This window comes from Paenimyroides ummariense (assembly GCF_900115115.1).
GTDB lineage: Bacteria > Bacteroidota > Bacteroidia > Flavobacteriales > Flavobacteriaceae > Flavobacterium > Flavobacterium ummariense.
This window is the reverse complement of the sequence record NZ_FOVI01000007.1, coordinates 57,672-115,342: the sequence shown is the minus strand read 5'-3', so window position 1 is coordinate 115,342 and position 57,671 is coordinate 57,672. Positions and strand designations below refer to the sequence as shown.

The window sequence follows — 57,671 nt, the reverse complement described above, 5'->3', positions numbered from 1 at the left end:
TTACCGAAACATTTCAAGAAGCAACAGTTACCGTTCGTTAACATCTCGCCAAATGGCTGCTGCTAACGGAAATCGTATGGTTGCTAACAATACTCGTAGTTTAAGAGGATCGTCTTTAAACAGCAGCAGAAACCTGAATGCTACTAACAGAACTTTTGCGAGAGCCAATTCGTCTTTAACCAGAATATCGACCAATCAGCAAATGATGCGTAACACCCGCACTACTTCTTTTGACGATAACCGAACTATTAGAAACAACCGATTCAACACCAATACACGCACCAATACCAATACGCGTATGGACAGAAACACGAACAGAAGCATGAACAGACCAACCTACACACCATCGTCTAACACCAGAATGAACAGTGGTGGAAGTTTTGGAGGATCTCGTGGTGGCGGAAGTATGAGCGGTGGAATGCGTTCTGGCGGCGGTGGCGGAAGAAGATAATTAACGATAACTATTTTATAAGATTTAACGATACAGTATGAAAAAAATATATTTACCACTGCTTGCTGTTTGCGGATTTTTACAAACTCAGGCACAAGAATTTAACCCTGCGGATGCTGTTAGAATTGGTACACAACAAGTAAACGGATCGGCTCGATTTAACGCCATGGGTGGAGCTTTCGGAGCTTTGGGTGGCGATGTTTCAGCCTTACAGATCAACCCGGCGGGATCGGCATTGTTCAATTACAACAATTTCAGTTTTACGGGAAATGTTCAAATTCAGAAAAATAATTCTCTTTTTAACGGATCATCATCTACCGCAAAAGAAAGTGATTTGAACCTGTCTAATTTCGGAGCTGTGTTTGTAATCGATTCTAAAAATCAGGATCAGGCACTTAAAAAAGTAACCATTGGTTTAAGTTATAATTCTAATGCACGTTTTAATGATCGATATTTCAGCAGCGGAATGAGCAATGAATCGGTTACAAATTACTTTTTAGATCATGCTAATTTTGGAAATAACGGCGGAAGCATTCCTTTAGATTATGTTCAAACAAGAGAAGGCGAATCAATTACTGATTTATATGACTATCTAAATAGCATTCAAAACGGTTTTTCTGCGCAACAAGCAATGCTGGCGTATCAAGGTTATTTAATTAATGATAACGGTACAAACTATAGCCTTAATGGTGCCGGAAGCAATTTTTATCAGGAAAACGAAACTTATGTAACCGGTTTTAATAATCAGCTTACAGGAAATGTTGGTTTTGATATCAATAAAAAACTGTATTTAGGTGCGAATTTAAATGTACATTTTATTGATTATTTAACATCATCGGCAATTTATGAAGAGAATCGATCAGCAGTTGCAGACGGATATCAGAAATTATTATTCAATAATCAGACCTATACTTACGGATCGGGATTTTCGTTTAATGTAGGTGGTATTTTTAAAGCTACCGAAGAATTAAGAATCGGAGCATCGTATCAATCACCAACATGGATGAGTCTGCAAGATGAATTTTCGCAAAGTCTTCAAACCAACATTTTACAAGACGGAGCTGTTGAAAACTACAACATCAACCCTAACCTTGTAACCTTGTACAATAAATATTCGGTTAAAAACCCGGGATCAATTTCTGGAAGTTTAGCGTATGTTTTTGGGACCAAAGGCTTATTAAGTGTTGATTATATTCGTAAAGATTACAGCACTACCGAGTACAGCGCAAGCGGTGCCAATTACAGCAGCACAAACAATTACTACCAAAACATGATGACAGCTACCAACGAATTTAGAATTGGTGGTGAATACCGTATTGACCGAGTTAGTTTACGTGCAGGTTACCGTTTTGCCGATAGTCCGTACAAAAACAAACAAATTATTGGTGATTTAACAAGCTACAGTGGCGGTTTGGGTTATAGTTTTGGTGCATCGCGTATTGATCTTGGTTATCAGTTCTGGCAACAAGATTCACAACAAAACATCATTAGTTCGGGTACAAATGGTGTTGCAGATATTCAATCTAAAAACCACAACATCAGTTTAACCTATACGGCGAGCTTTTAAAAAGCAGATGTCCATAAAATAAAGTCCTTACTTCCACACAGTAAGGACTTTTTTTATAATATCTTTGCATGCAAAATTTAGTAATAATGAAAACGCTACACAAACTGCTTTTGTTAAGCGGTTTAACTTTAATTAATGTGCATTCTTCTTTTGGGCAGGAAGTTACCACAAACCCTTATACATCAACCAACAAAGGAAAAATATTTGTTTACTGGGGCGGAAACCGCGGTTATTATTCAAATTCTGACATTCATTTTAAAGGAGACGATTTTGATTTTACCGTGAAAGATGCTACTGCACACGACAAACCAAAAGGCTGGCACGTAGATTATATAAACCCGACAAAAATGACCATTCCGCAGACTAATTTGCGTGTGGGATATTTCATCTCAGATAATTATAGTGTTTCTATTGGTGTTGATCACATGAAATACGTAATGACACAAAACCAAGAAGCAACTGTTACAGGTACTTACCCAAACGAAGGTACTTATGGTGAAGTGCTTCCAAACGGAAAAACCAAATTGACCGAAGATTTTTTAATGTTTGAACATACCGATGGTTTAAATTATGTAAATGCAGAAATTGCGCGCCACAAAGATTTCTCCAAATATTTAGGTATTACAAATACCGATAAAATTCAGTTTAACGGATTGGTTGGTGTGGGCGCAGGAGTTTTATATCCAAAAACAAACGCAACCGTTTTAGGGCGTGAACGTCACGACGATTTTAAAGTTGCCGGCTGGGGTGTTTCTGCAAAAGCTGGTGTAAATGCTACCTTTCTTAAGCACTTTTTTATTCAGTATGAGTGGAAATTTGGTTATATCGATATTACAAAAGCTCCGATTATCTTAAACAATAATGCCTATGCGTCGCATCATTTTACATTTAATCAAGGGATATTTGCGGTAGGCGGTATTTTTAAACTGTAATTAACGTTTTAATAGAAATTAAAAACGTAATTTTGCATCCTCAATTTTAAATCTATGAGAACTAAATCTTTAAAGAAAAATAAAATCAACGTTGTTACCCTTGGATGTTCTAAAAATGTTTACGACAGTGAAGTTTTAATGGGACAGTTAAAGGCAAGCGGTAAAGATGTTACCCACGAAGCTGCCAATAACGAAGCAAATATCGTGGTAATTAACACCTGTGGTTTTATTAACAATGCAAAGGAAGAATCTGTAAACACGATTTTAGATTATGTAGACAGAAAAGAACAAGGTTTAGTGGATAAAATTTTTGTAACCGGATGTTTATCTGAACGATACAAACCAGATTTAGAGGCAGAGATTCCAGATGTGGATCAGTATTTTGGAACCACCGAATTACCTTTACTTTTAAAAGCATTAGGTGCCGACTATAAGCACGAATTATTAGGCGAACGTTTAACTACGACACCTAAAAATTACGCTTATCTCAAGATTTCTGAAGGATGTGATCGTCCGTGTTCGTTTTGTGCAATACCATTAATGCGCGGAAAACATGCTTCACAACCAATTGAAAAATTGGTTAAAGAAGCAGAAAATTTGGCAAAAGACGGTGTAAAAGAGTTGATTTTAATTGCGCAAGATTTAACCTATTATGGGTTAGATCTGTACAAAAAACGTAACCTTGCAGAATTGCTTGAAAACCTTGTAAAGGTTGATGGAATAGAGTGGATTCGTTTACACTACGCCTTCCCTACCGGATTTCCGATGGATGTTTTGGAATTGATGAAACGCGAGCCAAAAATCTGTAATTACATCGATATTCCGTTACAGCATATTGCAGACAACGTTTTAAAATCAATGCGTCGCGGAACAACTTATGCAAAAACCACGCAGCTTTTAAAAGATTTTAGAGCGGCAGTTCCAGGAATCACCATTCGCACAACTTTAATTGTAGGATATCCTGGTGAAACCCAAGAAGATTTCGAAATTCTTAAAAACTGGGTAAAAGAAATGCGTTTTGAGCGTTTAGGTTGTTTTACATACTCGCACGAAGAAAACACGCACGCTTATTTGTTAGAAGACGATGTACCTGCCGATGTTAAACAAGATCGTGCAAACGAAATTATGGACATTCAGGCTCAGATTTCATGGGATTTAAATCAAGAGAAAATTGGAAAAACATTCCGTTGCATTATCGACAGAAAAGAAGGAAACAATTTTATTGCAAGAACCGAATTTGATTCACCCGATGTTGATAACGAAGTACTAATTGATGCATCAAAATATTACCTAAAAACAGGCGAATTTGTAGATATTGAAATTTATGACGCCACTGAATTTGATTTATACGGTACACCTGTATCTAAATAAAAACAAAACCGAAAGTGCATCTTTCGGTTTTTTATTGATTTAAAACTATGTCAAGTATCATTCTACTTTTTCTTTGTTTATTTATTGGTATCGCTATACAGCGCATAAAAAACTTTCCAAAAAATACCGCAACCGTACTGAATCAATACATATTATTTGTAGCATTGCCGGCAATGGCATTACATTATTTGCCCAAAATAAAATTAAGTTGGGATTTACTTTTACCGGCATCTGTAGCTTGGATTGCTTTTGGTTTATCGTTTTTACTATTTAATTTTCTGGGTAAGATTTATAACTGGTCAAAAAAACTTACAGGCTGTTTAATCATAACCTCGGGATTGGGAAATACATCTTTTGTAGGAATTCCGATCATTCAGGCTTTATATGGTGAAGAAGGTTTAAACACATTAATAATTGTTGATTTACCGGGAACATTCGTAGTACTTTCAACCGTAGGAGTTTTGGTAGCAACCATGTATTCCAACCAAAAAGGAACAGGCGAATCGATCCTAAAAAAAATGTTCCGCTTCCCTCCTTTATTGGCATTTTTAGTCGGATTGACAATGGTTTTATTTCAAATTGATTTCCCGGATGCGTTAAGTACCACTTTTAAGCAATTATCGGCAACCATATCGCCAGTAGCATTAATTTCAGTTGGATATCAACTAAAATTTAAAACTTATGGCAAGCACTTTAAATTTTTGATATTAGGATTATCTTTCCAGCTAATTATACTTCCATTTGTGATTTTAGCTTTGTTCTATTTTTTATTGGGAAAAACCGATTTAGCAACCAAAGTTTGTATCATTGAAGCTGCCATGGCGCCCATGATTACCGGAGCAATACTCGCATCAACCCACGGCTTAAAACCCGAATTAAGCAATATGATGGTTGGTTACGGAATTCCGCTATCGTTTATAACTATTGCCGGTTGGTATTTTGTTGTGGAGTTTTTGTTGGGGTAAAGTTTCACAAATTATATAACTGACTTTTAATTTTTCTTTTCACAGGATTCATTAAATGCGTATAAATCATAAAATGTAATTTATTTTTTTTGATGATGCAGGCTTCGATAAGATTTTCACAGTCAATACACTCTATTTCTGGCAAAAACCAGATTCGCTTTTAAATGAAATTCATCGGGTTTTGAAACCAAACGGTATTTTCGCATTAACTTTCGCAGATAAATCGTTTATGGAAAAACTCCCTTTTACACCTTTTGGCTTCAACCTATACAGTTTAAAAGATGCAGAAGATTTATTACAGAAAAATCATTTCAAAATCATAGAAAGTATTTCACAAACCGAACAAGTTTCCAGCAAAACAAACGAAATGGTTAACCGTACTTTTTTTACGGTTTTGGTAAGGAGATAAAAACACGTTCGTTTGGTTGTAAAGTGGTTAAAGTTAAAGAATCAACCTTAATATTATATAATCGAACTTTATATATAGTCTTTTAATATTATACCCATCAATAATTATCTGTTTTTTATTGAAATAAATGTAAAATATCATTTAAAAATTTATAATATCTGTTTTTTTTATTTTGTTTTTATAAATAATTTTTATTTCATTTTTATATATTGTGCTAATTTAATATATTTATGCTAAAATAATATATATGAAACAAAGTTCATGCCCAAATTGTGGTTCAAATAGTTTTGTAAAGGCAGGTATTGTTAACGAACGTCAGCGTTTTAAGTGTAAAAAGTGCAACTATTTTTTTACTGTAAATAAGCTTGGAAAGCAGATTGATGATTATTATGTGAACAAAGCCTTGCAATTGTATTTAGAAGGTTTAACGTATCGCGAGATAGAACGAATTTTAGGGATTTCGCACGTTACAATCATGAACTGGGTAAAGAAATATAACATAAAACGTCCGTATAATTCAGAATATCATCCTACTTATAAAATATTAAATTCCAGTGAATTAAGTAAGTATTTCAGCGATCCTAAAAATGTGAAAGGATCTGGTGTAATTGTTACTGAATTGGGCGATAAGTTTATGCTGATAAAATGGGAGCGTTTTAAAGATTAATATATAAATTTAACAGTTATATATACTATTTTTTATCAAATCTAAAAAAAATAAGAAGTTCGTACTGCACACAAAACAAACCAAACAACAGTATAAGCTTTTTATTATGAAAAGAAAGATTTTATTAGGATTTGCCCTAGCTTTATTTTCTTCTCAAATGTTTTCACAAGCTGCACCAGATTACAACGGTGGTTTAAAAGTGAAATTGAACGAAGAAGGAAACAGCTATTTCAGGCTGATAACTTGGGCGCAGGTTCAGGCATCACATAATAACAGTGTTGCCGAAGATCAAAGTAAAACAAACTTTAATTTGCGCAGAGCCCGTTTAATTTTATATGCCCAAATTAGCGACGATTTTTTAATTCTTACCCACTTGGGTTTAAACAGTTTAAACGCCAATAATCTTACACCTACAGGAACTGGCGAAGGCTCACAATTTTTTCTTCACGATGTAACGGCACAATACAAAATAGCTAAAACGCATCATTTAGGTGGCGGATTACATTACTACAACGGAATTTCGCGTTTAAACAATCAGGGTACATTAAACTTTTTGACAATGGATAATAACCGACAGTCTTGGGCTACGTTGGGTTTGTCTGATCAATTTGCACGTCATTTAGGATTTTACGCAAAAGGTGAATTTGGAAAATTTCATTACCGCGTTTCAATTAACGATGCAATTACCAATAGTTTAGATGCTCGCGAAGCTGTCGCAAATCAAGCGGTTTATGGTGGAAGAAAATTATTGGGATCTAAAGATGCAGGTAAAACATACGCCGGTTATTTCGAATATAATTTCTTGGATATGGAATCGAACTTTTTGCCTTATAAAGTAGGAACTTATCTTGGTGCAAAAAAAGTATTCAATGTGGGAGCCGGATTTTTTACGCATCCATCGGGAGCTGCAATTCTTGAAAACAATGAAGTTAAAGGCGAAAACGTAAACATTTTTGCTGTTGATGCATTTTATGATGCGCCAATTGGCGAAAACGGTGCTGCTTTAACGGCTTATGCAACGTATCAAAACAACGATTACGGAACAAACTATCTGTACAACGCTTACGGAACGGGCAGTATGACGTATGGTCATGTTGGATATTTAATTCCGGCAACTATCGGTAAAAAAACAAAATTACAACCTTATACATCGGTTTCTTTGAACAGTTATGATGCTATAGACGACAATAGAAATATTTTTAATGTTGGAACAAACATCTACTTAAACGGAAACAATTCAAAACTTACCTTAGAATATTCGCACGAAGACTTCGGAGCAACAAAACGAGACATTGTAACACTTCAGGCAATGATCTATCTATAAAAAATCAACAAACTAAAACTATAAAATATGAATAATACCGAAACTAAGAAAAGTAGTATTTGGAGCGTAATTATGGCTTCATCTATGGGAACATTAATAGAATGGTACGACTTTTACATCTTTGGAAGTTTAGCAATTGTGCTATCAACAAAATTCTTCCCGTCTGATAATCCTACGGCTGCATTTTTATCAACCTTGGCAACTTTTGCTGCAGGATTCGTAGTACGTCCGTTCGGAGCCTTGTTTTTTGGACGATTGGGCGATTTAATCGGAAGAAAATATACCTTCATGGTAACGTTAATGTTAATGGGTGGTGCAACGTTTGTAATTGGTTGCGTACCAAGTTATGAATCTATTGGCTTTGTAGCTCCTGTTATTGTGTTGGTAATGCGTTTGTTACAAGGTTTAGCGCTTGGTGGCGAATACGGTGGTGCAGCAACCTATGTGGCAGAACATGCACCTAAGGGGCAGCGTGGTTTTTGGACATCGTGGATACAAACCACTGCAACTGTTGGTTTATTTATCTCGTTAATTGTAATTTTAATTACACGTTCGGTAATGACCGAAGAGCAGTTTGATCTTTGGGGATGGCGTGTACCTTTCTGGTTATCAATTGTAATGGTTTATATTTCGTACTTAATTCGTAAAAACATGAGCGAATCTCCGGAATTTGCTAAGGCGAAAAAAGAAGGAAAAACAAGTACCAATCCGTTAAAAGAAAGTTTTGGAAACCGTTACAACTTAAAATTTGTATTATTAGCACTTTTCGGGGCAACAATGGGTCAGGGTGTCATTTGGTACACGGGTCAGTTTTACGCCATGAGTTACATAAAAACCGTAATGTTTGTAGATTCTAATCAGGTAGATGGATTACTCGGTATCGCACTGCTCTTGGGAACGCCTTTCTTTGTTTTCTTTGGATGGTTGAGTGATAAAGTAGGAAGAAAACCTATATTATTAGCCGGTATGTTAATTGCAATTATTTCGTATCGACCAATTTATCGAGCAATGTATGCAAGTACCGATACCAATTTAAAAACCGAAATGGTTGACAAACGCATTGCTTCGGCAGAAATTAAAACAACAAATGCCGCATCAGATTCAATCTATAAAGTGAAAAAGTTTTATACCGATGGAACTGAATACAGCGAAACTACAACCGTTCATTTAAAAGATGGTGTGGCAAACATTACCGAAAAAGGAGATGTTGACAAACACGTAAAGAAAACAATGTTTATTACCAGTTCAATAAAATGGAAATTAGTGTTTTTGGTTTTTGTACAAGTTTTATTTGTAACTATGGTTTATGGACCAATTGCAGCGTTCTTGGTTGAAATGTTCCCGGTTAAAATTCGATACACATCAATGTCGTTACCTTATCACATTGGAAATGGTATTTTTGGAGGATTGTTACCTGCAATATCAACTTATTTCGTGGCAAATGCAGAAAAAACAGGTCATTCGGAATTTTTCTTGGAAGGATTGTGGTATCCAATAATAGTCGGGGCAATAAGTTTCGTCATCGGATTCATCTACATCAATAAAAAAGTTACTAAATACAGCGATAAATAAAATATTATGGAAGCAATAAAAAAAATATTAGGAATTGTATGGATCTTATTAGGTGTTGTTACCGCGTATCTTATGATTCAATTTGGTTATCCGCGTTTAATGTCGGGCACACAAGACGGAATCGTTTTTGGAATTATTATTCTTTTTGTGTTAATGCCATTAATTACGTTAGGTTTAATTGTTTTTGGGTACTACGCACTATGCAATGAATACAGCGATAAAAAGCTGTAAGCGTAAGTATTATTTTAATTTTTTGGATGAGAAGAACAGTGCAAAATGTACTGTTCTTTCTTTGTTTTTATAAAATGTAAAGATCAGTTTTGAAATAAACCTTAAATTGTTCTATATTTAGTTCTATGAAAAAAAGACACAAACAAAAATTCCTTTTGATTTCACTGTTTTTGCTTATGGTACTTAACGTGCCTATGGTTTTTATGTTTAATCATAAAGCAGCTGTTTTAGGAATTCCGGTGTTTTATTTCGCCATTTTTGTTATTTGGCTATTGGTAATTGTATGGTCTTATTACACGCTAAAAAAATATTATGAATAACTATTTACTGGTCATAATCATACTAGTTTATTTTGGTGTTTTATTTTTAATTGCGCTTTGGTCCGATAAAAATGTAAACAGCAAATGGGTGAACAACCCTTATGTTTACAGTCTTTCTTTAGGTGTTTATTGTTCTGCCTGGACGTATTACGGAAGTGTGGGCATTGCAGCAACAAGCGGAATTAGTTTTCTTACAACTTATTTAGGACCTGTAATTGCAGCGCCTTTGTGGGTTTATGTTTTACGAAAGATCCTACGAATTGTTAAGTATCAAAAAATATCATCAATAGCCGATTTTATTGCACTTCGTTACGGAAATCACCGGTTTATTGGCGCATTGGTAACAGTGATTTGTTTGTTAGGAATTATTCCGTACATATCATTACAGTTAAAAGCGATATCAGAAACCTTTCAAATTATTACCAACGAAACCAATGTTAAACGCATTTTTCTTTTTGAAGATACCACTTTTTACATTGCCGTTTTAATTGCACTTTTCGCTACTTTTTTCGGAACACAAACTACTGATACAACCGATAAACGCCGTGGAATAGTTTTCATCGTTGCAATTGAATCATTAGTTAAATTATTGATTTTTATTATAATTGGCGTTTACGTAACCTTTTTTATTTACGATGGAACTACCGATTTGTTTCAACAAGCAAACACTTCGTTTGATGTTTACAAACTAAGTACCATTAGCAGTTTAACCGAAGGTGTGAACATGTTTTATATGATCGCTATTTCGTTTATTGCAATTTTTCTGTTGCCGCGTCAGTTTCAAATGAGTGTGGTTTCAAACGATCGCGAATATCATTTAAAAACTGCCATTTGGTTGTTTCCGTTGTACCTTTTGCTCTTCAATTTGTTTGTGATTTATATTGCATGGGCAGGAAATTTAAATTTTGATTCATCAGCAGTAAACCCTGATTATTACACTTTATTATTACCCTTAAAATACGATTCGTTTTGGTTGGCATTATTGGTTTTTATTGGTGGTTTATCGGCAGTAATTTCAATGGTGGTAGTTTCAACCGTAGCGTTATCAAACATGGTGAGTAACTCGCTAATTATTCCTTACGGATTTCTAGACACCTTCAACAAAAATAATCCCGAAGAAAACACTAAATACATCAAAAACATACGTCGGTTTTCAATTTTTACACTGATTATTCTGGCTTATATCTTCTATTTTAATTTTTCAATCGAAATCACGTTGTTTTCAATCGGATATATTTCTTTCGTTATAATTGCACAGCTGGCTCCATCGTTTTTTATTGGAATGTTTTGGACAAAAGGGAATTCGTTTGGTGCTATTTTAGGAATTTCCTCAGGATTTCTTGTGGTAGTTTATACACTAATTGTCCCTTTTATTTGCGATGCTATTTTTAATAATTATCATTTTACCGAAAATGGTCCGTTTGGCATTGCTTTGTTAAAACCTTACAATTTATTCGGATTAAACTTTTTAACACCCACAACCAACGCTTTTTTCTGGAGTATGACGGTGAATGTGGTGATGTATTTGGTAGGATCTATGTATGTGAAAGGCACTTACCGCGAACGAAATTATGCCGAACTTTTTGTATCGAACTCTAATGATTTTGCCTTGTTTTCAGAAACAGCTTACGTTTGGAAAGGCGAGGCGTATATTGCTGATATCCGTAATGTTTTAGAAAAATTTTTAGGAATTGAAAAAACAAACCGAGCCATAAATTTATTCTTCGCTAAGAATAAAATCCCAAAAAATACCGTAAAAGCCGATGCTAAATTTATCAACTTTTCAGAAAAACTACTTACAGGAATCATTGGCAGTACATCGTCTAAAATATTAATTAGCAATGTAATAAAAGAACAACCTGTTAGCTTAACCGAGATCTTAAAAATTTTGGAAGAAAGCAAAGAAACCTTAAGCAATAATAAGTTTTTAAAAGAAAAGTCGGATCAGTTAATCAGATTAACGCAAGAATTAAAATCGGTAAACGAAGAATTGGTTTTAAAAGATCAGCAAAAAGACGATTTCCTTGATACTGTCGCGCACGAATTAAAAACGCCAATTACTGCAATTAAATCATCGGCAGAAGTTTTGATGTTTGATGATGAAATGCCGGCTGATTTAAAACAAAAATTCTTAAACAATATTGTTGACGATACCAACCGACTTACAAAATTGATTAACAACATTTTAGACTTAGAAAAACTGGCGAATGGTCGAGAACAGCTCGATATTTCTAACAACAATATTCAAGAAACCGTTTTAAAAGCCATTCATTTTGTAGAACAATCGGCGGCAGACAAGCAAATTGTAATTAAAAATAATGTTAAATCTTTATTTTTTAGGTATGATGACGACCGTATTTTACAAGTTTTTAGTAACTTGCTTACCAATGCAATCAAGTTTGTAGAACGGCAAACCGGACTTATAGAATTAAACCTTAAAGAAGATACTAATTTTGTTTATATTTCTGTGGAAGATAACGGAAAAGGTATTCCCGAAGAAGATTTTGAATATATATTCGACAAGTTTTATCAGTCTAAAAATCAAACAACTAAAAAACCTGTCGGCAGTGGTTTTGGGTTATCAATTTGCAAACATATTGTAGAAAGTCACAAAGGAATTATTTGGGTGGAACAAAAAAGTAAAGGCGTACGTTTCTTTGTAAAATTACCAAAATGAAAAAGATTTTAATTGTTGATGACGAACCAAATATTGTAATGTCTTTAGAATATGCTTTACAAAAAAACGGCTTTGAGGTTTTTGTAGCCAGAGACGGTCAGGAAGCTTTGGATATTTTAAAAAAGAAAGTGCCCGATTTGGTTTTGTTAGATATTATGATGCCAAATGTTGACGGGTACGAAACATTGCAAAGAATAAAAGAGAACGAAAAATTAGCAGCTGTAAAAGTGCTTTTTCTTTCGGCTAAAAATAAACCTGCAGATATAGAAAAAGGCTTGCAGTTGGGTGCTGCAGGTTATGTAACCAAACCTTTTTCGCTTAAAAAAATGATCACTGAAATCAATGAATTGCTTAGTTAAGTTTGTTTTGTGTGCAAAATAAAAACACGTTTAACTAAATGATATGATCTTCAGATAAAAACTTCTTTCACGTGCTAAATTCTTAGTGCAAGAACTTCTTATCTTAATTTTTATCGTTTTAATAATAACTTTTTTACTGTATTTGTATGGAAGTATATCACGATTTTTACAAAAGAAGTATCGAAAATCCAGCAGACTTTTGGAAAGCACAAACACAAAAAATTGCTTGGAAAAAATTTCCCGAAACAATTTTGTCTCACCACAATAATTATCCGCAATGGTTTGCAGACGGTAAATTAAATATGAGTTATCTGTGTATCGACAAGCATATTGAAGAAGGTTATGGCGAAGAAATTGCCGTAATTTACGATTCGCCTGTTACCAACAGAAAACGCAACATTACTTTTAATGAGTTGTATTCTGAAGTTGCGCGTTTAGCCGGCGGATTGAAAAAGTTAGGCGTACAAAAAGGCGATACTGTTTTAATTTACATGCCAATGATTCCGCAGGCAGTTTTTTCAATGTTGGCTTGTGCACGTTTAGGCGTAACACACACGGTAGTTTTTGGTGGTTTTGCACCTAACGAATTGGCTGTTCGTATTAATGATTGCAAGCCAAAGGTTATTTTAACAGCATCAAGCGGTGTAGAAGTAGATCGTATTTTACCTTACAAACCTTTTGTAGATCAGGCAATAGAAATTGCCGAACACAAACCGGAACATGTAATTTTATTTAAACGACTTTTAGGAGCAATTGTTCCAGATAAAGAATACGATATCGATTATAAATCGTTAGTAGCTGCATCAAGCGAAGCAGAACCGGTTATTGTAGAAGCGAATCATCCGTTGTATGTGTTGCACACTTCGGGTACTACGGGCAAACCTAAAGGTATTGTGCGCGATACCGGCGGTTATGCAACTGCGTTAAAATTCAGCATGGAATATATCTACAATGTAAAACCGGGCGAAGTTTTTTGGGCAGCAAGCGATGTTGGTTGGGTTGTTGGGCACAGCTTTATTGTGTATGGTCCGTTGCTTAACCGAAATACATCAGTTCTTTTTGAAGGAAAACCAATTAAAACACCCGATGCTTCTGCTTTTTGGCGAATTATCAGCGAACATAACGTAAAATCGGTTTTTGCTGCACCAACGGCAATTCGCGCTATTCGTAAAGAAGATCCCGAAGCCAAATTAATGAGCGGATACGATGTCTCGTGCTTAAATTATTTCTTTTTAGCGGGCGAACGAAGCGATACTGCTACGGTAGCATGGCTTAATCAAAAAATAAACCGACCAGTAATTGATCATTGGTGGCAAACAGAATCGGGCTGGCCAATGGCATCGATCATGACTAAGGTTGATGATGCCAATATTAAATACGGATCGGTTGCGAAACCTGTTTGTGGTTTTAATATTCAAATTGTCGATGAAGAAGGAAATCAACTTCCTGATAATAAAGAAGGATTTGTAGTAGTAAAATTACCCTTACCACCAGGAACACTAATGGGAATTTGGAATAACGAAGAACGCTTTTTCTCGGGATATTTAGAACAAATAGATGGTTTTTATTTTACGGGCGACGGTGGTTTTAAAGATGCCGATGCATACATTTATATAACCGGTAGGGTTGATGATGTAATTAACGTAGCCGGTCACCGATTATCAACCGCCGAAATGGAAGAAGTAATTTCATCGCACAACACAGTAACAGAATGTGCTGTTTTTGGAATTCACGACGAAATTAAAGGGCAAACTCCATTAGCATTAATAGTCACAAAAGCAGGTAACGATATTGCAGAATCGGTTATAGAACAAGAAATAATCACCAAAATAAGATCAAGTATAGGTGCTATTGCTACTTTAAAACGAGTAATTGTTGTAGATCGTTTACCAAAAACACGTTCAGGCAAAATATTGCGAAAATTATTGCGCGATATGGCAGATAAAAAAAAGTACACCATACCATCAACAATCGATGATCCTGAAATCATAAGCGAAATTTTACACGTATATAAACAACATAAAATCTAATTAATAAACATCAAAAAATTTAATCATGAGTAATTATCACATTAAACATTTCGAAGAATACTTTCATATCTATAGAAAATCAATTAATAACCCTGAAGGTTTTTGGGAAGAATTGGCAGAAGAGCACTTTGTATGGCATAAAAAATGGAACAATATTTTAAGTTGGAATTTTGAAACGCCCGAAGTAAAATGGTTTGAAGGAGCAAAACTGAATGTTGCAGAAAACTGTGTAGATCGTCATTTAAGAACACGTGCCAACAAAACGGCAATTTTGTTTGAACCTAACAATCCTAACGAACCTGCACAACACATAACGTATCAAGAATTGTATCACCGTGTTTGTAAAATGGCAAATGTTTTAAAGCAGCAAGGTGTAAAAAAAGGCGATCGCGTTTGTATTTATTTACCTATGATTCCAGAATTGGCCGTTTCTTTGCTGGCTTGTGCACGTATTGGTGCGATACATTCTGTGGTGTTTGCAGGGTTTTCATCATCGGCATTAGAAGCTCGTATTTCCGACTCGTCTTGTAAAGTTGTAATTACTTCCGATAAATCGTATCGCGGCTCAAAAACCATCAATCTTAAAGAAATTGTCGATGAAGGCGTGAAAAATTGTCCATCGGTAGAAAAAATCTTGGTGGTACAACGTGTCGATGGTCAGGTGGAAATGCAGGAAGGACGGGATTTATGGATTCAATCTTTATTAGATGCAGCCGATGCAGATTGCCCGATTGAAATTATGGATGCCGAAGATCCGTTGTTCATTCTATATACCTCAGGTTCAACCGGAAAACCAAAAGGAATGGTGCATACATCGGCAGGTTACATGGTTTATGTGGCATATACTTTTAAAAATATTTTTCAGTACAGAGAAAACGATGTGTATTGGTGTACTGCCGATATAGGGTGGATTACGGGTCACAGTTACATTGTTTACGGTCCGTTGGCAAATGGCGCAACCACTGTTTTGTTTGAAGGTGTGCCGAGCTACCCTAATTTTGGTCGTTTTTGGGAAACTATTGAAAAGCATAAAGTTTCAATTTTTTACACGGCGCCAACTGCTATTCGTTCATTAGCAAAAGAAAGTTTAGAATATGTAGAAAAATATGATTTGTCGTCGTTAAAAGTTTTAGGGTCTGTTGGTGAACCAATTAATGAAGAAGCATGGCACTGGTATAACGATAATATCGGTAAAAAACACAGCCCAATTGTTGATACCTGGTGGCAAACAGAAACCGGTGGAATTTTAATTTCTCCAATTCCGTTTGTAACGCCAACCAAACCAACCTATGCAACGTTGCCATTTATTGGTATTCAGCCTGCTTTAATGGACGATCAAGGCGAGGAATTAAAAGGAAATCAGGTAGAAGGCAGGTTGTGTATTAAGTTTCCGTGGCCTGGAATTGCCCGAACTATTTGGGGCAATCACGAACGATACAAAGAAACCTATTTCTCTACTTTTAAAGGAAAATATTTTACGGGCGATGGTGCTTTTAGAGATGAAGTGGGTTATTACCGAATCACAGGCAGGGTTGATGATGTAATTATTGTATCGGGACACAACTTAACCACAGCGCCAATTGAAGATGCTATTAACGAACATCCTGCGGTGGCAGAATCGGCTATTGTTGGTTTTGAACACAATATTAAAGGAAACGCGCTTTATGGTTTTGTTATGTTGAAAGAAACCGGTGAAGATCGCAACCAGGATAATTTACGAAAAGAAATTAACCAACAGATTTCCGATAAAATTGGACCAATTGCCAAACTGGATAAAATTCAGTTTGTTGAAGGTTTACCTAAAACACGTTCGGGAAAAATTATGCGTAGAATTTTAAGAAAAATTGCCAATAAAGATTTTTCAAATTTAGGCGATACAAGTACGTTGCTAAATCCAGAAATTGTGGAAAGCATTATTAAAGATGTGTTGTAATTAAATATAACCCCTTGCATTTAAAGTGAGGGGTTGTTTATTGTTTTAAGGTTATGGATACTTTTCTGTTTTTATGATGCTGTCTTGTTAAAAATTCCATCTTAACTCTTCTTCAATTTCTTCTTTTGTTGCTAACTGCCTTACTCTTTTCGTTAGTATTTTATTTTTAGGTAAAATTAAAGTAAAAGTTTCATCAGTAATACCCGAACAACCTTTACAAATGTCATAATCTTTGAAATTTTCTATCCAATTAGCATCATTTTTAATAATTTGCTTTAGTTTAAATAGTTGATTTCTTTCATGAGATTCATGAATTTGCTTAAAATGTAGGTTTTTTAAAAAAGTTTCATCTCGTTTATAATAATATTTATCATTAACATTTATAATAAGCTCATCTGGCGGACACTCACAATCAGCCGTGTTTACGATTTCAGCTAAAAATAAAGTATCATTTGGATAAGTATTTCTTAAGCTATCAATATAACTTTTATAATTACGTCTATACTTTTTATAATAATAGTAGTTAGATGTTCTATTTTTAAATAAAAACTTAATATCTCTTTGTAAATGGATATTCTTCTTTTACTAAATAAAATCTTTTCTTTACAGAACAAGATAAGAATAGAAAAACAAAAAATAGGGAAATCCTATTCCTGTATATGCATCTGTGGCAAAAAATTAAATCTGCTGTAAAAAAAACTTATATGCACGCATACTTTTTTGTATATTTACCTATCAACCAAATAATAAAGTATGGATTTTTCTCAGAAAATGTTACGCGACAATGCGTTAAACGATAAAGTTATTATTGTAACTGGCGGTGGCAGCGGTTTAGGTAAAGCCATGACCACCTATTTTTTAGAGTTAGGTGCAAAAGTTGCCATTACATCTCGCGATATTGAAAAACTACAAAATACAGCAACCGAATTAGAACAACAAACCGGCGGAGCATGTTTACCAATTGCTTGTGATGTTCGTCATTACGATCAGGTAGAAAGTATGCTACAACAAGTTTTATTGGCGTTTGGTAAAGTTGACGTTTTACTGAACAATGCGGCTGGTAACTTCATCTCTCCTACCGAACGTTTATCGGCAAATGCGTTTGATACCATTATAGATATTGTTTTAAAAGGCAGCAAAAATTGTACGCTTGCTTTAGGAAAACATTGGATTGACAGAGGCGAAAAGAACAAAACCGTTTTAAATATTGTTACAACGTATGCCTGGACAGGATCTGGTTATGTGGTGCCAAGTGCAACGGCAAAAGCCGGTGTGCTGGCAATGACACGCAGTTTAGCAGTTGAATGGGCAAAATACGGAATACGCATGAATGCCATTGCTCCGGGACCTTTCCCGACAAAAGGTGCTTGGGACAGATTGCTTCCAGGCGAATTAAAAGATCAGTTTGATATTACCAAACAAGTTCCGTTACGACGTGTAGGCGATCATCAGGAATTAGCGAATTTAGCTGCTTATCTGGTTTCCGATTTTTCTCAATACATCAACGGTGAAGTTGTTACTATCGATGGTGGTGAGTGGCTGCAAGGTGCCGGCGAATTTAATATGTTGGAAAATATCCCGAAAGAATTATGGGATATGCTGGAACAAATGATTAAAGCAAAAGGAAGTAAATAATGAGAAAATTCAAATCAACTTTTAAGGACTATGACTAAAGCTGAGTATGTAAAAAAAGGGAAATGTATTTGGTGTTTAAAAGTAAAGCCAGAAGTAGAGTTCTATACAAAACCACATACAATTCCTAAGACTTTAAACCCTAACAATATTGGATTTGATATTTGTGATTCATGTAATAACTATTTTGGCAGTGATGACAAATTAAGTAAAGTTACTTTTGCTATTGATAAAGTATTGAAAGAATTTTTTAATGTACACAAATTTCTTCTAATTAATAAAAAGGATTCGAATTCATGGAAAAATTTTAGATCTCAATTCTTCAGTTATTATCACACAAGTAAGACATTGAAAATTAATGTCGACTATATTAGAAATGCACCATATGCAAACGAACTAACAAGAAAATTTAAAAGAGGTATATATAACATTTTTCTTCAAGAATATCATAGAACCACTCAGCTTGGACTTGATAATAAATTTGAAAGAATAAGAGAGTTCGTAAGATTTGATAATGGGGAATTACCGTTATATTATTTAAAAAGTAATAACGGCATCAGATTAATGGGAGATTTAGAAGCTCCTTTTGAACTTTCCTTTAATGATAATGTACTTAAAACTTTAGAAGAATTTGGATATTACCATCTAAGCATGAACGGATTAAACTTCTTCATTGCAGCAACTAACAAAGCAGATTCTAATATGGAATACTTAATTAATCAAGGAAGAGAACTTATTGGTTCAGGTTTCGTGTATACAGGATTAATAGAATTGAAAAGATTAAACGAAATAGATTTTACACTTCGGAATTGGAAATAAAAATCTTGGACAATACAAATTTGCTGAAATATTGAATTAAAGCTATCTTTTAATAACTATTAATTGTTAACAATACTTAGCTTATTTTAAACTTTTAAATTATAAAAAAAGATTTCTACGGAATGACAAACTACACCAAAAAACATTCTTTTAAAAAGTCCCTATTAAACCAACGCCGTTACCTGTAAAAGAAAAATTCCATGTGATGTTTTTCTTTTGGTATTTTTCCCAAGGGTTTTCGTATTTGGTTTGTTCAAAACGTTTCATAACTGTTTTAGTACAAAAATAAGCCAGAACACCACCAAAAGCCACATCGCTTACCCAATGCGCGTTTGCGTACATTCTGCTTGCCATAGTTACCGCAGCACCTGTGTAAAAAAGTCCTTTTAACCAAGGTTGCTCTACCCTCTCAGCCAAAACAAACGCTGTTACAAAAGCTATTTGCGAATGCCCAGATGGAAAAGAACTAAAACCCGGATCGTTTCTAAAAGGTCTAAATTCGTAATTTCCTAAACCCTCGGTTGGTCGTGCCCTACCTACAATTTTTTTCATAGCCGTTTGCAAAACACCCGATGTTGCGTAAGCAGCTGTCAGTATCGCTGCCGTTTCCTTTGTCCATTCGTCATTAATAATCCAACCGGTTGCATAAAATCCACCAGCAACAATAACTGCAGCGTAAGGTTTTCCATTTCTATATCCAAACTCACCTAATTTATTGACAAATTTTCCCTGATCTCTAAACATAAATTCGTTCATGGGTTTATCTGCAAGCGATAACAATGCCGTTCCGCCCAAAGTAGCTCCAAAAGTCAGCAAGTCATTTTTATGCCAACGAACCGGCGATGAAAGTGTGTATAAAAAAGCATCGGTAATTCGTACAATATCCGGTGTTTTCTTGGGTATAGTGTATAGCGAATCGGTAAAAACTTCTGTTTCCGCTAAAGTATCTTTCGATAAATCATCTATTTCAAAAGTATTTCGTTCAACAATCAATGAATCTGTTTGCGAATAACAGCCTATTCCACTAACAAATAACACAATAAAAATCAATCTTTTAAAGTCCATTTTTATTTTTTAAGGATGCAAAGATAACGTACGAAACCGTTGTTTAAAAAAGCAACCGCAACGTATTAATGTTAATTTAACGCAAACTTAAACTATTTAGTGTGTTATGATAAATTGAATTTAAAGCATATACAAAAAGCTTAACAAAAATAGTTTCTAAAAGAAATGATAAAATAAAATAAGCATTTTTAGTTAAGATAATTAATTGTATTTTTACACTTCAAATTTTTGTAAAGAAAAAATGGGTAAAATCATTGCTATAGCGAATCAAAAAGGTGGTGTGGGAAAAACCACCACTTCTGTTAATTTAGCGGCATCGTTAGGTGCTTTAGAAAAGAAAGTGTTATTGATTGATGCCGATCCGCAAGCAAATGCCACATCTGGTTTAGGTATTGATGTTGAATCGGTTGAAGCAGGAACTTATCAAATTTTAGAACATACCGTAGCACCAGAAGATGCTGCGTTGGAATGTACTGCTCCGAATGTTGATTTAATTCCGGCGCATATTGATTTGGTTGCTATAGAAATTGAATTAGTAGATAAAGAAAATCGCGAGTATATGCTGAAACAGGCATTGGCTTCGATTAAAGAACAATACGATTATATTATTATTGACTGTGCTCCATCGTTAGGTTTGCTAACATTGAACGCTTTAACAGCTGCAGATTCTGTTGTGATACCTATTCAATGCGAATATTTTGCTTTGGAAGGATTAGGGAAATTATTGAATACCATTAAAAGTGTTCAGAAAATCCATAACCCGAATTTAGATATCGAAGGATTGCTTTTAACGATGTACGATTCTCGTTTACGTTTATCAAACCAAGTGGTTGACGAAGTTCAGAAACATTTTAACGATATGGTTTTTGAAACCGTTATTCAGCGTAACGTAAAATTAAGCGAAGCACCGTCTTTCGGTGAAAGTATTATTAATTACGATGCTGCAAGTAAAGGCGCAAGTAATTATTTAAGTTTGGCACAGGAAATTATCAAAAAAAATAGCAGCAACTAAAAATGGCAAAAGCAGTAAAAAGACAAGCAATGGGGCGTGGTTTATCGGCGCTGTTAAAAGATCCTACTAACGATATTAAGTCGATAGAAGATACAAATGCTGATAAAGTTGTTGGAAATATTATTGAGTTAGAATTAGATTTTATCAAGGTAAACCCTTTTCAGCCCAGAACAAATTTTAACGAAGAAACCTTAAAAGAACTAGCAACTTCTATTAAAGAATTAGGTGTTATACAGCCTATTACGGTTCGTAAGATTGATTTTAATAAGTACGAATTAATTTCGGGTGAGCGTCGTTTACGTGCATCAAAACTGGCTGGTTTACAAACCATTCCGGCATATATTCGTATTGCAAACGATAATGATTCATTGGTTATGGCTTTGGTTGAAAATATTCAGCGCCATGATTTAGATCCTATCGAAATTGCGATGTCATACCAACGATTGATCGATGAAATTCAGCTAACACAAGAGCAAATGAGCGATCGCGTTGGTAAAAAAAGATCGACTATTACCAATTATTTACGTTTGTTGCGTTTAGATCCTATCATTCAAAGCGGTATCCGCGACGGATTTATCTCTATGGGACACGGTAGAGCAATCATTAATATCGAAGATCACGAAGCACAGACAGATATCTACCATAAAATCATCAAAGAAAATTTATCGGTTCGCGAAACCGAAGCTTTGGTAAAAGCGTATCAGGAAGGTTTGCTGAATAATTCAAACAGTATTCCTAAAAAGAAAAAAATCTCGTACACGATTTCCGATTCGCAAAGAAAAATATTTACCGATTTTTTTGGTGCTAAAGTCGATGTAAAAATTGCAGCAAACGGTAAAGGTGCAATCAATGTACCTTTTCATTCGGCAGAAGATTTAGAACGAATCATTAAACTTTTAAACAAATAGTGTTTTCTAAGTTCTATATAATTGCTTGCTGCTTGTTTTTTGGAACTATTTGGGCACAAAACGATACCTTAAAAATGGTTCAACCCGAAATGCCCAAATTAACCGCACAGGCATTAAATCCTTTGGCTCCGGCTAAAGCAGCCTTTTATTCGGCAATTGTACCGGGTTTAGGGCAGTATTACAACAAAAGTTACTGGAAAATTCCGTTGGTTTATGGAGGAATGGGAACCAGCCTTTATTTTTACATCGATAACCAGAGAGCCTACACTCGTGCCCGCGACGAATACAAATTGCGCTTGCGAGGTATTGAGCGAACAGACAATCCAAAAGTAGGATCATACACACAAGATCAGTTGGTTACCGTGCAGCGAAATGCACAACGAAACCGCGATTTATCGTTATTTATTACTATTGGTCTTTATATTTTAAATATTGTTGATGCCAATGTAGATGCACATTTACAGCAGTTTAATGTAGATGAAGATCTTTCTTTTAAACCAAATTTAGAATACAATCCGCAAATCAACCAACACCACTTTAACGTTAACGTAAGTTACAGATTTTAATTATGAAAATAGCATTATTAGGCTACGGAAGAATGGGCAAAGAAATTGAAAAAATTGCCTTGGAACGTGGTCACGAAATAGTTTTAAGAAAAACAGAAGAAAACGATTACAGTGGATTGGAACATGCCGATGTGGCCATTGATTTCAGTATTCCAACAGCTGCAACAGAAAATATCAGTACGTGTTTTAACCATAACATTCCGGTAGTTTCGGGTACAACAGGTTGGTTAGAACATTACAACGATATGACGGCTTTATGCCAGGAAAAGAACGGAGCTTTTTTATATGGATCGAACTTTAGCGTAGGTGTCAATTTATTTTTTGAACTGAATTCGTATCTGGCGAAATTAATGTCGAATATTAAAGAGTATAATGTATCGATGGAAGAAATTCATCATACTCAAAAATTAGACGCGCCAAGCGGAACAGCCATTTCGTTAGCACAAGGAATCATTGCAGAAACAGATTACAAGCAATGGACAATGGATAACGCAAACGATAACGAGATTTATATCGATGCAAAGCGTATTGAAGATGTTCCGGGTACACACAGCGTTTTTTATAAATCAACTGTTGATGAAATAGAAATAAAGCATACCGCATTTTCTCGACAAGGTTTTGCTTTGGGTGCTGTAATTGCAGCCGAATGGATTTTAGGCAAAAAAGGCATCTTTACTATGAAAGATGTTTTGAATTTAGGTTAATTAGTCAAAAAAAATTACTTTCGTTAAAAAATATTTAGGTTATGACATTTACACAATGGTTTTTATTTTTCCTTGCAGTACAAGTGATTCACTTTTTAGGCACATGGAAATTATATGTAAAAGCAGGCAGAAAAGCATGGGAAGCAGCAGTACCTGTTTATAACGCAGTTGTTTTAATGCAGATTATTAACCGACCAAAATGGTGGGTTATTCTATTGTTTATTCCTATTGTAAACTTAATCATGTTTCCGGTTGTATGGGTTGAAACCTTACGCAGTTTCGGAAAAAATTCAACTGTTGATACCATTTTAGGCGTTGTAACTTTAGGCTTTTACGTATATTATGTGAACTATTTTGAGAATGTTACATATATACAAAACCGTAGCATAAAACCAAAAACCGAAGCTGGCGAAACCGTAAGTTCAATATTATTTGCAGTTGTTGTTGCAACCATTATACATACGTTTTTTATTCAGCCGTTTACTATACCAACATCCTCATTAGAGAAAACCTTATTGGTAGGCGATTTCTTGTTTGTAAGTAAAGTAAACTATGGCGCACGCGTTCCGCAAACTGCAATAGCTTTCCCAATGGTGCACGATACCATTCCGTTGGCAAAAGTAAAATCGTACAGTAAATTTCCGCAAATACCAGAAATGCGCTTTCCTGGTTTTGAAAAACCGGAACACAACGACATCATGGTTTTTAACTGGCCAATTGATACCGTATATATGTTTTTTGATCGCTCGGGAAGAAGAGCCGATAAACCTTTGGATAAAAAATCGAACTACGTTAAAAGAACCGTTGGTTTACCTGGCGATAATTTAGAGATTAAAGACGGTGTGGTTTATATCAACAACAAAGTATTAGATTTAGGAGATCGTGCAAAGATTCAGTATTCGTATAATGTTCTTACGAATGGAGATAATTCAGGGTTATTGAGTTTAATTAAAAAACATAACATTACTGACGGAGGTCAAAGTCCACAAAACCCAAATTATTTTATGCTATCCATGACTAACGAAGCATATAATGATTTTAAAACATTATCTTCTATTACAAAAATCGAAAAAGATACTCGATACGGATCAGAACTAAACATCAATGATAAATTAGCTATTTTCCCACATACAAAACCTTGGACTCGAGACAATTTAGGTCCGATCCATATTCCTGCAAAAGGCGAAGTGATTCAATTAACAACCGAAACGTTACCTTTTTACAAAGCCATTATTACCGATTACGAACATAATAAGTTAGAAGTTAAAAACGGATCAATTTTTATAAACGATCAACCTGCAACAACCTATACTATTCAGCAAGATTATTACTATATGATGGGAGACAACCGTCATAATTCAGAAGACAGCCGTTATTGGGGTTTTGTTCCTGCAGATCATATTGTAGGAAAACCTGTTTTCATCTGGATGAGTATGGATCCTAACGTGCCAATGAGTAAATTGTTCGATAAAATTCGTTGGGAGCGTTTGTTTACAACCGTTCACGGTACAGGCAAACCACATTCGTTCTTTATTTATTTCGTAGTTCTTTTAGCTGGCTGGGGAATTTATAGCTTCGTTAAAAAACGCAAGTCAAAAAAATATAATTATTAATGAGTATTTTAATACATCCCACCTATTTTCCATCGGTCAGTCATTTTGTAGCTATGCTTCAGGCTGATACCGTTGTTTTCGAGGCAGATGATAATTTCCAGAAACAAACAAACCGCAACCGTATGTATATTTATAGTGCAAACGGTTTGCAGTTGCTAAACATACCAGTGAAGCACAGTAAAGAAGATGTACACCAAAAATACCGCGATATTAAGATTGAAAACGATTTTAATTGGCAGAAACAACACTTTAAATCATTGGAAGCAGGTTACAGAACATCGCCTTATTTCGAGTTTTTTGAAGATGATATTCGTCCGATTTTTGAAAAGAAGCATTCTTTTTTAATGGATCTGAATTTAGAAATCCATGAAATTGTGACCGATTGTTTGGGAATTAAAATTCCGTACACAAAAACCGACGAATATTTTAAAGAACCTTCTCAAACCGATTTCAGATATCTGGCTAACGGTAAAAAAGACGAAAACGTTTTTGATAGTTATATTCAGGTTTTTAACGACAAACACGGTTTTTTAAATAATTTAAGCATTTTAGATTTGCTTTTTAACGAAGGCAGACACGCAGTTGATTATCTAAAAAAACAAATTTTAATAAAATAGAAGAGGAGATTTCAGATTGAAATCTCCTTTTTGTTTCTGTGCAAAACACTTATAAATTTGTTAAAAAGATTTTTTATAAAAATTTACTTCCTATTTTCGTTAAAACACTTATTCGATTAAAATGATAAAAACTCTCATACTATTTGTTTCTCTTATTTCGGCTACTTTTTGCCAGGCACAAACCAAAACCGAAAATGATTTGTATGTTGCGGGTTATCGAAATGAAGATTTCAATACACCATACTTAGGATTTATAAAAAAGAAAAACGATTCACTCTATTTTTTGTCAAATGATGAAAGTCGATACAGTGCATTGCCATCACATAATTTTGAAAAGGATACATTGGGTATAAAAACAAAATTGATTGTAACTGATAACAAAATAGCACTTTACTATACTTCAGATGAATACAATCAAGATTATCATTATTTTAAAGTAGAAAATGCTGAATTTACCATTGATCAAGTAAGAGAAATTAAAGGCAAAAGATATACAGCTGAATTAGATAAGGTAGCAATGATTCCTAATCGTGATTTAAAAATACAGCGCGAAATTTATTTTTTAGATTCATCAAATGTAGAAATTACATATACTTATAGTTTAAACAATAAAATTCTTTATACCGAAAGAGAAAACTCAAATCTTGAAGTATTTGCTTCGGATAATAAAGTCTTTTTTAGTTTTTATGATGGGGAATTAAGCCTTAACAATCGTTTGTATCAGTTAACAAATCTTCAAAAAGACAAATTCTCTTTTGTTCATTATGCCGAAACAAAGAAGATTGTTGATGTTTACACATTAAATTCTAATAAAAATCCAGAAAACAATACATCAAGTTTTAAAGTGTGTTGGGATCATCGCCCGTATGAATATTATAACTATGAACCTGACATTAAATATATACATGGCAACAATGCTCTATTAGAACGATTAATTAAAGATGCTCCTACAACAAAAGGAAACGGATTTATAACCATACATTTTGCCATAAACTGCGAAGGAAAAGTGGGAAGATTTGGTTTAGAACAAATGGATACCGAATATAAGTCCGCATCGTACAATCCAGAATTAATCAAGTATTTAATACAGGAAATAAGCAAAATCACCGAATGGAATCTTCCTGAAAAAATTCAAACAGATACACATCGTTTTTTTATGTTTAAAGTTACTAATGGAAAAATAACCGAAGTATGGCCTTAAAGAAATTCGTTTTATACAATATTTTAATTTTTATAGGATTTTGCCATTCTTCGTATTCGCAAGAATCGAATCCGTTTGAACATCTTTCAAAAGAAGATCGTATTAAGCTGGCTGATAAATACCATGATTTATCGCAAACGGTTTATCAAACTTCCCAGATGCATCGAATCTATAAAGACAGTGCTTTGCTGGCGGTTCCTGATCATGTGGAATATATGGAGCGAGCATCGTATTCTTACAAAAAAGCTGGCGAGCACATAAAGGCTATGGAAATGCTTAACAAAGCCGTAGCAATAGATACGGCTAATGGTAAAACACGAGCCTTAGAATATAAAGCATGGAGTATGTTGTACTATTACCGCGATTACGAAAGCACCATTAAAGATGTTGATAAAGTTATAGAAATTAGTAAAATTCCGTATAAAGGCTGCCATGGTGAATCGTGTTTGCTTTTAAAGGCACAGGCTTACTATCAACTTGGAGAGTATAAAAAAGCAATTGAAACTTTTGATTACTTATTTACTATTCTTAAAGAGCAAGGTGTGAATCCAAAAGATGATTTTCTAGCTAATTTCTATTTGGCGCGCAGTTATTTTAAATTGAACGATTTAGACAAATCGCTTTTTTATTTACAAGAACAATTAAGTATGCCCTATAGTGTAAAAGCCGAATTGAACTTTTATGCCGGACAGATTTATGTTTTGAAAAATGATAACAAAAAAGCAAAACAACATTTTTTAAAGGCTAAAGAATTATATCTACAAGACGATAAAATGATAGAACCTTATATTGAACGTTTCGATGAAATTTTTATGAATGATATTGATTTAGAAATCAGTAAATTATAGTATAAATAATGAATTACTTTTTTTATTTATTTATAAAACTATCTTTGCTGAAAATTTAATAATATTTACTTATGAAAAAATTAGTAGCTCTTTCTGCTTTACTTTCTTTAACTTTAGTTAGTTGTATTGTTGATGATAGACCAGCTGGAGATCAATCTGGCTCTCAAGATAAAACCGAAACACTTTTATTAGGTAAGTGGAATATGGTTAAAAGAGAAAATTATCAAAATGGTAATTTAGTTTTGGAAGAAGATTTAAAACCATTTAGTTGTGATTATCATTATTACGATCTTAAAACTGATGGAATTAAAGATGATGTTTATCACGACCTACAGAACTGTTCTCTAATCATCTATTCTGGAACATGGTCATACAATCCTATAAGCAAACAAATTACATTGTATGATAATAACACTGAAGACGGCACAACTATTGCAGAAGTTAAATCTTTAACCAAAACTGATTCAAAGTTAAAAATTATTTCTTACCTCGGCAAACCAACTCCAAATGGGACAGAAGTTTACTTATATTTAGAAAAACAAACTAAATAAAAAAGTTATTTAGTTTAAAAAAATTAAATTTCGTTATATATCTAGGTACAACTAAAATACAAATAATGAAAAGAAATTACTTTTAAGTGCTTTTACTTAACTAGAATTTCTGAGGATGAATAACTTTAAGACTTTCCGAATAAAATGGTGAAAAGATTCCTGAAAACTTCGATATATTAATTAATTTTAATTTACTGCTCATCATTTAAATGCTTTTGCTAATCTGTCTAAAATTCGTTTTTCGATTCACTTTTACCAATCTTATTAATATTCGGATTAATATTCACAGTAACTAATAAAATGAATGAAGCTTATATTAAACAATTTGATGAAATTTTTATGAATGATATTGATTTAGAAATCAGTAAATTATAGTATAATCGATGAAATATTTTTTTTATTCATTTATAAAACTATCTTTGCTGAAAATTTAATAATATTTACTTATGAAAAAATTAGTATTTTTCTCAGCATTATTGTCTTTATCGTTAGTTAGTTGTGGTGATGACGACAAACCACAAGATCAAACTCCAATTGTTCAAGACCCTTTAGTTGGAAAATGGAATTTGGTTAAAGGAGAATTTTATCAAAATGGTAATTTAGTTTTGGAACAAGACTTAAAACCAGGTGATTGCAATTATGATTTTTATGAATTGAAAACTGGTGGAGTAAAAGACGAAGTTTATCATGATGAAGAAGCTGATTGCGCACAAGATAATTATATTGGAACGTGGGCTTATAATGCAGCTTCAAAACAAGTTACTTTAGTTGATGAAGAAGATGGTTACACTATGGTTGTAGAAGTAGTTTCTGTAACTGCAAGCGATTTAAAAATAAAATTAATTAGTGAAGATGGAGATCCATTACCTGAAGGTATAGAAGTATTCACTTACTTAAAAAAATAATTCAATAAAAAAGGATAGCATTTTAGTTATCCTTTTTTTTATCTTTCATATTTAATCGTGCCATAATGGGGAAATGATCAGAATTTTTAAAATCTTTATAAGTTTTAAATTCTTTTACATCAAACACCTCATCAACCAAAATATAATCAATGCGGGCAGGGTAATATTTGTAGTTATAGGTTTTTCCGAAACCTTTGCCGGCTTCAACAAACGCATCGTTCATATCGCCAATAATGTTTTTATAAACGTACGAAAACGCCGTATTGTTCATATCGCCACAGATAATTTTATGTCCTTTAAAATCTTCCATGTGTGCCTGAATCAATTCCGACTGTAATTGCTGAACTTTAAACGCCTCGCTTAATCGGTTAAAAATACGTTTCGATTTACTTTCATCGATCTCATTAATATCCGGACTAATATTTACCGACTGTAAATGAATACTGTAAACGCGAATGGTATCCTTATTTTTAACGATATCGGCATAGACAACATTGTTATCGGAATTTGGCAAAGCGATTTCTCCTTCATCAATAATTCTAAATTTAGAAAAAATAGCCTGACCAGTTTTGATTTTTTTTCCGTGCATAATAATGTGTCGGAACTTATAATCGTCTAACTCATAATCTGCCGATTTGGAATATTCCTGAAAACAGATGATATCCGGATTCTGTTCTTCAATAAAACGCTTGATGTTTTCTGCAACATTTTCGTTTGGCATCCAATTAAATAAATTGAATAATCGAACATTATAACTTAAAACAGTAAAGTCTGATTCTACTACCTCTTCGTTTTTCGATGTAAACTTGTAGAATTTTGTAAAAAACGTGTATCCGATCAAAAAAACAATGATCGATAAAAAAACCTGTCTTTTAAGTTGAATTGCCCAATACACTACAAACACCAGATTTAGCATTAAAAGTGTAGGCAAAATTAAGGTAAGAACCGACAAAAACGGAAACAGTTTAGGCGCCATAGAAGGCAATAAATAGCCCAACAATGTTAGCACAACCAACATTATGTTTAAAATATAGGCTATTTTATTAAACCATTTTAACTGTTTCATAAGTTTATTTCTGCTTAAACAAAAACTCTTTTTCTTCTTTTGTTAAACTGTCGTATCCCGATTTGCTAATTTTGTCTAAGATAACATCTATTTGTTTTTGAACGCTATTATCTGCCGAATTATTTTTGGGTTGATTGATTTTATTATGAACCGTTCGCAAATTGGTTTTTACTTTTGTTTTTTTAAGGTTGCTCACAGAAAATCCGCCTAACCATTTGCCGTAACAAAAACCAAAGATGCTTCCGCCTAAATGAGCTAAATTACCATTTGAATTACTTGTAAAAAACTGATAAATAATTAGCAGAATTAATATTAATGCAATGTAATAAATTGGCAAATTTTGAAAAATAATAACATTAACACGCATATTAGGTCTGTAAGCAAATACGGTAAAAAAAACAGCCATTACAGCACCCGAAGCACCACCTACATAGCTATTAATATCAAATATATTAGATAGAACAAAATAAAAAACACCGGCAAATATCCCTCCTAGAAAAAAAGCTTTTAGAAATTGTTTTTCATTAAAAAAAGTAAAAAATAACTGACTAAAAAAATACAGCATCAGCATATTAAACACTAAATGCATAATATCGCCATGCAAAAAACTGTATGTTACAAACTGCCAAATACGAAAATTAAATATTTTAAAGTCGCTAAACAATGCCAATTGTTCGATAATTGTTGTGTAAAAGCCTGTATCAACAAACTTCATAAGCATAACAAAAAGGCTTATTACGCTTAAAAGAATAATAAGTTTAATTTCTATGGACAGGTTTTTAATATCGAACTTTTGCATAATATGTTATTTATCCCAACGGAATTGATCGAACTGTTTTTTCTTCCAAAACCACATCAACAAGAAACCGACAAGCGCTCCGCCAATGTGTGCAAAATGACCTACGCCATCACCACCTTTCCCAAAAATAGCAGCGCCGTAAAATCCTAAAATTAGATCTAAAACCAGAATTCCCGGTACAAAGTATTTTGCTTTAATAGGCATTGGTATAAAAAGTAAAGCCAAACCTGCATTTGGAAACATAAAGGCAAACGCTACCAATAAACCGTAAATAGCTCCTGAAGCTCCTAAAGAAACTCCTGCATAAGACCTCATAAATGAATAAAATTTACTATCAGATAAATATTCTTTCCATCTTTGATCGAACATACCCTTATCAAGTAATTCATAAATTTCTAAATTCTTAAACCCATTCAAATTCAAAATATTCATAGCGTCATGAACAAAATAATATTTAAAAATAGAATCTAACAAGCAAGCACCCAGCCCACACAAAATATAGAACAATATAAACTTCTTGCCTCCCCAAATTTGTTCTAACACCGATCCAAATGAATACAATGCAAACATATTAAACAAAATATGTGTAAAATCAATGTGAATAAACATACGGGTAATAGGCTGCCAAAATTGAAAACCTGGGTTTTCAAAATAATACATTGGTAAGTAGTCTTTTAAAATTGGCATAAAAAAATTAGCCGCAACAAATATTATTACGTTAACAATTAATATTTGTTTTACTACTGGAGTAATCTGATTCATTACATAAATTTTTTATCAATATCTTCTACCTTCATGGTGATAAAAGTAGTTTTGCCAAAGGGCGATGTTTGCGGATCGTCGCATCCAAACAAACTGTTTACAATATTTTCCTGTTCTTTATCGCTTAAGTATGTGCCGGTTTTTACCGCCAAACTCTGTGCCAGCGATTTTGCAATTCTGTCGTGCAGAATATCAACGTCTGCAGGAGCATCGTCTTGCATATCGTTTAAAAGATCTTCTAAAACAATAGAAACCTCGCTTTCAGTAATCGACACCGGAATACCTAAAATTACAATTTTTTCATTAGAAATTTCATCGAATAAAAATCCCATCTGAACCAATTCATTCTGTAAATTTTTAAGCAGCTCCATTTCGTAAACACTGTAATACAAAGACAAAGGAAATAATAACTGCTGGCTTGCATTTTGCTTTACCGTGAACGAACGCATGTAATGTTCGTACAAAATTCGCTGATGTGCCCTGCGCTGATCGATTATAATCATGCCCGATTTTATTGGACTAATGATGTATTTTTTTTGAAACTGATACGATTGCTGATGATTGGTTGGTTGCGAAGAATCATCATCGAACAAAGATCCAGTGATTACTTCTTCATCAAACTGATGATTTGCCGATGTTAGAATGATTTCTTTTGCATCTGAAATACCTTCGTACAACGTTTCCCAACCGCCCGATTTGTGTTTACGATCTTGAAATGATGCATTGCTTTGAAATGAACTTACCGATGTTTTTGGTTTGATGCTTTCGAACGGATTAAAACCAGAACCCATTTGTCCTGCCAAACTGCTCCCCGATTTCATGCTTTCAAACGGATTGAAAAACGCATCAACTTCAACTGTGGGTTCGGTAGATTTGGTGCCTTCATAACTATAAGGAACTTCTAAATCCCCATCTTTCTGAAAATCCAACACCGGCGAAACATTAAACTGACCCAAACTATGCTTGATTGTTGCGCGTAAAATGGCGTACAACGCCTGTTCATCGTCAAACTTAATTTCGGTTTTTGTCGGGTGGATATTTATATCGATACTATTAGGTGGCAATGTTAAATACAAAAAATAACTTGGATGTGTGCCGTCTTTCAACAATCCTTCAAAAGCAGCGGTTACAGCGTGATGCAAATAGCCACTTTTTATAAATCGATCATTCACAAAAAAGAACTGTTCTCCCCTGCTTTTTTTAGCAAATTCGGGCTTTGCAACAAAACCATGAACCTCAACAATCTCAGTTGTTTCTTGAACGGGCACTAATTTTTCATTGGTTTTTCCGCCGAAAACATTTACAATACGCTGACGAAAATTAGATGCCGGCAAATTAAACATTTCACTGCCGTTGTTTATAAACGTAAACTGAATATTGTTATGTGCCAAAGCCACACGCTCAAACTCATCAATCACATGACGTAGTTCTACTTGATCTGACTTCAAAAAATTTCGTCGGGCAGGGATATTAAAAAACAGATTTTTAACCGAAAATGATGTTCCGCTTGGAGCCACAACAATTTCTTGTGATGTAATTTTACTGCCTTCAATAATTACCTGCGTACCTAATTCGGCAGTATGTTCTTTAGATTTTAGTTCTACATGCGCAATGGCGGCGATTGATGCCAATGCTTCGCCACGAAAACCTTTTGTCTGTAATTGAAATAAATCTTCGGCAATAGAAATTTTTGATGTTGCGTGACGTTCAAAACACATACGCGCATCAATTTCGTTCATTCCTTTACCGTCATCAATTACCTGAATAAGTGTTTTACCAGCGTCTTTAATTACCAGTTTAATAGCAGTTGCACCTGCATCTACGGCATTTTCGAGCAATTCTTTAACTACCGATGCGGGTCTTTGTACCACTTCGCCGGCGGCAATTTGGTTGGCAACGTGATCGGGCAATAAACGTATAACGCTTGACATGTATTGTTGTACTTTTTTTAATGATTTACAAAAATACAATTTTATACGGGAATTTACTTGCCAATGCCCTTTGCAGAAAGTTAAAGAAAACAAAAAAGCCCTGAAAAATTTCAGAGCTTTTGTATTAGATTAAAAAACAATATTTACATCCTCATAAATTTGTTCCCATTTATCATTTTTGAGAGCAAAAATAAAAAAAGAATATCCGTATAAATGACCATTACCATAAGCATTAACCATTAAATACGCTTTTTGCTTACTTTCTGAATAAATGATGTTAGACACTTGGAAATAAAAGCTATCATCTAAAGGTATTTCATTTAGCAGTTTTACCTTATTACTATTTATAACGACCTTTTGAGGTTTTGCTTTTAAAGCGTCATTATATAAATAATCTTGTTCATGAAACGTAAATAGTTCACTGTTTTTTTTAGCATTAAGAATACGAGTTTCAGAATGGTAATCTCCTTTACTTAAAATCTTTAAACTATCTATTAAGTCTTTTGAATAATAAATATTATGCTCATACTTAAATGTTTTTGAATGCAAAAGAAAATTTATGTTCAAAACCTCATAATAAATCATTTTTTCTTTTATACCCTCATCCATCCAATCAAAAAATTTAAAGTTTTCTTTGTTCTCAAATACAGATTTATAAATTTCACTCTCTTGAGAAAATCCCAAAACGGTTAAAAATAGAAAAATGATTGTTATTAGTTTTTTCCTCACGATTATAAGATAATGTCTTTCTCAATATATATTTGATCCCAACCTTTAGAGTCTTTTTTGAAAATAAGAAATGTTTTTCCAAAATAGTCTAAATCTTGAAATACACCTACATATAAAAATGCATATTGACCATCTGAAGAGTATATTATACTACTTATGGTGAAATAAATCCCTGTTTCAGGAAATGTTCTAATAATAGAAACATTATCATTAAATTTTAAAAATCTTTTTTCTCCGTTATTAATTGCTTGCTGATACAGGTATTCTTGTTCCTTATCATTAAATAGTTTTTTTAAATCTCTTTTTTTTAAATAAATAAGTGTGGTTATAAGGATGCCTATCATAATGCTTAATACTATCTATAATTTTAGTATCATTAATGTTGATATCTCTTATTTTAAAATAGTTTGTATTCCAACAATGTGTTTTATCATAAATCTTAAAAGTTATCAATTTATCTAAATTTGTTTCATCTAAAAAATTTAAATAATCAAAGTTATTTTTATCTTTAAATACCAATTTATAAATTTCACTCTCTTGAGAAAATCCCAAAGCACTAAAAAACAAGAAAGTAACTATTATTATTTTTTTCATCACAATTTTTAATTTAATGGTAACTCCCAAAAAAGATTTCTAATGCATCTTGAAACTATATTATGATTATTGTTGATGCGTTATATATTTATTAGAAACAACGTTTCAATTAGAATTTAGCTTACTTTACTTTTTGATGCCAAAAACTTTCATCATGTTCTTCCATTCTAAAACGGTAATCAACTCTTCGTTTATAATAATAATCACCTACTTTTTCTATTACGTAAAACTCAATCTTATTATTTTCAAAAAAATCATTTGCTATGATTGCCGATAACTTTTTACGATTTGTGATAGGATATTTTAGTTGTTTTAATTTTTCAACTTTTTCTGCTGTTCCATAACCAAAATCAATGTGTTTGTCATCTACACAAATTAGATAAGACTTAAATACAACATCCTTTTCATGTTTGTCTTTATAATTATCAAAAAGTATATAAATTTTATCTCCTTTTTTAGATTGAGAAAATGAAATGTTAGAAAAAACACAAAAACAAATTAATATGTATAATATACTTATCTTCATAATTAAGGTAAATTAATAGGTGCGTTATTATACCAAGAATTATAAGTATTTATGATATTATTTTTTTCTGTAATAATTGTATTGTTTAGGCATATCTTCATAAAATAAAATATTATTATTTCTAAATAATCCTATCATTCCTTCAAAGCTACTTTCAATCTCTTGAGTTGGTAGTTCGTGTAACAATCTTAATGTATCAAATCTGACAGAACAACTTTTCTCAAAAAAGACCCATTTACCCTTATTTTTCTTGGTTGTTTTGTTTTTGGTGTATATCTGTTCAAATGTTCCATCTGAATTAATAGTAAGATAATTTTTTACTCCGTTTTCATAACGGTTTTCATACACTCCAACAATATCTAAAGAATTGTTGCAATGGTCTCTGTTCATACAAGAACACATAAAAGAAGAAAATCCTAAAACAGCGAAAAATATTAAAAAGATTGTTATCAATTTTTTCATGGTAATTCAATAACTATAATTTCACTAATATAATTATTTTTTAAAAATCAATAAAAAACTTACACAAAAAAAGCCCTGAAAAATTTCAGAGCTTTTGTATTATTTATTTAATGCGATCATTTTTAATGCGGCAACCGCAGCTTCGGTTCCTTTATTTCCGTGGATTCCTCCACTTCTATCGATCGATTGTTGTTCGTTGTTATCGGTCAGAACACAAAAAATGGTTGGTACATCGTAGATTAAGTTTAAATCTTTAATGCCTTGTGTAACACCTTCGCAAACAAAATCAAAATGTTTGGTTTCGCCTTGTATCACGCAACCAATGGCAATAACAGCATCAAACTGTTCTAACTGGTGCATTTTTTTGCTTGCAAAAATCAATTCAAAACTTCCAGGAACATTCCAACGTACAATATTTTCAGGTTTCGCTCCACAATCAATCAATACATCGTAAGCGCCTTGAAACAAACCGTTGGTAACTTTATCGTTCCATTCCGAAACAACCAAACCAATCTTCAAATCTTTTGCATCAATTAAATCGGCTTTGTTGTATTCTGATAAATTTTTATTAGCTGTAGCCATAATTATTGAGCCATTCCTAAATAAACATCAATATTTGCAGCTTCTACAGAACCTTTGTAATTGTCTTTAATATTGGTAAACAATTTCAACGCTTCGTCTTTTTTACCTAATTCTAACGCCATTAAGCCGGCTTTGTAAGCGTAACGCGGCGTTGTAAAATCGTTTGTTGTATGTTCTGATGCTTTTTTGTAAAAATCAAAAGCTTCTTGTTGTTGGTTTAATTCTGCAAATGCATCGCCAATTGCCCCTAACGACATTGCTTTTAAGAACAAATCTTTAGAGTTAAACTGCTCTAAATGCTTAATTGCTTCTTTAAATTTACCCATATTAAGGTACGATGTTCCTGCGTAGTAATGCGCCAAATTAGCTGCATTTGTTCCGCTGTACTCTTCGGTAATTCCTAAAAAGCCCATTTTACCTTCGCCTCCATTCAAAGCTAAATTGTATAAAGAATCGGTTGCTTGTCCGTTAATAGCCTGATCGTAATATTGCTGTGCCTGGAACATTTCGTTTGCTGCTTCGTCTTCTTTTGGCTCTAAAATAAAATTAGTATAACCCAAATAACCAACTGCTACAACTGCCAATGCGCCAATTGCATAAAATACTTTTGACTGGTTTAATGTAAACCAATTGCCTATTTTATTTGCAGACGAATCTAAAGAATTAAATACTTCAGCTGTATCACTTTTATCGTTTAATACCGCCTGGTGTACGTTTTCTTCTTTTTCAACCTCTGGTTTTTCTGGTTTATAACCTCTTTTATTATATGTTGCCATAACGATGTAATAATTTTAATCTGGGCAAAAATAGGATTTTTATCTAAATTTAAAAGTCTATTTGTTAGATATTTTTCAGAAATTTGCTTTTTAATTCAATTAATAAAACTGCTTTTGTGAATTTAGAGCAAATACATATCCTTAATTTTAAAAATATTCCCGAAAAAACACTTCATTTTACTAAAAAAATCAACTGTTTTGTAGGAAAAAACGGTCAGGGAAAAACCAACCTGCTCGATGCTATTTATTATCTGGCATTTGGCAAAAGTTATTTTAATCCGGTGGCTTTGCAGAATATTAAGCACAACGAAGATTTTTTTGTGGTTGAAGGTACTTTTAACAAAACCGACAAGCGCGAACAAATTGTGTGCAGTTTAAAAAAAGGACAAAAAAAGGTTTTAAAACGCAACGGAAAAATTTACGATAAGTTTGCCGATCATGTAGGTTTGATTCCTTTGGTTATGATTTCGCCGAGCGATCAGGATTTGATTTCGGAAGGAAGCGAAACCCGCAGAAAGTTCATAGATTTGGTTATTTCGCAACAAAACAGTCAGTATTTGCAGCAGTTGATTCAATATCAGAAAGTATTGATGCAACGCAACGCTTTATTGAAATATTTTGCTTTAAACCGAGTTTTCGAAACGGATACTTTAACGATTTATAACGAACAACTGCATCATTTAGGAACGGAAATTCATAAGAAACGAAGTGAATTTATTGAAGAATTTAATCCGATTTTTCAAAAATACCACCAACAAATTACAGGTAATAGTGAATCGGTTGAAATTAAGTATGAAAGTCAGCTGCATGAAAAACCTTTATCGGATCTTTTTACTGATTTTTTACAGAAAGACCGCGTGCTGCAATATACATCGGTAGGGATTCATAAAGATGATTTACTGTTTGAAATCAACGGACATTCCATTAAAAAATACGGATCGCAAGGTCAGCAAAAATCATTATTGATTGCTTTAAAATTGGCACAATTCGATTTTATTAAAAAGCAAAGCGGCGTACTACCCATTTTATTGTTCGATGATATTTTTGACAAGCTGGATGCCGATCGCGTGCAGCAGATAATCGAAATGGTTAACAACGCCACTTTTGGTCAGCTGTTTATTACCGATACACATGAAGATCGAACGGAACTTATTGTAAAATCGACCAATTTAGATTACGAAATTTTTAAAATATCTAACTAAACAAAAAGGGTTTTTCGTTTATTTGTACAAATTTTCAGCTATGCAGTTCAATCAGTCTTTAAAAAATTACAATACGTTTGGCATCAGTGTAAATGCAGCCGCTTTTGTTGATATTACATCGGTAGATCAGTTAAAACAAGTCATTCAGCAAAATAACAATAAATTGCCTTTGTTTATTTTAAGCGGCGGAAGCAATATGCTACTTACAAAAAAAGATGTTGACGCGCTGGTTTTACATTTAAATACCAAAGGAATTGAAGTTGTAAACGAAGACCATGATTTTGTGTGGATACAAGCACAAGCGGGCGAAATTTGGCACGACTTTGTTTTTAACACAGTTGATAGAAATTTAGGCGGATTAGAAAATTTATCATTAATTCCCGGAAAAGTAGGCTCTTCTCCTATTCAGAATATTGGTGCGTATGGCGTAGAAATTAAAGATACTTTTCACAGCTTAACTGCTTTAAATTTGGAAACTTTGCAAATTGAAACTTTTGCAAATACCGATTGTGAATTTGGTTACCGCGAAAGTGTTTTTAAAAACAAGCTAAAAGACAAATACATTATAACATCGGTTACTTTTAAACTAAAAAAAGCACCACATATTCTGCATACATCGTACGGAGCCATTCAACAGGAATTGGATATTATGAATATTTCAAACCCAACGATTAAAGATGTAAGCAATGCGGTAATCGCAATTCGTCAGTCTAAATTACCAGATCCAAAAGAAATTGGTAACAGCGGAAGTTTCTTTAAAAATCCGGTGATCGATAAAAAATTGTATCAATCATTATTAGAAAAAAATCCGGATATTCCACATTATCCTGTGAACGATACTCAAGTTAAAGTTCCGGCGGGCTGGTTAATTGAACAAGCTGGTTTAAAAGGCTACCGCAAAGGCGATGCCGGCGTACATACAAAACAGGCATTGGTATTGGTTAATTATGGCAACGCAACTGGCGAAGAACTAATTAATCTGGCTAAATATGTGCAAGCAACTGTTTTGCAGAAATTCGGAATTGAAATTAGCCCCGAAGTGAATATTATTTAATTTTTAAACTTGTAGTTCGTTAACATTTAAAGTATTTTTGCAGCTATTAAAAGCACCCTATGGCATTAACACTACTTTATATTTTAGCAGGATTATTTATTGTTTTACTGGTATATTATTTGGGCATTTTTGCAGGATCGATATTTAGCAAACCGCACGAAACCAACGCCAAACGCATACCGATTTCGGTTATTGTGTATGCTAAAAACAACAGTGCCGAATTGCGTAATTTATTGCCTGTTTTATTAAATCAGAATTACCATCAGTTTGAACTGGTTCTAGTAAACAATGCTTCTACTGACGATACGCTGCACTTAATTAAAGAATATGCTTTGATGTATCCGAACATTAGAATTGTTGATGTAGTGAACAACGAAACTTTTTGGGGAAATAAAAAATACGCTATTACCTTGGCAATTAAAGCCAGCAAATACGAATATCTGGTTTGTATTGATGCCGATAAAAAAATCCAATCAAACAACTGGCTGGTTCAGTTAACATCTCACTTTACCTTAAACAAAACAATTATTTTAGGATCGTTTTTTTACCGCAAACAAAAAGGGTTCTTCAATAAATACTTGCGCTTTTTCCATACAATACAGCAAATACAATCAGTTGCGTGGACAAAAATCAGTCAGCCTTACAGTTTAAATCTGCAGCAAATCGCCTTTAAAAAAGAAGATTTTTACAACGTAAACGGTTTTATCAACCACATGCAGAAGCCTTTATTCATGAACGAATATCTGGTGAACGATGCATCAACATCAAAAAACACCACTATTTGCGAACATCCCGATGCAATGATTGAAGCCGAAACTTTAAACCGTAACGATTTCAAGACATTTAAAAATCAGCAAATCAAACTATTATCAAACCTTAAAGGGTCTGCAGCATTTAAAATTAAACTTTTTAATTTACTGCAATTTTTATTTATCGCAACTGCCATTGCATCGTTCATAACCCTTGAATATTGGTACGTCACGCTTGCAATTGTACTTTTACGTTACCTTATTGTCTGGATATTATTTGCAAAAGCAGCTAAAAAATTCCGTTACAACGATCTTGCTTTTTACTTTCCTTTGTTCGATTTGTTTTATATCTTTATGCAGATTCAACTATTTTTAGGAAATCTTTTCAAAAAATCAACAACGTAACGTGGCACAAAAACCGATAAATGAAATCGCAGTATTAATAGAAAATGCAAAAACAGGAAGTCAGACTGCTTTTACTGCCCTGTTGGATATTTATTGGACAGAAGTGTATCATTTTATCTTGAAAAGAACCGAAAATGAAACCGACGCCGAAGATATTACCATTGAAACTTTTGCCAAAGCGTTTGATAAACTTTCACAATACAAAACCGAATTTGCGTTTAATACGTGGCTGATTGCCATTGCAAAAAATGTTCATATTGATTTAATTAGAAAGCGAAAAAGCAATGATATGGTTAATTTAAACGAAAATGAAGAATATTTGTTTGATACCCTTGCAGATGAAGACACCTTGGAAGACCAATTGATTTACGAACAAAATCTGGCGACTTTAAAACTTTGCATTAAACAGTTAAAACCTCATTATCAGCAAATTATTCAGTTGCGCTATTTTCAGGAGCGAAGTTATAACGAAATTGCCGAAATAATCAACGAGCCTTTAAACAATGTAAAAATTAAGATTTTGCGTGCCAAAAAACTGTTGACTGAATTGATTAAAAAGCAAAACGAACAGCTTTAAAAACGACATTTTTTGAACTTTTATTGAATTATTTTTGAACGATTAAATCAAACAAAAATGAGAAAAGTAATTTTAGATTTAGCGGTTAGTTTAGACGGTTTTATTGAAGGATCAAACGGAGAAATAGATTGGTGTATCATGGATGATGATATGAATTTTGATGGATTTCTATCTAATATCGATACCATTTTTTATGGCAGAGTAAGTTATGATTCATGGGGAAATTATCAACCTGATAACAATGCCGATGCTTCTGAAAAAGCATTTTGGCAAAACATTCATTCAAAAAAGAAATATGTTTTTTCGAGTGAAATCAGAAATGATGAAAATGCCACTTTTATAAATTCTGACATTGCCGATAAAGTTGCCGACATTAAAAATCAATCGGGAAAAGATATTTGGCTTTACGGCGGTGCAAGTCTAATTCAAACTTTTATTCAGCTAAATTTAATCGATGTTTATAGAATTTCGGTTCATCCCATAGCTTTAGGAACAGGAAAACCGTTATTTGAAAATCTTACCAGCCGCCTGAATTTAGAACTCACACAAACCAACACATTTAAATCGGGCGTTGTACAATTGATCTACGAACCTTTAAAAGATTAAAAATGGTCGAACTATTCAAAGCACATTTAGATAAATTTGTTTCGATAACCGATGCTGAATTCTCGGAAATTATTTCATTTTTTGAAGTAAGATCGGTTCGTAAAAAGGAAAATCTTTTGGAAGAAGGACAAATCTGTAAAGAACATTTTTTTGTTCTGAAAGGTATTTTACGCAAATTCTACATGAACGAAAAAGGATCTGAACAAACTACCGAATTTGCTATTGAAAACTGGTGGATGACAGATAATATGGCATATGAACATCAGCTACAAACCGAATTTTATATTCAGGCAGTTGAAAAAACAGAACTTTTAGTCATCACCCAAAAAAATCAGGAATTGCTTTTAAGTCAATTTCCGCAGTTAGAACGTTATTTTCGATTTGTTTACCAACGTGCGTATGCTGCCGCACAAATGCGTATTAAATATATTTTCTCTTTTGCTAAAGACGAATTTTATTTTCAGCTTTTAAAGAAACATCCCGAATTTGTTCAGCGTGTTCCTCAATATCTTATCGCATCTTTTTTGGGTTTTACACCTGAATATTTAAGTGAAATTCGCAAAAAAAATCTTTCTTAAACCAGTTTAAGTTTTTACATGTAACTGTTTCTCAACTTTGTATCAGATAAAAATTAAGAAATCATGACAAAACGTATTAACATCAACAAAGTAGCACCACAGGCTTATAAAGCAATGATAGGATTAGAAATGTATCTTGCTAACGTAGAAATTTCAAAATCATTAAAAGAACTGATTAAAATTCGCGCATCGCAAATAAACAATTGTGCTTATTGTATTGATATGCACACCAAAGATGCATTGAAAAATGGGGAAACCAACCAACGTATTTTTCTGTTGAGTGCATGGAAAGAAGCAAAATCTTTTTATACCGAAGAAGAACAAGCCGTTTTAGTAATGACCGAAGAAATTACCATGATTAGCCAAAACGGATTAAGCGAAGAAGCTTACGAAAATGCTTCAAAATTCTTTAGCGAAACTCAAATTGCAGAAATCATCATGGCAATTGTAACCATTAACGCATGGAACCGAATTGCAGTGAGCACGCATTTGCAGGTTGGGGAATTTTAATTTTTTTGATTAAGTGTATGATTAAGGATGAGATCCCGAATCAAGTTCGGGATGATTCTTAACTCTCAACAACACAATCTCATAATATTTTACAAAAACTCCGATCAGCTGATCGGAGTTTTTTATTTCATTAATATTTGTTGTAATTCTTGTAAAGTAACGTTTTGTTGTTCGCCTGAATTTAAGTTTTTCAAACCAAAAATATTTTGCTGCATTTCGGTTTCGCCAACAATCACGGCGTATTTAATTCCTTTTTTCTCGGCAAACTGAAATTGTTTTGCCATTTTAGCTTTATCGGGATACAATTCTGCATTCACTCCGGCTTCACGCAAATCGCGAATAACTTTTAAGCAGTATTTAGCTTCGTTATCGCCAAAATTCAGGAACAAAACATCGGTAACATTTGAAACGGTTTCAGGAAAAACATTTAATTCTTCGATAACCAGATAAATTCTGTCTAAACCAAACGAAATACCAACTCCACTCATATTTTTCAAGCCAAAAATTCCTGTTAAATCATCGTAACGACCACCGCCACCGATTGATCCCAACTTAACGGTTTCTGGTGCTGTAACTTCAAAAATGGCTCCGGTATAATAATTTAAACCACGTGCTAACGTAACATCTAAATTCAATGTTGCTGATTTCAAACCTAATTCTTCCACGGTTTCGCAGATAAATGTCAGCTCGTCAACTCCTTTAGTCCCTTCAACCGATGATGCTAATAATTCGCGTAGCTGATTCAGTTTTTCGGTTAACGATCCATTAAAATTAAATAACGGTTGTATTTTAACCAAAGCTTCTTCTGAAATTCCTTTAGCCACCATTTCGGTTTTAACACCATCTTCGCCAATTTTATCTAACTTATCTAAAGCAACAGTAAAATCAATTAGTTTATCGCTTGCACCAATAACTTCGGCAATTCCCGACAATATTTTTCGATTGTTGATTTTAATGGTAACTCCTTCTATCTTTAAATCGCTGAATACAGCATCATACAACTGCACCAATTCTATTTCCTGCCATAAAGATGTTGATCCAACAACATCGGCATCGCATTGATAAAATTCGCGGAAACGACCTTTTTGCGGACGATCTGCACGCCAAACCGGCTGAATTTGGTATCGTTTAAAAGGAAACTCCAATTCGTTTTGGTGCTGCACCACAAAACGAGCAAACGGAACGGTTAAATCGTAACGCAATGCTTTTTCAGATATTTGAGAAGTAATTTTTAAACTATTTTTAGTTTGCAGAAATTCCTCATTGGTTTTCGCTAAAAAATCGCCCGAATTTAAAATCTTAAAAATTAAACGGTCGCCTTCTTCCCCGTATTTTCCCATTAAGGTTTCAGAATTTTCAAACGAAGGTGTTTCAATTGGTTGAAAACCGCTGCGTTCAAAATGCTTTTTTATAACAGACATGATGTATTGACGCTTTGCTACTTCGATCGGAGAAAAATCTCTTGTTCCTTTTGGAATACTTGGTTTTTGTGCCATTTTAATTTTTATTTATGCAAATATAGTAGTTATAGACTGAAAGTTGTAAAGTTGAAAGTCGAAAGTTTACTTGATTGGGAAGTCTGCCTTCATCATTCGATCATTAGCAATAAAATCTTTTTTAAGTTCGATTGATTTGAAATATTTCGAAACCATTTCTTTCATTTCATTCCCCAAATATTGATTGATTTCAAAAAAAAGCATTCCGTTTTCATTCAAACTTTTATGTGCTAATTGCGTAATTTTTCGGTAAAAAATCAACGGATCGTTATCATCTACAAACAATGCCAAATGCGGTTCGTGCTGCAATACATTTTCGTTTATTTCTGCTTTTTCCAAATTTCGAACGTATGGCGGATTGGATATAATGATATCATAAGCATCTAAACCTTCTGTTTGTAAAATATCCTGCTGAATAAAAGTAACCTCAGCTTGCAAATTCACTGCATTTTGTTTTGCAATTTTTAATGCTTCAACCGAAACATCGATCGCCGAAACAATTGCTAACGGAAATTCTTTTTTAATGGTTATAGGAATACAGCCCGTTCCTGTGCCAATGTCCAAAACTTGCCATTTTTTTTGCGGCTGCTTTTTCATTTCGGTTAAAATCCAATCTACCAATTCTTCAGTTTCTGGTCGTGGAATTAATGTTGCAGGCGAAACCTTAAAATCGTATCCAAAAAAATTAGCCTGTTGCGTAATATATTGAATGGGTTCATTATCTTGTAAACGATTGAAAACTTCGTCTATTTTTTGCTGATTTTCAATCAAAATCGATTCATTTCCATTCAAAACAACGTCGGCTTTACTGTATTTCAATGCAAATTCCATTGCCATGTTGAACAAATTCAATCGCTCTGTTTCATCATAAAAAGCAGGAAGTTGGTCTAGAAATCGTTTTTTATAATCGTTTACCGTCATCTTTTTTTAATTTTGTAAAAAATTCGCCATGCACACACACGAACAATTTATGTACCGCGCTTTGTTTATTGCACAGAAAGGTTTGCCCGCTGCCATGCCAAATCCGTCGGTTGGTGCGGTAATTGTTCACAAAGATACAATTATTGGCGAAGGTTCAACGAGTGCTTTTGGTGGATCGCATGCCGAAGTGAACGCAATAAATTCGGTTAAAAATAAAGAACTTTTAAAAGAAAGCACCATTTATGTTACGCTGGAACCTTGCAGCCATTACGGAAAAACGCCGCCTTGTGCCGATTTAATCGTAAAAATGCAGATTCCGAATGTAGTGATTGGTTGTGTGGATCCTTATGCGGAAGTTGCTGGAAAAGGCATCGATAAATTGAAAAATGCAGGTGTAAATGTTATTGTTGGAATTTTAGAGAAGGAATGTATCGACAGTAACAAACGATTTTTTACATTTATTCAGAAAAAAAGACCTTATATTATTTTAAAATGGGCAGAATCGGCAGATGGATTTATTGCTCCGATGGAAAAGAACGAACAAAAACCCGTTTGGATTTCGAACAATTATTCCCGACAATTGACGCACAAATGGCGCAGTGAAGAAATGGGCATTTTGGTTGGAACAAAAACCGTTTTAGATGATAATCCTTCACTTACAACTCGAGATTTTGTTGGAAAGAATCCGGTTAGAATTTATATTGATGCGAATCATAAAATTGATGCATCGTTTGCAATTACAAATGCTGAAAGTAAAACCATTTGTTTGTGTGCGGAATTTCCTTTAAATCCGATCGATCAAATCATTTATAAAAAGATTGATTTTGATAATTTACCTGCCGAAGTGAATAGAATTTGTGTGGAAGAAAATATTCAATCGATAATTATTGAAGGTGGATCGCAAACCTTACAGCAGTTCATTGATGCTAATTTTTGGAACGAAGCCAGAGTTTTTAAAAGCGATGTAATTTTGAAAGAAGGCATAAAATCTGTTGAATTAAAAAATGCTGTGCAGATTTCTACACAAAAAATTCAGAACAACATTTTAACCTACTACAAAAACCCAAATAATGACTGATACTTACAAAACAATAGAAAAACCAAGCGACGAAGTGTTGTTTAAAGAAAAAAACAGCAAGTTTTTCGGCTATGCTTTTCCGGTTCAGTCAGAAAATGAGGTCAAAGAAATTTTAGATCAACTTAAAAAGCAACATTATACGGCACGGCATTGGTGTTACGCTTATCAAATTGGTACAAAAACAAAAATTTATCGTGCCAATGACGATGGCGAACCCAACAACAGTGCAGGAATGCCCATTTACGGACAAATACAATCTTTCGATGTTACAAACGTTTTGGTAGTCGTAGTTCGATATTTTGGTGGTGTAAAGTTAGGCGTTGGGGGTTTGGTTACAGCTTATAAAACCGGAGCGCAAATGGCTTTGGAAACGGCTGAGATTGTTGAAAAAACAATAAACACACACTTTTTTATTCGGTTTGATTATAAAAACATGAATAAAGTAATGCGCGTTATTAAAGAAAAAAACCTGAATGTTGTAAATCAGGTTTTAGAATTGGATTGTTTGATTGAGATATCATGCAGATTGACTCAAAAAGAGGAAATCTTTAATGCGTTCAATCATATTTTTGAAGTTTCTATTACAGAAAAAGAGGATTAATTTTTCCATTTACCAAAGATGCACGAATTCATCTAGTTATATCAACAACAAAAATTTTAATCTTATAAATTGTGTAATTTGTCATCTGTGAATCTGTGGCAATTCAATTTTAATCGTATTTAAAATTCAAAAGCTGTTCTTCAACCAACATTCTAAATCCATCTGAATCTATTTTAGTACCATCGTTAATAAAATCCATCATGCGTAAAGCGAAATACGGAGCTTTTGCTTTTGGCAACTTATAGTTTTCATAAAGAAAATCAGCAGAATAAACCTTTAAAAATCGCTCCATAACCTGTATTTCACGTTCTACCGAAAGTGCTTTTTTATTTGTTTTTGCCCTACCAGTAAGTTTATTTACAAAACCATCAAGTTTAATATTTCCTGTTGCAGAATAATTATCCTTGTAGGTAATCTGATTGTCTTTCTTAACGGCACGCTCTGTTTTGGTTAAATTGGGCGAAGTTCCCAAACCCAATTTACTGTTCATGTTGGTATATTCAATTTCCAATTCGTCTAAAACAGTAGAATCGGTTAAAAGCACGTTTAAACTTTTTCTATCAATTACCTTTTGCGAAACATCAATCGTTTCTACAATTGTTCCGTTTACATAAAACGTTAATTTATCGTTTACATTTAAAGGAATGGTTTTATAAACATTTTGTCCCAGTTCCATAACCGGATCATTATTATGTTTTATTGCAATTTGCACTTCTTGGGTTGGGTTGTACACTCGTGCTTTTAAAACAACAGGTGTTTGTGCCATTAAAAATCCCGAACAAAACAAAAATAACATTAAAATAAACTTTTTCATAGTTGTAATTTTTTTGTAGAATTTACGATTTTTTGTTTGTTCGTAAAAAAGTTTTTTTGCTTTTAACAATATTTACACGTTTATTAATTTTTCAAGGTAATCGGGTACCGAAATTGGTCGTTTTGTTTTCACATCAACAAATACCAAAACTGTTTGCGCAGTTGTTAATAACTCGCCCTTTTGGTTGATAATTTCATAGGTAAATTCAATCTTTACGCCACCTAAAAAAGCCAGTTTGGTTATTACAGTTAGTTCATCATCGTAGTACGCAGGTTTCTTGTAGTTCATGTTTAAAGAAACCACCGGAAGCATTACTCCGCTATCTTCAAGCTCTTTATACGAAACCCCTTTGTTTCTAAGCCATTCCACACGTCCCATCTCAAAATATTGGGCATAATTTCCATGGTAAACCACCCGCATTTGGTCGGTCTCTGCGTATCGCACACGTATGCTAATTTTGTGTTCCTGCATAAAAAAATAGTTTCAAAAATTTTATAATTCGAATAAAAAATTACTTACAATATTATTTCTAAAAATCAAATAGTAAAATCATTTTTTTTGATGATTTTTATTCACATATTTGTAAATGTAAATGTGTTTTATGTAACTCTCTAAAACACTATTAGTAAACACTATTATCTCTAATAAAAATGCTTGATTATACACAAGAAACCGCAATATCTGTTTGGAATCGTTGTCTGCAATTCATAAAAGACAACATTGGCGACCAGGCGTTCAAAACTTGGTTTGAACCAATTGAGGCTATTGAGTTAACTGAAAATGCTTTGTATATTCAAGTTCCTAGTAAATTCTTCTATGAATGGCTAGAAGAACATTATGTAAAGGTATTAAAATCTGCATTACAAAAGGAACTTGGTTCTAAAGCAAAGTTACTTTACAAAATTAAAATGGAGAATACTTCGGGAACAAAACAACCGTTTACCGAGCAATTACCTAGTACCCAGAGAGAACCTGTTAAAACCCAGGAATTAGATGTTCCTGTACAGACAAAAAATCCCGAATTAAAAAACCCGTTTGTAATTCCCGGAATTAGAAATGTTAAGATAGAATCGCAGTTAAATTCTAACTACAGTTTTGATAATTTTTTGGAAGGTGAATCGAACCGTTTGGCTCGTAGTGCCGGTATGGCAGTTGCCAACAAACCGGGCGGTACCGCTTTTAATCCGTTATTAATTTACGGTGGTGTTGGTTTGGGAAAAACGCATTTGGCTCATGCGATTGGTGTAGAGATTAAAGAGAAACATCCTGAAAAAACCGTATTATATATTTCGGCAGAAGTTTTTACGCAGCAATATGTTGATTCTGTTAGAAAACAAACCCGTAACGATTTTATTTATTTCTATCAGTTGATCGATGTTTTGATTGTTGATGATATTCAGTTTTTATCTGGAAAATCGGGTACACAAGATGTGTTTTTTCACATTTTCAACTATCTGCACCAAAACGGAAAACAGGTTATTTTAACTTCCGATAAAGCTCCGGTTGATATGCAGGATATCGAACAGCGTTTGTTATCTCGTTTCAAATGGGGACTTTCCGCTGAAATTATGCACCCCGATTTTGAAACCAGAGTAAATATTTTAAAGAATATTTTGTACCGCGATGGTGTTGAAATGAATAATGATGTGGTTGAATACGTTGCAAAACACGTAAAAACAAATGTCCGCGAGTTAGAAGGAGCTATTATTTCGTTAATTGCACAATCGTCTTTCAACAAAAAAGAAATCACGGTTGATCTGGCTAAAAACGTCATTGAAAAATTCGTTAAAAATATTCGTAAAGACATTTCTATAGATTACATTCAAAAAATAGTTTCCGATTATTTTGAGTTGGATATTGAAACGCTTTGTTCAAAATCGCGTAAACGAAACATTGTACAAGCACGCCAATTAGCTATGTTTTTTGCAAAGAAATACACCAAATCGTCGTTGGCAAATATTGGTTCGCAAATTGGCGACCGCGATCACGCTACGGTTTTACACGCTTGCAAAACCGTTGACAATTTATTGGAAACCGATAAAGAGTTTAAAGCACATTTCGAAGATATCAACAAAAAACTATCAATGTAATGGCGAAAATATTAATGGTTTGTTTGGGGAATATTTGCAGATCGCCGTTGGCAGAAGGCATTTTAAAGTCTAAATTAAAATCTGACGTGTTTTTTGTGGATTCTGCAGGTACAGGTGCTTGGCATTCTGGCGAATTACCCGATAAAAGATCTATTGCCGTTGCTAAAAAATATGGTATCGATTTAACCAATCAACGTGCACGTTTATTTTTGGTGGAAGATTTTGAAAAGTTTGATCATATTTATGTAATGGATCAAAGTAATTACAAAAATGTATGCCGTTTGGCACCAAATAGCGAAGCAATTAGCAAAGTACAATTAATTTTAAACGAAATTCATCCCGATAAAAACCTAGAAGTTCCCGACCCCTATTATGGTGGCGACAATGGTTTTGATGATGTTTATAATATGTTGAACGATGCTTGCGAAAAAATAAAAATAAAATTAGAAAACGCTTAATGGCGTTTTTTATATTTACAGATATGACAACATTAGGCACCTTATATTTAATACCGGTAATGTTAGGAGACGAAACTCCTGCTGCAGATGTTTTACCAGCAAGTGTAATGCGCGCTGTTTCGCTGATTGACACTTATGTAGTTGAAAACAGCAAAGTTGCCCGCAAGTTTATTAAAGCTATTGATCCAACTAAAATTCAGGCTAATTTAAATTTGTTTGAACTGAATAAACATACCGATGCTAAAGAATTAAAATCATTCATTCAACCTTTGTTAGAAGGCAAAAATATGGGTTTAATGAGCGATGCCGGTTGCCCGGGTGTTGCCGATCCAGGTGCTGTTATTGTTGCAATGGCTCATGAAAAAGGCATTAAAGTAGTTCCGCTTACTGGTCCGTCTTCTATCCTACTTTCATTGATGGGGTCAGGTATGAACGGACAATCGTTTACTTTTAATGGCTATCTTCCTATCGATAAATCAGAAAAAAAGACGATGTTGAAAAATCTGGAAAAATGGTCGTTTGAAAGAGATCAATCGCAACTTTTTATCGAAACTCCTTACAGAAACAATCAATTGATGGAAGAAATGGTTCAAACTTTAAATCCAAATACTTTGTTGTGCGTTGCCTGCGATTTAACCTTGCCAACCGAAATTATGCTGACAAAACCAATTAGTTTCTGGAAAAAACATAAAATAGATTTACACAAACGTCCGTGTATTTTTATTATTCATAAAAAATAAGCGAGACCCAACGTTTCGCTATTTTTTTATTCCATATAAAAAACCTAATCGCATACGAATCAACATCTTCTTTACAAAATTCCAAAAAAACGTATGTTGTAAAAATATCGTTCCAATAATAATCAGCAATACTTTGTAAACAGGCAAAATTAAAATTAACGACAATGGCCAGTAAATTAACGGATGCATACTTTCTTTTGTGATACCGATCAATTCTAAAACCGGACGTGTAATATACGCCGATGTACTGCCTGTGATAGCAAATACCACTAAAATTACGATAAACTGAAAATTAGATGTAATTCCCCACTTTTGTTTTAACGAAGCCATAATTCATTTTTTGTCGATGCAAATTTACGAATAATTTAATCTAATCGTAAATTATTAACTTGCTGAAAATAAAATAAATAGTGATAAAGCATGTAATTTACTTCGTATCCGTAATGGGTTTGCGAATTATAATCAATTGTATATTCAATAACACTGTTCATTCTACCGGCGTGCGCATTCCATTCCTGAACCCATCTTCGGTTTTTATTTTCTAAAAAAGTAATAGAATAATGATCTTTAGGTTTCCGGTTTGTGCTAAACCATCGTTCAAAACCATTATCCATGATAATCACTTCGTATTCCAAATCGGGATTCGATAGCGTTACTTTACCGTTTTCAATTTTAGTCGTTCCTTTATCAACAGCATCGGTTTTAGGTTGCACCACACAACTCATAAAACTCAACCCCATAATTCCTAAAAATAGATTCACTGTTTTCATTTTTTTATTCTTTAAGATAAGTGTACATTTGTTATCTAACAAAAATCATACAAAAATGGTTACTACAGATCAAATAAAGGGTCTTATTGATCGCCTTGGTGCGTTAAGGAGGTATCTTTGACATCGATCAGAAATTAATTGAGATACAAAACGAGGAAGAAAAAACGTTTGCTCCCGATTTTTGGAACAACGCCAAAGAAGCCGAAATTTTGGTTCGAAACATTCGATCTAAAAAGAAATGGGTAGAAGGTTACCAAAGTGCGCAAAGCAATGCCGAAGAACTGCAGGTTTTAATGGATTTTTTTGCTGAAGGAGATGCAACGGAAGAAGATGTTCAAAAACAATATGAAGCAACAGTGGAAATTGTTGAAGATTTAGAGTTTAGAAATATGCTTTCGGACGAAGGTGACAGCATGAGTGCCGTTTTACAAATTACTGCCGGTGCCGGCGGAACAGAAAGTTGCGATTGGGCTGCCATGTTAATGCGTATGTATTTAATGTGGGGCGAAAAAAACGGTTACAAAATCAAGGAATTAAACTTTCAGGAAGGCGACGTTGCCGGAATAAAAACGGTTACGTTAGAATTTGAAGGCGAATTTTCTTTCGGATATTTAAAAGGCGAAAACGGTGTGCATCGTTTGGTTCGAATTTCTCCGTTCGATAGCAATGCGAAGCGTCATACATCCTTTGCGTCGGTATATGTGTATCCGTTGGCAGATGACACTATTGAGATTGAAATAAATCCGTCTGATATTTCGTGGGAAACCATGCGGTCATCGGGTGCAGGCGGACAAAACGTAAATAAGGTGGAAACAGCCGTGCGTTTACGCCACCACCCTACCGGAATTATTATTGAAAACTCTGAAACTCGTTCGCAGCTCGACAACAAAACCAAAGCCATGCAGTTGCTTAAATCGCAATTGTACGAAATTGAGTTGAAGAAACGACAAGCAAAACGCGATGAAATTGAAGCCAACAAAATGAAAATTGAATGGGGATCGCAAATCAGGAATTACGTGATGCATCCTTACAAATTAGTAAAAGATGTTCGCACGCAATTTGAAACCAGCGATGTTGACAGTGTAATGAACGGCGGAATTGATCCGTTTCTTAAGGCTTATTTAATGATGATGGGGCAAAAAGAAGAAAATTAAATCCATAAAAAACTCCTAAATTTCTTTAGGAGTTTTTTTAACCAAAATTTGTAAATTGAGGTGAAATATATTCGTACTTAATAGCTTGTGACAACATTTTTGCCATTTCAATTATTGATTTTTTACTTGATTCATCAATTAAGTAATAAACAAATTCTTGATTATTATTCATGTTCATTGGATCATTTTCAGTAACAATATAACCATATTTATCAGCCTGGATTTGTAAAGCAGATATTTCTGATTCATTTTGCAGCTTAACAACAATAATATTTGTTTCCTTCATTATTGAATACTTATTTGATCCTTCAATTACTTTTCGTACATTATGCACTTCAGAAATATTTTGGATTTGACTGATGTATTCATTTAACTTTTCGCAAGATAAATTTCCTTCTTTAAAATATCCAAAAACAACTTTAGCAGTATAAGTTGAAAACATATCTGGATAAATAGCAGTAATTATTCCTTCTGAATTAAGTGGTAAATCAAATAAAGAAATCTCCTTTAACCTATTGCTTATAACATTATCAGAAACTCTATAATCAAATTCTATAGCTATTACATTATTTTTTATATCATTGACTAATTGTTGATCTTTTTGATAATAAGAAACAACTTGTTCGTTACAAGGATTGATTACATTATCATCTGAAGAGCAAGAAACAACACAAAGAATGGCAAAAATTGATAGTAGTTTTTTCATGTTTAAAATTTTAAATCGAACCATCCGTCACGAACAGCATATACGTTCCCTCTATCATCTGCACAATCATAACTAAATTTTGCCGCTATAATTCTGTTGGTATAATCAAGTTTTTCAATTTTAATAGTCCCTCCTATTTCATTGTTTGTAGAACAACTTACATAAGGAATGTTTGGTCCATAAAATTCATTAGATGCCTTAACATTAGAATTTAGATTTCCTTTTATTGAGTATGTTTTTCCTTCTTCAAAACCAGTAGAAGAAGAAAGCGACAAAGTAGAATATTCATTATTTTTTCCTAACTTAAAATAAATCCATGTGTTTGCTTTAGATACATTACACATAATTTCTTTAGCATCCTCGTCAGAATCAAATGAAGACATTCTTTTTCCGTTAAACGTATATTCAACGGAATTACTTCCATTCATTGTTAACGGCAATTGTTTTTGATCATCATCAGAAGAACAAGAAAGAATTACAAAAGATGTAATAAGAGCAATTATTTTTTTCATAAGTTTAATTTTGTAAAATATAAAAACTCCTAAAGAAATTTAGGAGTTTTTGTTTTATGAGCCTCTGGAGGGACTCGAACCCACGACCTGCTGATTACAAATCAGCTGCTCTAGCCAGCTGAGCTACAGAGGCAAAATGTTGTTGTAAATTCAGAAAAAAATCAAATTGAAAATTTTGAGCCTCTAGAGGGACTCGAACCCACGACCTGCTGATTACAAATCAGCTGCTCTAGCCAGCTGAGCTACAGAGGCAAAATAATATTTTCAATTTGATTAAGAACTTGAGCCTCTGGAGGGACTCGAACCCACGACCTGCTGATTACAAATCAGCTGCTCTAGCCAGCTGAGCTACAGAGGCGACTCATTTACGGTTGCAAATATACTGCTGTTTTTTAATTCTGCAAGTGCTTCCGTAACTTTTTTGTCGGTTTTTTTTAACTATAAAGCGTTAATTTTTTCAACCAATTGATTTGCAGTCCCTTCTAAATCTGTATAGATTGCTTTAAAGTGTGCTTTTTTATTTTCTGCTTTTTTATCGTTTACACGCTCTATTAAAGCATCAAATTGTGTAATTGCTTCATCGATAATTGCTTGCGATTCATCTGTTGGTTTTCCTGCTGTAGAAAGCTCCCAAATGTAAACTGCTTCAATAATATCACCCAATACAAAATTGATATCTTTTTTTAAAGTTCTAACGTTTGCCATAATTCAATAATTATAATTTATTAATAAATACTTCTAATAAGGTTGCATTGCCCTGTAAGGCAAAATTGTTTAATTGTGCCGGTACTAAAACGGTATCGCCTTGTTTTATTTCAAAACGTTCACCATTGGTTACCAATGCCGCATTTCCTTCTGTGCAAATATACACCAAAAAACAATCGTTGTTTTTAGTAATTTCATAAGAAGACGTTAAAGACACGATGTTGGTGGTAAAGAACGGACAATCGATCAAATTTACCGATTCATCATCAACTTTTACATACTCTATTTTAGGATCTTTTTTATTGTAATCAATCGCTTCTAAAGCTAAATCTACATGCAATTCGCGTTCGTTTCCTTGATCATCTACTCGATCCCAATCGTAAACTCGATACGTAATATCTGATGTTTGCTGGATTTCTGCCAATAAAATTCCGCCACCAATGGCATGGATTGTTCCGGTTTCAATAAAAAACACATCGCCTTTTTTTACATAATATTCCTGTAAAACACTTGGCAGGGTTTTATTCTTTAAATGATCTAAATATTCTTCGGGAGAACTGTCTTCTTTAAATCCTAAAATAATGCGGGCATTATTATCGGCCTGCATTACGTACCACATTTCGGTTTTTCCGAAAGAATTGTGTCGTTTTTTTGCCAATTCGTCGTTAGGATGCAGTTGAATAGACAAATCGGTTTTTGCATCTAAAAACTTAAATAATAAAGGAAACTGCTTACCGTATTTTTGATAAACTTTTGCTCCTAATATTTCGTTTGGATACAAATCAATCAATTCTGCTAACGATTTTTCTTTATAAATACCGTTAGTTACAATATTTATATCGGTATCAATCATAGAAATTTCCCAGCTTTCGCCAATGTTGTCATTAGAAAGTTCTTTTCCTAACGACTGTAATTTGTTACCGCCCCAAATTCGCTCTTTTAAAATAGGTTGAAATTGAATTGGATAACTTTTGAAAGCGGTGGTGTTAGACTGATTATTTATATGTTGTTTAATTGAATTCAATTTTAATGCGTTCGCTTAAATTAAGTTGGCAAGGTACAAATTTTATTAAAATATTTTTCTAAAATTATCATAAACCACAATACTTAACGAAATTTCGAGGGGTTTCGTACAGGGTTATTTCCAAATCTAATTTTAAGGGAAGACGTTTACGCAATTTATGCCAGATAACGTATGCAATATGTTCAGCCGTTGGATTTAAGTCTTGAAATTCGGGCACATCTAAATTCAGATTTTTATGATCGAAAGGCACTTCTACTTCTTCGTAAATAATATCGCTTAAATCTTTAATATCAATCACATAACCTGTTTCCGGGTTTACCGTTCCGGTAACATCTACAATTAATTCGTAGTTGTGCCCGTGAAAATTAGGATTATTGCATTTACCAAAAATTTTTTGGTTTTTCTCATCAGACCAATCTTTGCGATACAAACGATGCGCTGCGTTAAAATGTGCTTTTCTACAAACAGTAACTCTCATAAACTAAATTTTCTGTGCTTCGATGTGATGATAAAACTTATCGAAAATAATTTTAAACCATTCGGTATAAACTTCCGGATGCTGCTGCATATCCTGCTTTATTGCTTCAATACTCATCCATTTCCAGCTTTCAACTTCTTCTTTATTGATTGCAGGATCTTCATTAAAATAACCTACCATTACATGATCAAATTCATGTTCGGTTAAACCATTATCAAACGGAGCCTTGTAAATAAACGAAAACAGTTCTTTTAATTCAACCGAAAACCCCATTTCTTCAAACAAGCGTCGTTTACCTGCATTGATATTACTTTCGCCGTTACGCTGATGACTGCAACACGTATTGGTCCACAACAAAGGCGAATGGTATTTGTCCGCAGCACGCTGTTGCAACATGATCTCGTTTTTATCGTTTAAAATAAAAACCGAAAAAGCCCGGTGTAACAAAGCTTCTTCATGTGCCTGTAATTTGGGCATTAAACCAATAGGCTCGTCTTTTTCGTTAACTAAAATTACTTGTTCTTCGGTTATCATATCGTATTAAGCAAATATCAAATTTACCACAATTAATACAAATAAAAAACACCCTTCTTTCAAAGGGTGCTTTTCTTGAGGTTTTTGTTATTTTACAATAATTCTGTTTGTTGTTATTTCACCGTTATAGGTTGATACAATTAAGTAAACTCCGGCTGTTGAAAATTTGGTTTCAAACACATGATTGTTAATGTTGTTCACTTCTTGTTTGTTGATCAATCGACCTTCAACCGTGAAAACGTGAATGTTTAAATTAGTCGGTTTTCCAAAATTGTACGATACATTAACTGTTTCGTTGATGTTTGCAGGGTTTGGATACGCATTCACTTTTGAATTTGAAACAATTTCAGGTTTTGAATTTTCTTTTGCTTTCGTTGTATATCCTATAGAAAAAGTATCAAATCCGTTTCCGTCTGCATCAAACATAACATTT

At 33.6% G+C, this 57,671-nt stretch carries 64 protein-coding genes, 3 tRNA genes and 1 pseudogene (2 of these 68 cut by a window edge); 40 read left to right on the top strand and 28 right to left on the bottom strand.

The window, feature by feature from the left end; all coding sequences use genetic code 11:
- The 17 genes and pseudogenes from BM253_RS17315 to BM253_RS07115 all read left to right on the top strand — a co-directional run.
- Positions 1 to 451, top strand: the 3' end of a protein-coding gene (locus BM253_RS17315) for a hypothetical protein (RefSeq protein ID WP_091521466.1). The gene continues 491 nt to the left of window position 1, outside the view; 451 of the gene's 942 nt are visible here — the last part of the coding sequence; its start codon lies beyond the left edge, outside the window; the stop codon is at positions 449 to 451.
- A gap of 37 nt (positions 452 to 488) precedes the next feature.
- Positions 489 to 2,018: an OmpP1/FadL family transporter gene (locus tag BM253_RS07190; protein WP_091521463.1), complete on the top strand. Its 1,530-nt coding sequence runs from the start codon at positions 489 to 491 to the stop codon at positions 2,016 to 2,018.
- Positions 2,019 to 2,104: 86 nt separating this feature from the next.
- The gene (locus BM253_RS07185) at positions 2,105 to 2,950 is read left to right on the top strand and encodes a hypothetical protein (RefSeq protein ID WP_091521461.1); all 846 of its coding nucleotides are present in this window, start codon (positions 2,105 to 2,107) and stop codon (positions 2,948 to 2,950) included.
- 54 nt (positions 2,951 to 3,004) lie between these two features.
- Positions 3,005 to 4,321, top strand: a complete 1,317-nt coding sequence (gene rimO, locus BM253_RS07180; RefSeq protein WP_091521458.1) for a 30S ribosomal protein S12 methylthiotransferase RimO — start codon at positions 3,005 to 3,007, stop codon at positions 4,319 to 4,321.
- 47 nt (positions 4,322 to 4,368) lie between these two features.
- On the top strand, positions 4,369 to 5,286 hold the full coding sequence (locus BM253_RS07175) for an AEC family transporter (RefSeq protein WP_091521454.1): 918 nt from the start codon (positions 4,369 to 4,371) through the stop codon (positions 5,284 to 5,286).
- Between the two features lie 82 nt (positions 5,287 to 5,368).
- Positions 5,369 to 5,479, top strand: a pseudogene (locus tag BM253_RS17685) (class I SAM-dependent methyltransferase); the annotation flags it as partial.
- A gap of 36 nt (positions 5,480 to 5,515) precedes the next feature.
- Positions 5,516 to 5,695 carry a hypothetical protein gene (locus BM253_RS17485; RefSeq protein ID WP_245758467.1) on the top strand — a complete coding sequence of 60 codons (180 nt, stop codon included), beginning with the start codon at positions 5,516 to 5,518 and terminating at the stop codon, positions 5,693 to 5,695.
- 247 nt (positions 5,696 to 5,942) lie between these two features.
- Complete coding sequence (locus BM253_RS07165) at positions 5,943 to 6,362, top strand: transposase-like zinc-binding domain-containing protein (RefSeq protein WP_091521448.1); 420 nt, start codon at positions 5,943 to 5,945, stop codon at positions 6,360 to 6,362.
- 106 nt (positions 6,363 to 6,468) lie between these two features.
- Positions 6,469 to 7,686, top strand: a complete 1,218-nt coding sequence (locus BM253_RS07160) for a hypothetical protein (RefSeq protein WP_091521445.1) — start codon at positions 6,469 to 6,471, stop codon at positions 7,684 to 7,686.
- A gap of 27 nt (positions 7,687 to 7,713) precedes the next feature.
- Positions 7,714 to 9,258, top strand: coding sequence for an MFS transporter (locus BM253_RS07155; protein WP_091521441.1), 1,545 nt, complete (start codon positions 7,714 to 7,716; stop codon positions 9,256 to 9,258).
- Between the two features lie 6 nt (positions 9,259 to 9,264).
- Positions 9,265 to 9,489, top strand: coding sequence for a DUF6814 family protein (locus tag BM253_RS07150; protein WP_091521438.1), 225 nt, complete (start codon positions 9,265 to 9,267; stop codon positions 9,487 to 9,489).
- 312 nt (positions 9,490 to 9,801) lie between these two features.
- Entirely contained in the window at positions 9,802 to 12,486 is a 2,685-nt protein-coding gene (locus tag BM253_RS07140; protein ID WP_091521433.1) for a sensor histidine kinase, read from the top strand.
- Positions 12,483 to 12,845 (top strand): response regulator transcription factor, encoded by a 363-nt coding sequence (locus tag BM253_RS07135; RefSeq protein ID WP_091521430.1) that lies wholly within the window; start codon positions 12,483 to 12,485, stop codon positions 12,843 to 12,845. The genes BM253_RS07140 and BM253_RS07135 overlap by 4 nt, the downstream gene beginning before the upstream one ends.
- Positions 12,846 to 12,991: 146 nt before the next feature.
- Positions 12,992 to 14,875, top strand: coding sequence for an AMP-binding protein (locus BM253_RS07130; RefSeq protein ID WP_091521428.1), 1,884 nt, complete (start codon positions 12,992 to 12,994; stop codon positions 14,873 to 14,875).
- A gap of 25 nt (positions 14,876 to 14,900) precedes the next feature.
- Positions 14,901 to 16,808 (top strand): acetate--CoA ligase, encoded by a 1,908-nt coding sequence (gene acs / locus BM253_RS07125; RefSeq protein WP_091521424.1) that lies wholly within the window; start codon positions 14,901 to 14,903, stop codon positions 16,806 to 16,808.
- A gap of 753 nt (positions 16,809 to 17,561) precedes the next feature.
- Positions 17,562 to 18,443, top strand: coding sequence for an SDR family oxidoreductase (locus BM253_RS07120; protein ID WP_177205745.1), 882 nt, complete (start codon positions 17,562 to 17,564; stop codon positions 18,441 to 18,443).
- Between the two features lie 30 nt (positions 18,444 to 18,473).
- Positions 18,474 to 19,259 (top strand): hypothetical protein, encoded by a 786-nt coding sequence (locus tag BM253_RS07115; RefSeq protein WP_091521421.1) that lies wholly within the window; start codon positions 18,474 to 18,476, stop codon positions 19,257 to 19,259.
- A 150-nt stretch (positions 19,260 to 19,409) separates the two neighbouring features.
- On the opposite strand, the gene BM253_RS07110 is transcribed toward BM253_RS07115, so the two are convergent.
- Complete coding sequence (locus tag BM253_RS07110; RefSeq protein WP_091521418.1) at positions 19,410 to 20,324, bottom strand: phosphatase PAP2 family protein; 915 nt, start codon at positions 20,322 to 20,324, stop codon at positions 19,410 to 19,412.
- Between the two features lie 241 nt (positions 20,325 to 20,565).
- Here BM253_RS07110 and BM253_RS07105 point away from each other — a divergent pair, with 241 nt between their 5' ends.
- From BM253_RS07105 to BM253_RS07060, 10 genes are all read left to right on the top strand, one after another.
- Positions 20,566 to 21,336: a ParA family protein gene (locus tag BM253_RS07105; RefSeq protein ID WP_091521415.1), complete on the top strand. Its 771-nt coding sequence runs from the start codon at positions 20,566 to 20,568 to the stop codon at positions 21,334 to 21,336.
- A gap of 2 nt (positions 21,337 to 21,338) precedes the next feature.
- On the top strand, positions 21,339 to 22,244 hold the full coding sequence (locus BM253_RS07100) for a ParB/RepB/Spo0J family partition protein (protein WP_091521412.1): 906 nt from the start codon (positions 21,339 to 21,341) through the stop codon (positions 22,242 to 22,244).
- 74 nt (positions 22,245 to 22,318) lie between these two features.
- Positions 22,319 to 22,810, top strand: coding sequence for a DUF5683 domain-containing protein (locus tag BM253_RS07095; RefSeq protein WP_245758466.1), 492 nt, complete (start codon positions 22,319 to 22,321; stop codon positions 22,808 to 22,810).
- Between the two features lie 2 nt (positions 22,811 to 22,812).
- Positions 22,813 to 23,514 carry a 4-hydroxy-tetrahydrodipicolinate reductase gene (dapB, locus tag BM253_RS07090; RefSeq protein WP_091521405.1) on the top strand — a complete coding sequence of 234 codons (702 nt, stop codon included), beginning with the start codon at positions 22,813 to 22,815 and terminating at the stop codon, positions 23,512 to 23,514.
- Between the two features lie 41 nt (positions 23,515 to 23,555).
- Positions 23,556 to 25,127 (top strand): signal peptidase I, encoded by a 1,572-nt coding sequence (gene lepB / locus BM253_RS07085; protein ID WP_091521402.1) that lies wholly within the window; start codon positions 23,556 to 23,558, stop codon positions 25,125 to 25,127.
- A complete protein-coding gene (locus tag BM253_RS07080; RefSeq protein ID WP_091521400.1) occupies positions 25,127 to 25,744 on the top strand; it encodes a WbqC family protein in 618 nt (205 codons plus the stop codon). Before lepB ends, BM253_RS07080 begins: the two co-directional genes overlap by 1 nt.
- A gap of 121 nt (positions 25,745 to 25,865) precedes the next feature.
- Positions 25,866 to 26,945, top strand: coding sequence for a hypothetical protein (locus BM253_RS07075; protein ID WP_091521397.1), 1,080 nt, complete (start codon positions 25,866 to 25,868; stop codon positions 26,943 to 26,945).
- Positions 26,936 to 27,793, top strand: coding sequence for a tetratricopeptide repeat protein (locus BM253_RS07070; protein WP_091521393.1), 858 nt, complete (start codon positions 26,936 to 26,938; stop codon positions 27,791 to 27,793). Before BM253_RS07075 ends, BM253_RS07070 begins: the two co-directional genes overlap by 10 nt.
- 71 nt (positions 27,794 to 27,864) lie before the next feature.
- A complete protein-coding gene (locus BM253_RS07065) occupies positions 27,865 to 28,344 on the top strand; it encodes a lipocalin family protein (protein WP_091521390.1) in 480 nt (159 codons plus the stop codon).
- Positions 28,345 to 28,790: 446 nt separating this feature from the next.
- Positions 28,791 to 29,249 carry a lipocalin family protein gene (locus BM253_RS07060; RefSeq protein WP_091521388.1) on the top strand — a complete coding sequence of 153 codons (459 nt, stop codon included), beginning with the start codon at positions 28,791 to 28,793 and terminating at the stop codon, positions 29,247 to 29,249.
- Positions 29,250 to 29,271: 22 nt separating this feature from the next.
- Here BM253_RS07060 and BM253_RS07055 read toward each other — a convergent pair whose 3' ends face one another.
- From BM253_RS07055 to BM253_RS07005, 11 genes are all read right to left on the bottom strand, one after another.
- Positions 29,272 to 30,315 carry an endonuclease/exonuclease/phosphatase family protein gene (locus tag BM253_RS07055; RefSeq protein ID WP_091521385.1) on the bottom strand — a complete coding sequence of 348 codons (1,044 nt, stop codon included), beginning with the start codon at positions 30,313 to 30,315 and terminating at the stop codon, positions 29,272 to 29,274.
- Between the two features lie 4 nt (positions 30,316 to 30,319).
- Entirely contained in the window at positions 30,320 to 31,114 is a 795-nt protein-coding gene (locus BM253_RS07050; protein ID WP_091521383.1) for a rhomboid family intramembrane serine protease, read from the bottom strand.
- Between the two features lie 6 nt (positions 31,115 to 31,120).
- Positions 31,121 to 31,876: a rhomboid family intramembrane serine protease gene (locus tag BM253_RS07045; protein WP_091521379.1), complete on the bottom strand. Its 756-nt coding sequence runs from the start codon at positions 31,874 to 31,876 to the stop codon at positions 31,121 to 31,123.
- Positions 31,876 to 33,807, bottom strand: a complete 1,932-nt coding sequence (gene mutL / locus BM253_RS07040; protein ID WP_091521376.1) for a DNA mismatch repair endonuclease MutL — start codon at positions 33,805 to 33,807, stop codon at positions 31,876 to 31,878. The genes BM253_RS07045 and mutL overlap by 1 nt, the downstream gene beginning before the upstream one ends.
- Before the next feature lie 129 nt (positions 33,808 to 33,936).
- On the bottom strand, positions 33,937 to 34,536 hold the full coding sequence (locus BM253_RS07035; RefSeq protein ID WP_091521373.1) for a hypothetical protein: 600 nt from the start codon (positions 34,534 to 34,536) through the stop codon (positions 33,937 to 33,939).
- 2 nt (positions 34,537 to 34,538) lie between these two features.
- Complete coding sequence (locus tag BM253_RS07030) at positions 34,539 to 34,880, bottom strand: hypothetical protein (RefSeq protein ID WP_091521370.1); 342 nt, start codon at positions 34,878 to 34,880, stop codon at positions 34,539 to 34,541.
- Positions 34,816 to 35,130 carry a hypothetical protein gene (locus BM253_RS07025; RefSeq protein WP_091521368.1) on the bottom strand — a complete coding sequence of 105 codons (315 nt, stop codon included), beginning with the start codon at positions 35,128 to 35,130 and terminating at the stop codon, positions 34,816 to 34,818. The genes BM253_RS07030 and BM253_RS07025 overlap by 65 nt, the downstream gene beginning before the upstream one ends.
- 121 nt (positions 35,131 to 35,251) lie before the next feature.
- Positions 35,252 to 35,656 carry a hypothetical protein gene (locus BM253_RS07020; protein ID WP_091521364.1) on the bottom strand — a complete coding sequence of 135 codons (405 nt, stop codon included), beginning with the start codon at positions 35,654 to 35,656 and terminating at the stop codon, positions 35,252 to 35,254.
- 57 nt (positions 35,657 to 35,713) lie between these two features.
- A complete protein-coding gene (locus BM253_RS07015) occupies positions 35,714 to 36,046 on the bottom strand; it encodes a hypothetical protein (protein WP_091521361.1) in 333 nt (110 codons plus the stop codon).
- Between the two features lie 171 nt (positions 36,047 to 36,217).
- Positions 36,218 to 36,700, bottom strand: coding sequence for a 6,7-dimethyl-8-ribityllumazine synthase (gene ribH / locus BM253_RS07010; RefSeq protein WP_091521357.1), 483 nt, complete (start codon positions 36,698 to 36,700; stop codon positions 36,218 to 36,220).
- A 2-nt stretch (positions 36,701 to 36,702) separates the two neighbouring features.
- Positions 36,703 to 37,476: a tetratricopeptide repeat protein gene (locus BM253_RS07005; RefSeq protein ID WP_091521354.1), complete on the bottom strand. Its 774-nt coding sequence runs from the start codon at positions 37,474 to 37,476 to the stop codon at positions 36,703 to 36,705.
- Between the two features lie 116 nt (positions 37,477 to 37,592).
- Between BM253_RS07005 and recF the strand changes: the two genes are divergently transcribed.
- From recF to BM253_RS06970, 7 genes are all read left to right on the top strand, one after another.
- A complete protein-coding gene (gene recF, locus BM253_RS07000; RefSeq protein ID WP_091521522.1) occupies positions 37,593 to 38,678 on the top strand; it encodes a DNA replication/repair protein RecF in 1,086 nt (361 codons plus the stop codon).
- A gap of 40 nt (positions 38,679 to 38,718) precedes the next feature.
- Positions 38,719 to 39,732, top strand: coding sequence for a UDP-N-acetylmuramate dehydrogenase (gene murB, locus BM253_RS06995; protein WP_091521351.1), 1,014 nt, complete (start codon positions 38,719 to 38,721; stop codon positions 39,730 to 39,732).
- Positions 39,733 to 39,791: 59 nt separating this feature from the next.
- Positions 39,792 to 40,886, top strand: coding sequence for a glycosyltransferase (locus BM253_RS06990; RefSeq protein ID WP_091521347.1), 1,095 nt, complete (start codon positions 39,792 to 39,794; stop codon positions 40,884 to 40,886).
- Position 40,887: 1 nt separating this feature from the next.
- Positions 40,888 to 41,463 (top strand): RNA polymerase sigma factor, encoded by a 576-nt coding sequence (locus tag BM253_RS06985; RefSeq protein WP_245758465.1) that lies wholly within the window; start codon positions 40,888 to 40,890, stop codon positions 41,461 to 41,463.
- A gap of 57 nt (positions 41,464 to 41,520) precedes the next feature.
- On the top strand, positions 41,521 to 42,069 hold the full coding sequence (locus tag BM253_RS06980) for a dihydrofolate reductase family protein (RefSeq protein WP_091521344.1): 549 nt from the start codon (positions 41,521 to 41,523) through the stop codon (positions 42,067 to 42,069).
- A gap of 2 nt (positions 42,070 to 42,071) precedes the next feature.
- Positions 42,072 to 42,647: a Crp/Fnr family transcriptional regulator gene (locus BM253_RS06975; RefSeq protein WP_091521341.1), complete on the top strand. Its 576-nt coding sequence runs from the start codon at positions 42,072 to 42,074 to the stop codon at positions 42,645 to 42,647.
- Between the two features lie 63 nt (positions 42,648 to 42,710).
- Positions 42,711 to 43,157: a carboxymuconolactone decarboxylase family protein gene (locus BM253_RS06970; RefSeq protein ID WP_091521338.1), complete on the top strand. Its 447-nt coding sequence runs from the start codon at positions 42,711 to 42,713 to the stop codon at positions 43,155 to 43,157.
- 122 nt (positions 43,158 to 43,279) lie between these two features.
- On the opposite strand, the gene hisS is transcribed toward BM253_RS06970, so the two are convergent.
- Entirely contained in the window at positions 43,280 to 44,653 is a 1,374-nt protein-coding gene (hisS, locus tag BM253_RS06965) for a histidine--tRNA ligase (RefSeq protein WP_091521334.1), read from the bottom strand.
- Positions 44,654 to 44,719: 66 nt separating this feature from the next.
- Positions 44,720 to 45,574 (bottom strand): peptide chain release factor N(5)-glutamine methyltransferase, encoded by an 855-nt coding sequence (gene prmC / locus BM253_RS06960; protein WP_091521332.1) that lies wholly within the window; start codon positions 45,572 to 45,574, stop codon positions 44,720 to 44,722.
- Between the two features lie 28 nt (positions 45,575 to 45,602).
- Between prmC and ribD the strand changes: the two genes are divergently transcribed.
- Both ribD and BM253_RS06950 read left to right on the top strand, forming a co-directional pair.
- Positions 45,603 to 46,652 (top strand): bifunctional diaminohydroxyphosphoribosylaminopyrimidine deaminase/5-amino-6-(5-phosphoribosylamino)uracil reductase RibD, encoded by a 1,050-nt coding sequence (gene ribD, locus BM253_RS06955; protein WP_091521329.1) that lies wholly within the window; start codon positions 45,603 to 45,605, stop codon positions 46,650 to 46,652.
- Positions 46,645 to 47,253: an IMPACT family protein gene (locus BM253_RS06950; RefSeq protein WP_091521326.1), complete on the top strand. Its 609-nt coding sequence runs from the start codon at positions 46,645 to 46,647 to the stop codon at positions 47,251 to 47,253. The genes ribD and BM253_RS06950 overlap by 8 nt, the downstream gene beginning before the upstream one ends.
- Positions 47,254 to 47,362: 109 nt before the next feature.
- Here BM253_RS06950 and BM253_RS06945 read toward each other — a convergent pair whose 3' ends face one another.
- Complete coding sequence (locus tag BM253_RS06945; RefSeq protein ID WP_143095603.1) at positions 47,363 to 48,067, bottom strand: hypothetical protein; 705 nt, start codon at positions 48,065 to 48,067, stop codon at positions 47,363 to 47,365.
- A gap of 72 nt (positions 48,068 to 48,139) precedes the next feature.
- Positions 48,140 to 48,538: an acyl-CoA thioesterase gene (locus tag BM253_RS06940; RefSeq protein WP_091521321.1), complete on the bottom strand. Its 399-nt coding sequence runs from the start codon at positions 48,536 to 48,538 to the stop codon at positions 48,140 to 48,142.
- Between the two features lie 179 nt (positions 48,539 to 48,717).
- Between BM253_RS06940 and dnaA the strand changes: the two genes are divergently transcribed.
- The 3 genes from dnaA to BM253_RS06925 are packed head-to-tail and all read left to right on the top strand — an operon-like array spanning position 48,718 to position 51,355.
- Positions 48,718 to 50,157: a chromosomal replication initiator protein DnaA gene (gene dnaA / locus BM253_RS06935; protein ID WP_091521318.1), complete on the top strand. Its 1,440-nt coding sequence runs from the start codon at positions 48,718 to 48,720 to the stop codon at positions 50,155 to 50,157.
- Positions 50,157 to 50,615, top strand: a complete 459-nt coding sequence (locus BM253_RS06930) for a low molecular weight protein-tyrosine-phosphatase (protein WP_091521315.1) — start codon at positions 50,157 to 50,159, stop codon at positions 50,613 to 50,615. Before dnaA ends, BM253_RS06930 begins: the two co-directional genes overlap by 1 nt.
- A gap of 23 nt (positions 50,616 to 50,638) precedes the next feature.
- Positions 50,639 to 51,355 carry an SAM-dependent methyltransferase gene (locus BM253_RS06925; RefSeq protein WP_091521515.1) on the top strand — a complete coding sequence of 239 codons (717 nt, stop codon included), beginning with the start codon at positions 50,639 to 50,641 and terminating at the stop codon, positions 51,353 to 51,355.
- 18 nt (positions 51,356 to 51,373) lie between these two features.
- On the opposite strand, the gene BM253_RS06920 is transcribed toward BM253_RS06925, so the two are convergent.
- The gene (locus BM253_RS06920) at positions 51,374 to 51,685 is read right to left on the bottom strand and encodes a DUF6787 family protein (RefSeq protein ID WP_091521312.1); all 312 of its coding nucleotides are present in this window, start codon (positions 51,683 to 51,685) and stop codon (positions 51,374 to 51,376) included.
- 35 nt (positions 51,686 to 51,720) lie between these two features.
- Positions 51,721 to 52,125 (bottom strand): DUF6146 family protein, encoded by a 405-nt coding sequence (locus BM253_RS06915; protein WP_091521512.1) that lies wholly within the window; start codon positions 52,123 to 52,125, stop codon positions 51,721 to 51,723.
- A 55-nt stretch (positions 52,126 to 52,180) separates the two neighbouring features.
- On the opposite strand from BM253_RS06915, the gene prfB reads away from it, so the two are divergent.
- A protein-coding gene (gene prfB, locus BM253_RS06910; RefSeq protein WP_143095602.1) for a peptide chain release factor 2 occupies positions 52,181 to 53,279 on the top strand; the annotation gives its coding sequence in 2 pieces (ribosomal slippage) (positions 52,181 to 52,243 and positions 52,245 to 53,279; 1,098 coding nt in all).
- Positions 53,280 to 53,316: 37 nt separating this feature from the next.
- Here prfB and BM253_RS06905 read toward each other — a convergent pair.
- From BM253_RS06905 to BM253_RS06860, 10 genes are all read right to left on the bottom strand, one after another.
- On the bottom strand, positions 53,317 to 53,985 hold the full coding sequence (locus BM253_RS06905) for a hypothetical protein (RefSeq protein WP_143095601.1): 669 nt from the start codon (positions 53,983 to 53,985) through the stop codon (positions 53,317 to 53,319).
- A gap of 2 nt (positions 53,986 to 53,987) precedes the next feature.
- Entirely contained in the window at positions 53,988 to 54,497 is a 510-nt protein-coding gene (locus BM253_RS06900) for a Riean_0653 family protein (RefSeq protein WP_091521302.1), read from the bottom strand.
- 59 nt (positions 54,498 to 54,556) lie between these two features.
- Positions 54,557 to 54,630, bottom strand: a tRNA-Thr gene (locus tag BM253_RS06895).
- A 45-nt stretch (positions 54,631 to 54,675) separates the two neighbouring features.
- Positions 54,676 to 54,749: transfer RNA gene (locus tag BM253_RS06890), tRNA-Thr, on the bottom strand.
- A 32-nt stretch (positions 54,750 to 54,781) separates the two neighbouring features.
- A tRNA-Thr gene (locus BM253_RS06885) sits at positions 54,782 to 54,855 on the bottom strand.
- 80 nt (positions 54,856 to 54,935) lie between these two features.
- Complete coding sequence (locus BM253_RS06880) at positions 54,936 to 55,202, bottom strand: hypothetical protein (RefSeq protein WP_091521299.1); 267 nt, start codon at positions 55,200 to 55,202, stop codon at positions 54,936 to 54,938.
- 10 nt (positions 55,203 to 55,212) lie between these two features.
- Positions 55,213 to 56,226 carry a type I phosphomannose isomerase catalytic subunit gene (locus BM253_RS06875; RefSeq protein WP_245758464.1) on the bottom strand — a complete coding sequence of 338 codons (1,014 nt, stop codon included), beginning with the start codon at positions 56,224 to 56,226 and terminating at the stop codon, positions 55,213 to 55,215.
- A gap of 67 nt (positions 56,227 to 56,293) precedes the next feature.
- Positions 56,294 to 56,704 (bottom strand): 6-pyruvoyl trahydropterin synthase family protein, encoded by a 411-nt coding sequence (locus BM253_RS06870; RefSeq protein ID WP_091521294.1) that lies wholly within the window; start codon positions 56,702 to 56,704, stop codon positions 56,294 to 56,296.
- A 3-nt stretch (positions 56,705 to 56,707) separates the two neighbouring features.
- On the bottom strand, positions 56,708 to 57,235 hold the full coding sequence (idi, locus tag BM253_RS06865) for an isopentenyl-diphosphate Delta-isomerase (protein WP_091521508.1): 528 nt from the start codon (positions 57,233 to 57,235) through the stop codon (positions 56,708 to 56,710).
- A 90-nt stretch (positions 57,236 to 57,325) separates the two neighbouring features.
- On the bottom strand, positions 57,326 to 57,671 hold the 3' end of the coding sequence (locus tag BM253_RS06860) for a T9SS type A sorting domain-containing protein (protein WP_091521291.1). The gene runs 956 nt beyond the window's last position; the window shows 346 of its 1,302 coding nt (coding positions 957–1,302); its start codon lies beyond the right edge, outside the window; its stop codon occupies positions 57,326 to 57,328.

Bases quoted from the DNA above. Each gene is read 5' to 3' on its own strand.
- BM253_RS07190 (WP_091521463.1), top strand. From the start codon at position 489: ATGAAAAAAATATATTTACCACTGCTTGCTGTTTGCGGATTTTTACAA.
- BM253_RS07185 (WP_091521461.1), top strand. From the start codon at position 2,105: ATGAAAACGCTACACAAACTGCTTTTGTTAAGCGGTTTAACTTTAATT.
- rimO (WP_091521458.1), top strand. From the start codon at position 3,005: ATGAGAACTAAATCTTTAAAGAAAAATAAAATCAACGTTGTTACCCTT.
- BM253_RS07175 (WP_091521454.1), top strand. From the start codon at position 4,369: ATGTCAAGTATCATTCTACTTTTTCTTTGTTTATTTATTGGTATCGCT.
- BM253_RS17485 (WP_245758467.1), top strand. From the start codon at position 5,516: ATGGAAAAACTCCCTTTTACACCTTTTGGCTTCAACCTATACAGTTTA.
- BM253_RS07165 (WP_091521448.1), top strand. From the start codon at position 5,943: ATGAAACAAAGTTCATGCCCAAATTGTGGTTCAAATAGTTTTGTAAAG.
- BM253_RS07160 (WP_091521445.1), top strand. From the start codon at position 6,469: ATGAAAAGAAAGATTTTATTAGGATTTGCCCTAGCTTTATTTTCTTCT.
- BM253_RS07155 (WP_091521441.1), top strand. From the start codon at position 7,714: ATGAATAATACCGAAACTAAGAAAAGTAGTATTTGGAGCGTAATTATG.
- BM253_RS07150 (WP_091521438.1), top strand. From the start codon at position 9,265: ATGGAAGCAATAAAAAAAATATTAGGAATTGTATGGATCTTATTAGGT.
- BM253_RS07140 (WP_091521433.1), top strand. From the start codon at position 9,802: ATGAATAACTATTTACTGGTCATAATCATACTAGTTTATTTTGGTGTT.
- BM253_RS07135 (WP_091521430.1), top strand. From the start codon at position 12,483: ATGAAAAAGATTTTAATTGTTGATGACGAACCAAATATTGTAATGTCT.
- BM253_RS07130 (WP_091521428.1), top strand. From the start codon at position 12,992: ATGGAAGTATATCACGATTTTTACAAAAGAAGTATCGAAAATCCAGCA.
- acs (WP_091521424.1), top strand. From the start codon at position 14,901: ATGAGTAATTATCACATTAAACATTTCGAAGAATACTTTCATATCTAT.
- BM253_RS07120 (WP_177205745.1), top strand. From the start codon at position 17,562: ATGGATTTTTCTCAGAAAATGTTACGCGACAATGCGTTAAACGATAAA.
- BM253_RS07115 (WP_091521421.1), top strand. From the start codon at position 18,474: ATGACTAAAGCTGAGTATGTAAAAAAAGGGAAATGTATTTGGTGTTTA.
- BM253_RS07110 (WP_091521418.1), bottom strand. From the start codon at position 20,324: ATGGACTTTAAAAGATTGATTTTTATTGTGTTATTTGTTAGTGGAATA.
- BM253_RS07105 (WP_091521415.1), top strand. From the start codon at position 20,566: ATGGGTAAAATCATTGCTATAGCGAATCAAAAAGGTGGTGTGGGAAAA.
- BM253_RS07100 (WP_091521412.1), top strand. From the start codon at position 21,339: ATGGCAAAAGCAGTAAAAAGACAAGCAATGGGGCGTGGTTTATCGGCG.
- BM253_RS07095 (WP_245758466.1), top strand. From the start codon at position 22,319: ATGGTTCAACCCGAAATGCCCAAATTAACCGCACAGGCATTAAATCCT.
- dapB (WP_091521405.1), top strand. From the start codon at position 22,813: ATGAAAATAGCATTATTAGGCTACGGAAGAATGGGCAAAGAAATTGAA.
- lepB (WP_091521402.1), top strand. From the start codon at position 23,556: ATGACATTTACACAATGGTTTTTATTTTTCCTTGCAGTACAAGTGATT.
- BM253_RS07080 (WP_091521400.1), top strand. From the start codon at position 25,127: ATGAGTATTTTAATACATCCCACCTATTTTCCATCGGTCAGTCATTTT.
- BM253_RS07075 (WP_091521397.1), top strand. From the start codon at position 25,866: ATGATAAAAACTCTCATACTATTTGTTTCTCTTATTTCGGCTACTTTT.
- BM253_RS07070 (WP_091521393.1), top strand. From the start codon at position 26,936: ATGGCCTTAAAGAAATTCGTTTTATACAATATTTTAATTTTTATAGGA.
- BM253_RS07065 (WP_091521390.1), top strand. From the start codon at position 27,865: ATGAAAAAATTAGTAGCTCTTTCTGCTTTACTTTCTTTAACTTTAGTT.
- BM253_RS07060 (WP_091521388.1), top strand. From the start codon at position 28,791: ATGAAAAAATTAGTATTTTTCTCAGCATTATTGTCTTTATCGTTAGTT.
- BM253_RS07055 (WP_091521385.1), bottom strand. From the start codon at position 30,315: ATGAAACAGTTAAAATGGTTTAATAAAATAGCCTATATTTTAAACATA.
- BM253_RS07050 (WP_091521383.1), bottom strand. From the start codon at position 31,114: ATGCAAAAGTTCGATATTAAAAACCTGTCCATAGAAATTAAACTTATT.
- BM253_RS07045 (WP_091521379.1), bottom strand. From the start codon at position 31,876: ATGAATCAGATTACTCCAGTAGTAAAACAAATATTAATTGTTAACGTA.
- mutL (WP_091521376.1), bottom strand. From the start codon at position 33,807: ATGTCAAGCGTTATACGTTTATTGCCCGATCACGTTGCCAACCAAATT.
- BM253_RS07030 (WP_091521370.1), bottom strand. From the start codon at position 34,880: ATGATAGGCATCCTTATAACCACACTTATTTATTTAAAAAAAAGAGAT.
- BM253_RS07025 (WP_091521368.1), bottom strand. From the start codon at position 35,130: ATGAAAAAAATAATAATAGTTACTTTCTTGTTTTTTAGTGCTTTGGGA.
- BM253_RS07020 (WP_091521364.1), bottom strand. From the start codon at position 35,656: ATGAAGATAAGTATATTATACATATTAATTTGTTTTTGTGTTTTTTCT.
- BM253_RS07015 (WP_091521361.1), bottom strand. From the start codon at position 36,046: ATGAACAGAGACCATTGCAACAATTCTTTAGATATTGTTGGAGTGTAT.
- ribH (WP_091521357.1), bottom strand. From the start codon at position 36,700: ATGGCTACAGCTAATAAAAATTTATCAGAATACAACAAAGCCGATTTA.
- BM253_RS07005 (WP_091521354.1), bottom strand. From the start codon at position 37,476: ATGGCAACATATAATAAAAGAGGTTATAAACCAGAAAAACCAGAGGTT.
- murB (WP_091521351.1), top strand. From the start codon at position 38,719: ATGCAGTTCAATCAGTCTTTAAAAAATTACAATACGTTTGGCATCAGT.
- BM253_RS06990 (WP_091521347.1), top strand. From the start codon at position 39,792: ATGGCATTAACACTACTTTATATTTTAGCAGGATTATTTATTGTTTTA.
- BM253_RS06980 (WP_091521344.1), top strand. From the start codon at position 41,521: ATGAGAAAAGTAATTTTAGATTTAGCGGTTAGTTTAGACGGTTTTATT.
- BM253_RS06975 (WP_091521341.1), top strand. From the start codon at position 42,072: ATGGTCGAACTATTCAAAGCACATTTAGATAAATTTGTTTCGATAACC.
- BM253_RS06970 (WP_091521338.1), top strand. From the start codon at position 42,711: ATGACAAAACGTATTAACATCAACAAAGTAGCACCACAGGCTTATAAA.
- hisS (WP_091521334.1), bottom strand. From the start codon at position 44,653: ATGGCACAAAAACCAAGTATTCCAAAAGGAACAAGAGATTTTTCTCCG.
- prmC (WP_091521332.1), bottom strand. From the start codon at position 45,574: ATGACGGTAAACGATTATAAAAAACGATTTCTAGACCAACTTCCTGCT.
- ribD (WP_091521329.1), top strand. From the start codon at position 45,603: ATGCACACACACGAACAATTTATGTACCGCGCTTTGTTTATTGCACAG.
- BM253_RS06950 (WP_091521326.1), top strand. From the start codon at position 46,645: ATGACTGATACTTACAAAACAATAGAAAAACCAAGCGACGAAGTGTTG.
- BM253_RS06945 (WP_143095603.1), bottom strand. From the start codon at position 48,067: ATGAAAAAGTTTATTTTAATGTTATTTTTGTTTTGTTCGGGATTTTTA.
- BM253_RS06940 (WP_091521321.1), bottom strand. From the start codon at position 48,538: ATGCAGGAACACAAAATTAGCATACGTGTGCGATACGCAGAGACCGAC.
- dnaA (WP_091521318.1), top strand. From the start codon at position 48,718: ATGCTTGATTATACACAAGAAACCGCAATATCTGTTTGGAATCGTTGT.
- BM253_RS06930 (WP_091521315.1), top strand. From the start codon at position 50,157: ATGGCGAAAATATTAATGGTTTGTTTGGGGAATATTTGCAGATCGCCG.
- BM253_RS06925 (WP_091521515.1), top strand. From the start codon at position 50,639: ATGACAACATTAGGCACCTTATATTTAATACCGGTAATGTTAGGAGAC.
- BM253_RS06920 (WP_091521312.1), bottom strand. From the start codon at position 51,685: ATGGCTTCGTTAAAACAAAAGTGGGGAATTACATCTAATTTTCAGTTT.
- BM253_RS06915 (WP_091521512.1), bottom strand. From the start codon at position 52,125: ATGAAAACAGTGAATCTATTTTTAGGAATTATGGGGTTGAGTTTTATG.
- BM253_RS06905 (WP_143095601.1), bottom strand. From the start codon at position 53,985: ATGAAAAAACTACTATCAATTTTTGCCATTCTTTGTGTTGTTTCTTGC.
- BM253_RS06900 (WP_091521302.1), bottom strand. From the start codon at position 54,497: ATGAAAAAAATAATTGCTCTTATTACATCTTTTGTAATTCTTTCTTGT.
- BM253_RS06880 (WP_091521299.1), bottom strand. From the start codon at position 55,202: ATGGCAAACGTTAGAACTTTAAAAAAAGATATCAATTTTGTATTGGGT.
- BM253_RS06870 (WP_091521294.1), bottom strand. From the start codon at position 56,704: ATGAGAGTTACTGTTTGTAGAAAAGCACATTTTAACGCAGCGCATCGT.